Origin of the sequence: Rhodococcus sp. 06-1474-1B (assembly GCF_002258885.1) — a bacterium.
Lineage (GTDB): Bacteria > Actinomycetota > Actinomycetes > Mycobacteriales > Mycobacteriaceae > Rhodococcoides > Rhodococcoides fascians.
This window is the reverse complement of sequence record NZ_NOYR01000006.1, coordinates 1-57,671: the sequence shown is the minus strand read 5'-3', so window position 1 is coordinate 57,671 and position 57,671 is coordinate 1. Positions and strand designations below refer to the sequence as shown.

Below are 57,671 nucleotides of genomic sequence, written 5' to 3'. Positions count from 1 at the left end.
CCGAAGAGAATCGTGAGCTGTCGAACTACGCGTTCAACGTGTCCGATGTGCAGTCGTTCCTCGATGCTCGTCTGTTCGGAGCACCGATCTCGGCGTGGATCACGATGCCGCAGGATCAGCTCAACGCCTTCGCTGTGGGTCCGGGAGCAACAATTCCGTCCACATGGGTCATCGCGGCCGTATCCATCCCACTGATGATCATCGCGGCGATCATGACTCACCTGAACTCACGTGCGTCGGTCGCACGTCAGAGCGCTGCCGCGGCAGCAAACCCGCAGTCCGCAATCATGAACAAGCTTGCGCTGTACGTGTTCCCGCTCGGCGTCCTCGTCTTCGGCGCATTGCTTCCGATCGCCATCCTGCTGTACTGGGTCAGCAACAACACATGGACCTACGCGCAGCAGCACCTCGTGTTCGGCAAGATCGACAAGGAAGAGGCCGCCAAGGTAGCGGCCGCCGTCGAGAAGCGCTCGGAGAATGCGCCCAAGCCAGGAGTGAAGCCGGTCTCGACAACCAAGCCCAAGCCCGGTGCTCGGCCGAAGCTCTCGAAGATGGCACCGACAGGTGAAGAGTCCTCGACCGATGCCGGAACCACCGGGACGGACTCTTCGTCAGGGTCTGCCACGCCGAGCAAACCGCGACCGCAGGCGAACAGGAACAAGTCGACCAAGCGCAAGCGGCGCTGACCGACACGTCGAGAGAAGGACGAACATGGCAGCGCACGCCGAAGAAGCACAGAACGACGAAGTACGGAACGCAGCAGCTGGGGATGGAGTGGGTGACGTGATGGTCGAGACCGATCAGGTGAGTGCCGTCGAGACGGAGTCCGACGACGAAGCTACCGTCGACGACGCCGTGCAGAAGACGCCGTCGGCTCCCACGAGTGTCGATGACGTTGCGGACTCGAATGACGACGATTCGGATGAGGACGACGAAGACGACGAGGACTACTTGGTCGAGGAAGGCGAAATCGCCGGCGACTACCTCGAGCAGCTTTTGGACGTCCTCGACTTCGACGGAGACATCGACCTCGACGTCGAGGGTGATCGCGCGATCGTCAGCATCGACGGCGGGGACGATCTCGCCAAGCTCGTCGGTCGCAAGGGCGAGGTACTCGACGCTCTGCAGGAACTCACGCGTCTGGCTGTGCAGCAGTCGACGGGCGAGCGCAGCAAGCTGATGCTCGACGTTGCTGGGTGGCGCGCCAAGCGACGCACCGAGCTCGGGAACCTGGGTGCCGAAGCGGCACGTCGAGTACTCGAATCCGGAGAGCGTGAGGAACTGACTCCGATGACTCCGTTCGAGCGCAAGATCGTGCACGACGCAGTCGCCAAAATCGACGGCGTTGCGAGCGAAAGCACCGGCGTCGAACCCGCTCGACGGGTAGTCGTCGTCAAGGCATAGCGACACTTTCGATAGTCGATGGCCCCCACTTCGGTGGGGGCCATCGTCGTTTGTGTTGAAAGCTTGGGCATGAATTGCACTGATGTAATTTGCCTTGGGTGTTGGCGATCGGATGGGCTCCGAGAGCGAAAAATAAAGGGCCCAGCGGTATCGGACGCTTTCGTCACTGTGACGGGTGGTTGCAGGGCGGCTCTGTCCGTGATTCCACGTGTTGGACGATGTTTCACGTGAAACGAACGCTGAGGCAGATGTCGACTGATAGGTCGAGGTGGCTCGCCCTTGTGGCGGTCATACGCACGCCGATCATGCGACCGGATCCCGTTTGGTCGACAGCCGATGATCGAGGAATGCCTCGCGGCTCGGCGAGGTCGAGGGTGTCACCAACTCTTGGACCCCAGCCGATTGCGAGTAGCCGAGACCACCCATCGTGCACACGCTGAGAACCGCCCGCTTAGTTCTGCCGCATCAACGCACGCGTGTGCTCAGTTCCAAGTCCGAGGAGGGAACCAGCCGCGGTGGTACAGCGGACTATCCGAGAGTCGGTTCGCTTGCCGCGGTGCGCGCCGGCAGCGGGCTCATCGCACCGTGGTCCACTGCGCAACGGTATGGCAGGCGGGCCTCCGTGTAGCGGGCTGGCACACCGGGATAGTTCATGACCTCGAACTCTGCTGTCGTGTCGAAAATAGTGTACTCCTCAATTGCCGAGACGCTATCGGATGACGACGAGGGCCGATCGACGGACGGTGGGTTGTCACCGTGTTGTGCGTGCTGCGCGAACTTCTAGAGGCATGAGGCGTAGCAGGATTCGTCTGGGTGAATTCTGTGATGACCTTGTTCTGGATTGCGACGGTGGAGTGTCCGGCGCGGTGATGTCGCAGGTTAGGTCAAATGAGCATGACCGGTTCACCATGGCGTGACGTGTGGCGGCCGGCAGTTTCGTAGTCACCTTCGGTCGCTTCACGCTCAGCGGGACTCGATACACCAGCATCGGATCGCGTATGTCTGCGAACGCAGGATCACCCATCGTGGGTGCGCCCCGGCGTCGCATCATGGACACGACGGTCGCGTAGGGAGAACCACCTCCCCCCGGGTGACTTACGAGGGGAGCGGACGCGTGTGCGTGTTTCACGTGAAACAGTCGGGTCTCTTGGACGGCTGTCACTTATCGAGACTGGGCTCGGTTGGACTGGTGCCGGCTCGCTCTATGCGCGTCCGACCCCATTTGCTCGAGGAGGGATCGACGCTGCCGCCCTCAATCGCCGTGCAGTCGTCGTCTTCGAATTGCGTCTGCGGGTGAAGTGGTCCAACTGATCGGAGGCACCCGAGGGTCGCCTGCCAATCTGACATCCAGACTTATCGTCGGTAAGACCCGTTGTGGAACTTGGCACCGGGCAACGCGCTCACCCGTCGTCGTGCCGGGCGGCGACGTCCTGAATTGCGCAGTGCGACGCATCGCCACCGCCGCGGGAGTGCTCGAGAGGCCGACTGACGGTCATCGAGACTACGGCGAAGTCGACGGCGAACGTGACCCGCAGAGACTTGGATCGTGTTTCACGTGAAACACGATCTAAAGCACGATCCTGCTTTCGAGGCGTCCGACGCTTTTGAATACGCTCCGGCCGATGCTCACGACATTCGGCGGGCCCGGCCCGAGGAGCAGTCCGAACCGGGCGTCGATCTTGCGACCGGTCGACCGGTGCTCGCGACAGCCGGCGGTAGGCGGGTGCGAGGAGCAGTCCGAGCCGCGCGACATTTCGCGACAGGACAAACGATGCCCGAAGCTGTTCGGTTGTATCCGACAGCGTGGGTGCCAATCGCCCGACGATCCCACGACGGGGGCTCGCAACAGCCGGTGCCAACGAGCGGCGCATGGAGTCGGCTCGCGATGGGTGGTGTGGGGCGAGGCCACGGTCGACCACGAGGTCGACGTGTGGTGGGCTCAGTCGAGTCCGAGATCAAGTCTCAGAAGCTGCCGGACGAAGAATCCGCCGACGCGTCCGGCCAGAGTGTTAGCTGTCCGGTTTCACGTGAAACAGCGGAGGCGCCGCCCGACAGCACGGAGACGGATAACAGAGTTACGACTCGTCTCGACGAATTGGTTGCTCAAAACCTGGGCGGGGATGGCGGATGCCTTTCACTGAACGCGGTCCCCAACGCCGTCCTCGGGTGGGCTCATTGCATCGGCGGATTGTGTGGGACGCGTGACGGCTGGTCGGGTCAATGTGCCGATTGGGTGCTTTCCCTTGGCGGGCTCGCCGAGTGTCCATGGAGCAACGTTCGTAGGCAGCCCGACCGAGGACGCACGACGGCGGAAGGCATAGAACAGCGATCCACTTCGAGTCGCCAGCCTGACGCTCTCCAGTGAATAGGAGAAAGGAGGGGCTCTCGTACCGGGTGGGTCTGGCCGTAAGGGCATCTCGTTCACCATCGCCGGGCCGGGAAGTCCTAGGCGATATCAATTGGTGCGCGAGTGCATTGGAGCGCGCTGAGGACACCGGGTCGCGCTGAGGACATCGGGTCGGTCGCTCGAAGTACACGCAACCGTCGCCTCCCCAGCCGTCGGACCCTGGCTCGGTTTCACGTGAAACACCGACGTACTCCGCAACGGCGAAGTGTCGGGAAGAATGAACCGTCGAATCGGGAGCGGGTGCGCGGACGGCTATCCTGGTGTGCTCGACCCAGCGAATCGGGACTCCAACTCCCGGAACCTCGCGATCTCGTTGACTTACAGAGGTGTCGTTTGGCGATCCGTGCCCGAGCACGGGATGATGTTTCACGTGGAACAAGAAGCGTCGGATAGCACCGAGTTGATGGCCGTCGCCGAGCAGATGTTCGGAGATCGACTGGATCTCGCCCGGAGGTATCACGAGTCCTTGGCTACCGCCGGAGTCGAACGGGGGCTGATCGGTCCACGCGAAGTTCCGCGACTCTGGGAGCGGCATATCCTCAATTGCGCTGCGATCGGCGAGCTCATCGACGAGGGCGAGACTGTGGTCGACATCGGCAGCGGTGCCGGTCTGCCCGGTATCCCTCTTGCCATCGCTCGACCGGATCTTCGGGTGACGCTCGTCGAGCCTCTTCTTCGGAGAACCGTCTATCTGGCCGAGTTCATCGACGAACACGATCTGAACGTGTTGGTCGTACGTGGGCGGGCCGAGCAGCCCGGCGTGAAGAAGGAAGCCGGCGGCGCGGATGTCGTCACGTCGAGGGCTGTGGCCCCGCTGGAGAAGCTCGCCAAATGGTCTCTCCCCCTCGTTCACGAACGCGGCCGGATGCTCGCGCTGAAGGGTTCCAGCGCGAGTGAGGAGATCGAACGCGACAGGACTTCCCTCACCCGTATGGGTGCTGGCAAGCTGGAGGTCGTGGAGTGCGGTGTCGGTCTTCTTCCGACACCCACCATCGTCGTCAGGGCAGTCCGTGAGCCGCGGCGGCTCAGTCGCCACTGATGATCGATTGCGGGAATCGCCCCGCGCCGTTTGTATCGAACGTAGAACACATTCAGTTCCGCACTAAGGAGCACATATGTCGGGTGGGTCGGATCCCGCTGTTTCACGTGAAACAGAGTCCAAGAAGAAGTCGTCGAACGCAGCCGCCAACAAGGCGGGGGTGACGAGTGGCTTCGAGTACACCAACTCGATTTCGACCGACGACACCCCGATCGGGGCCGCCGCGCACCGGGCCAGTCAGGTCCTTCACCCGGGATCGGTGACGCTGCCCAAGCCGGCGAAGCGCCGCATGCTGACGATTGCGAATCAGAAGGGCGGCGTCGGCAAGACCACGACGGCGGTCAACCTCGCAGCCGCACTCGCGCTCCAGGGTCTGACGGTCTTGGTGGTGGATCTGGACCCTCAGGGCAACGCCAGCACGGCACTGGGCGTCGAACATCATTCCGGTGTGCCGTCGAGCTACGAGGTGCTCATCGGCGAAGTGAAGGCCAAAGACGCGATCCAGCAGAGTCCGCACAGTGAGCGGTTGTTCTGCATCCCGGCAACGATCGACCTTGCTGGCGCGGAGATCGAATTGGTCTCGATGGTGGCTCGGGAAGGACGCCTCAAGACGGCGTTGTCGGTCGAGGAGTTGGCCGGACTCGACGCCGATTTCATCCTCATCGACTGCCCACCGTCACTCGGTCTGCTGACTGTCAACGCGCTTGTGGCGGCCACCGAGGTGCTGATTCCCATTCAATGCGAGTACTACGCACTGGAGGGTGTGGGGCAGCTGCTTCGGAATATCGAGCTGGTTCAGTCCCATCTCAATCCTGAATTGCACGTCTCGACCGTCATCCTCACGATGTACGACGGCCGCACCAAACTGGCCGATCAGGTCGCCGAGGAAGTGCGGAAGCACTTCGGTGATGCCGTGCTCCGTGCCGTGATTCCGCGCAGTGTGAAGGTCTCCGAGGCACCGGGGTACGGCATGACGGTGTTGGATTACGACCCCGGTTCGCGTGGAGCAATGAGTTACCTGGACGCCGGACGAGAGCTCGCTGCTCGCTCGGCCGGCATCGACGCACGAAAGAAGTAGGACATGAGTCAAGCACGTAAGGGCGGTCTGGGGCGCGGACTCGCGTCGCTCATCCCCACGGGCCCCGATGCCGGACCGCGCCTCGGTAATGCAGCAGCCGACGTCATCATCGGTGCCGACCGCAACGCGAAGGACAAGCCGGACACGTCGACGAAGCCCAAGCGGGCAACGGCGTCCGACGACACCACAGAGACCGCAACGGCGCCTACTCCGACGCCGCCGGTGCTGAACGGGGACGACCTCTCCCCTGTCGGTGCCGTGTATCGGGAGATCTCGCCGGACCGAATCGAGGCGAATCCCAAGCAGCCGAGGCACGTCTTCGACGACGAATCCCTTGCCGAATTGGTGCACTCGATTCGCGAATTCGGCCTCATGCAGCCGATCGTGGTGCGTCTCGTATCCGGTTCTGCAGCTGCAGGAGATGCCAAGTATCAACTCGTCATGGGCGAGCGGCGGTGGCGCGCGAGCCAGGAAGCGGGCCTGGAGAAGATCCCCGCGATCGTCCGGGAAACCGCAGACGACGCAATGCTGCGCGACGCACTGCTCGAAAACATCCATCGCGTACAGCTCAATCCTCTCGAAGAGGCGGCCGCATATCAGCAGCTGCTCGAGGAATTCGATGTCACGCACGAGGAGCTCGCGGCAAAGATCGGACGCTCACGCCCCGTCGTGACCAACATGATCCGTCTGCTGAAGCTGCCGATTCCGGTACAGAGACGTGTCGCAGCCGGTGTTCTGTCGGCGGGACATGCACGCGCACTGCTGTCATTGGACGCGGGATCGGATGCACAGGAATCGCTGGCTGCGCGCATCGTGGCCGAGGGTCTCTCGGTTCGAGCGACGGAAGAAGCCGTCACTCTCGCCAATCGCGAGGACGGTAAGTCCCCCGAACCGGCGGCGAAGCGCAAGCCGATCCAGATGCCGGGCCTTCAGGATGTGGCCGATCGCCTCTCGGATTCGTTCGATACGAGGGTGACAGTGAGTCTGGGTAAGCGAAAGGGCAAGATCGTCGTCGAATTCGGGTCGGTCGACGACCTTCAGAGAATCGTCGAGATGATGGAAGCTCAGAAGAAAAAGTAGCCGCGTTTTTTCAGGACCAGTCATACCAGGGCGTAACGTCACTGTGACGTATATCGACGACGAGTGGTCCCGAAAACGGCAAGATGGATCGAAAACTATTGTGATGCATTAGGTTTCGAGGATCTTCCCCGATCACCAGGTAGCGCGACCCCGTCGCCTATCCTGGTCGAGGAGAGAATCGGCTCCCCACCGAGAATCGAGCGGTGGAACGACTGCACGGAGGCTGAGGTACGCGGTGTCGGCGATGGTGACCGGAGTGACCCTCGGCTCGTTCGAACATCTGCCGGCACATTCTCGGCGGTGTAGCTTCTGGGTCCTCGATCCCACGTCCGACGGCGCGGCAGTGGACCTCGAATTCGAGAACGAGGTGTGGCTGTCGACGATCATGCTCGAGTGGGGATCGTGCGGACAGCTGTTGTCCGTGGACGGCGACACGATCGGGTGTGCGCTGTACTGCCCGCCCCGCGCAGTTCCTCGGGCGTCGACCTTCCCTACTTCGCCCGTCAGTCCCGACGCGGTCCTACTGACCCAGCTTCGTATCGATTCCCCGGCCGATGCGAATCTGCATTCGGCAACCCTGATTCAGGCCGTGGTCGGCGATCTTGTCAATCGTGGTGTTCGTGCCTTGGAGGCCTTCGGCATTCGCCACAATGCGGACGACGCGTCGCCGGCAATTCCCAACGCGACGGCACATGCGACGTGCTCGGCTGCGACATGCATGATCGACGCCGACTTTCTGGAGAAGGTCGGCTTCGAGGTGGTGGCGCCGCATCACAGGTTCCCGAGACTCCGCCTCGAATTGGATCGCGATCACGGGTGGAAGCAGGACGTCGAATCAGCGCTCGAGCAATTGCTGGTGGCGGCGAGTATCTCGGTGGTCGACATCGAACAGAAGTCGACGGTCGGAGCTCGCTGAACGACGGGCTCCGACCGGTGGCGCGGGGGCGCCGTCGATCAGGGACGGTCGGCGGCGGCGAGTTCCTCGGCCAGTAGTTCAGCGAACGTGAACGTGCCGGTCGGTTGGTCGTCCTGACCCAGGAGGTACAACCGCTTGACGGCGATCAGGATTGCTTCGGCAATGATGTCGCGGAATCGCGGATCGCTCAGTACTTCGACGTCGGATTCGTTGGTGAGGTAGCCGAGGTCTATCTGGATGGTCGGCATGTTGGTGAGCCGCAACAGATCCCACGTGCGGCCGTGACTGCGGCAATCGAGAAGTGGTGTGCGAGCGACGATTTCGCGTTGCACGTAGCTGGTGAGGACCTGGCCGATCATCGAGGTGGATCCGTGCGAGTTACCGAAGTGGAAGCTGGCCACTCCATTGGCCACAGGACTGGTGCTCGATGCGCAGCGCAGCGAGATCATCAGATCTGCGCCCCAGGCGTTGGCGGTCTCTGCGCGGTCGGCCACCGACGGGTTGGTGCCCCGTGCACGAGAGAGGAACGTTTCCATTCCGGTCGCCGCCATTCGGCCTTCGAGACGACTGGCCAGATCCCACAGAATTTCCGATTCGGAGACGCGTCCGAATGTGCCGTCGACGATGCGGCCGGTGTCGGCACCACCGAGATCGGGGTCGATGACGATTCGCTTACCCGTCAACTGTGGGCCGGATTTGCGTACGAGTTCTTCTTCGCTCATCGCGTGGGGCGATCCACCGGTGACGCGGGTTCCGAGGAGGTCGAGCGAACGCAGTGTCGCCGGACCACAGATACCGTCGGGTGCCAGACCGATCTCGCGTTGAAAAGACGACAGGCCCTCGTGCGTCTTCGGACCGAAGAAGCCGTCGACGCGCTCGTTGTAGAAACCGAGGTCCTGCAGGCGTGTCTGCAGGGTAGCGACGTCGTCGCCGTACAGCGGAGCGGACAGCTGGTAGATCAGCGTGCGGGCACCGAGGTGGTAGGACGCTTCTTTGAGGGCGCGGTACGTGGCCGGTCCGACGACACCGTCGACCAGTAAGCCGCGATGCTGCTGGAACGCGCGCACGGCACCGTCGAGGGCCCGGTCGAACACCGATCCCGGGGCCGTCCAGTGGCCGTCGTCCATCGGGCCGGGCGGAACCACGGCCTCGTGGAGGAAACCGAGTGCCGAGAGAGTGCCGCGGACCTCGGCGACGGCGGGTCCGGAATCGCCGTGACTGAGCTCCTGCATCCTGGAAAAACCCTCTCGATCGTCCTGACGGTCTACACGCACTTCGATGCGCTGATGTGCCGACGCAAGCATCGGCACATCAGATGATTGTCGCAGAAAGACAGGCTTCTGCGGCAATCCACACCAAGCGTGGGTGAGTCAGATAACGCCTTCGAGGTCCTTGAGCAGCGCGGCCTTGCCCTTTGCGCCGACGATCTGCTTGACCGGCTTGCCACCCTGGAACAGGATCAGCGTCGGGATGGACATGACCTTGAAGTCCCGAGCCGCCTGCGGGTTGGCGTCGATGTCGAGCTTGGCGATGGTCAGCTTGTCCTTGTGTTCGGCAGCGATCTCCTCGAGCACGGGAGCAACCATCTTGCACGGGCCGCACCAGGTGGCCCAGAAGTCGACCAGAACGGGCTTCTCGCTGGTCAGAACGTCGTCGACGAACGACGCGTCGGTGATGGTGACTGTGCTCTTGTCGTCGGACATGTGAATCTCCTCGGTGTGGGTCTGCAAACAGGTGGTGGGGCTACCGGTCAGGCGTTGACGGCGTCGACCGGCTGATCGGCGTGCTCGAGTGTGTTGGTGGTGATGTCGCCCTGCTCGGCCAGCCAACGCTCGGCGTCGATGGATGCGGTGCAGCCGGTACCCGCAGCGGTGATGGCCTGCTGGTAGACGTGATCGACGAGGTCGCCTGCAGCGAACACGCCTTCGACCGAGGTGGCCGACGTGGGCGATGCGACCTTGACGTAGCCGGCGTCGTCGAGATCGACCTGACCCTTGACCAGTTCGTTGCGGGGATCGTGGCCGATGGCGACGAACATCCCGGTGACATCGAGAGTCGTCTTCTCTCCGGTCTGGGCGTGCTCGAGCGAGATACCGGTCACGCTCGTGTCGCCGAGGACTTCGAGAACCTTGGTGTCGGTGAGGAAGCGAATCTTGTCGTTGTTCTTGGCGCGCTCGAGCATGATGCGCGACGCGCGGAACTCGCTACGCCGGTGCACGATCGTCACGCTACGAGCGAACCGGGTGAGGAAGGTGGCTTCCTCCATCGCCGAGTCACCGCCACCGATGACGGCAATGTCCTGGTCGCGGAAGAAGAAGCCGTCGCAGGTGGCGCAGGCGCTGACACCGCGTCCGAGCAGCTTCTCCTCGCCCGGGATCGACAGGTATCGCGCTGCTGCACCCATGGCCAGGATCACTGCGCGAGCCTGGAAGGTCTCGCCGCCTGCGGAGACGGTCTTGATCGGACCGGTGAGGTCGAGCTCCTCGACGTCCTCGGTGCGGATGTCGGCACCGAATCGCTTCGCCTGCTCGCGCATCTGCTCCATCAGATCGGGGCCCATGATGCCCTCACGGAACCCGGGGAAGTTCTCGACCTCGGTGGTCGTCATGAGTGCTCCACCGAACTGGGTTCCCTCGAACAGGATCGGCTCCAGCTCTGCGCGGGCCGCGTAGACACCGGCGGTATAACCGGCCGGTCCCGAACCGACGATGATGAGATCGTGAACCTTGGGGGTACTCAATGCAGACCTTCCGATCTTGTGCGGCGTGTTCTTGGCGTCGACGCGAAAGTGCACTGAGCACTGCGTATCGACGTACATCTGGTCAACACCACCCTAGAGGCAGTTGTTCCCCGGTGAGAGATGTGTCAGCCGATATCGCGACGCGTGAGGACATCGGGATTGCCGCCGCGGCAATCGTTGCCTACTGCCAGAGCGATGAACTGCGCCGGCCCGGCCCCGGCGAGGACGAGGAGAGTTCCCTGTCGGCCTTCGATTCGAACCTGACTGGATCCGAGAACGGTGGCGGCGGGGTCCACGCCGTTGGCGTCGAGACACGCGGCCAGGTCTGCCGGATCCGACAGGCTGCCGGGGTCTCGTTTACCGATGACGGTGAACGCGACGTTCGAGTCGAGATCGGTGGAATCGAGAACGAGGGACGAGTCGGGTGGCGTGGTCCCCGGCTCGGCTACGACGGGATCCGACGTGCCCGGGCTGTGCAGAACGGCGGCGAAGGTGACCGAACCACCCGCGAGAAGTGCTGCAGCAGCGGCAATTCCGACGATCACGTGCCGGCGTGTACGCGCGCTACGTGGAGGTCTGCGAAGCGGAAGGACATCGGCGGTACGGTCCGCCGACTCTGTGTCGGCCAGGGTCTCGAGGGTGCGATCGATCTGCCGGGCGACGTCGGCGGGAACGGGCATCGTGCCGTTCGGATCCTCGCCCAACTCGTGCAGCCGAGCGGTGACGGTGTCCAGTGTCGCCAGGATTCGCATCGCCTCGGCGTCGGCACGCACCAACGGCCACAGCCGACTGCTGACATCCTCGGGTAGCGCATCTGCATGCAGATCGGCCAGCAACTCGGGTGAGAACGGGGCACCGGGTAGAGCGTCGGTGTTCGACGACACGTTCCTGCCTCCCTTCGCCGAGTCTTCTTTCCCTCTCACACGGTTTAGACGCGAGGGGTCTAGATTCGGTTCCCTGCGTCCTTGAGGTATGCGAGCTGCGTCGACAACTTGAGTCTGCCGCGAGCGCATCGACTCTTCACGGTACCGGTGGGAACCCCCAGCAACGCTGCGGCGTCGGCCACCGAGTAGCCCTCCATGTCCACGACGACCACCGCCGCTCGCTGGTCGGGCGGCAGCGTCATCAGGGCCTGTCGGACGAGGATGCTGGTCTCGGATTCGGAGATTCGGTCCCGAGGCGACACCGGTTCGTGACTCTCGTTCTCGCTCAACGGAACCGACGGACGTGCCTTGTTTCGGCGAATGCGATCGAGGCACGCGTTGACGACGATCTTGTGCAACCAACTGCGGACTGCAGCGTCCGCGCGAAACGACCCGGCCGTTCGATGCGCGGAGAGCAACGCCTCCTGCAACGCGTCGGATGCGTCCTCGGGTGTGTAGCTCGTGCGGCGTGCCGTGAGCCACAGGTGTTCCTGATGGCGATGGATCAACGTGGCGAATGCGGTGGGCTCACCGGCTGCATGAGCAGCCAACAATTCCGCATCCGTGCGCTCCCCCAGCGCCGAATCGATACGTTCGGTCATACGAAAACGGCTCCCCCCGTGTTAACGCATTGGGGGGAGCCTAGGCCATCGATACCGCGAAGTACGAAACGAACGCGATTTGCCTCTGTATCGCCGGTTTTACGTGTCGAAACCGATCCCGGAGATCGAGGTAGCGATGCGGCCACCCTGCTCTCCGAGGGTGGTGATCCACACCAGGACGTTGCCGGTGGGTTCGGTGCCGTCGAGTGCGATATCGGTGCGGCCGTTCTGCAGAGTGGCTTCACCGAGGAGCGTGGTGTCGCCGAGGCTCGGGGAATCGTTGGGAGCGGACCTGATCTCGACGACCGTTCCCGGCGACGTCGATTCGATCCACGCGTTCTTCAACGTCGACGACGGGATGGTGACGAGCAGTCCGACACCGTTCTTCAGCGCCGGGAACTGCTGGAAGTAGGAGTCGGTGGTCCAGGCCGTGCTGGGGTTGTTGTCGATCACGTTCGATGCCGTGCCCGGGTTGTCTGCAGAACCCTGCGGCGAGAAGACGCTGACATCGCTCATCGCGACGGGTCCACCCGTCGGCGCCGGGGGCGCAGCGGTGTCGCCGGCCGGCGGTGCGGCAGCCGGGGTCGTCAGCCCGAACTCCTGGCTGTCCAGCGGTGCATCGGTGTTGTCGCCCGCGATAGAGGTGAACAACCAGTAGCCGGCGAACGCCAGAATCAGCACCGTCAGAGCGCCGAGAACGGCGATGGCGATGTTGGTTCGCGTCGACTTCGCCTTCTCGGCGGCCAGCTCTTCCGGGTCTGCGAGCGAGTGACCGCTGGCTCCCGGGGCACGCTGGCCCAGTCGCAGTGCCGGCATCAGGTCGGTCTTGTCGTTGACCACCGCGGCCTGATCGAGAACGTGCTGCACCGTCGCGGCGGTGCGAATGCCACTGTTCTGCTCGAGCGCTCGTACCGCGACGGCAGAGATCTCGAACGGAACGTCGGGGCGAATTTCGCGAGGCTCGCGCGGCGCACCCTTGTCGTCCCGATCGGCCGGACGCATGCCGCCGACGCTGCGCAGGGATGCCGCGTCACCGGGAACGACGGCTTCTCCGGTGGTGTCCGACAACGGCCAGCGTGCAGTGATCAGGGCGTAGAGCATGGCACCGAGACCACGGACGTCCGAACTGGAGTCGGCGTCCGCCAGAGTCGCGGGAAACGCCAGGACGGCGTTGCCGCTGGTACTGATGCGTACGCGATCGGGGTGGTCGATCGACAGTGCGCCGCCGCTTCGGTGCGCAGCCTCGGCCGCGGCGGCCAGGACCTTGATCGCACGGGCGGCGCCGGTGGGGGCAGGAACCGTATCGGCCATCTCGCGCAGCGAGCGACCGGGAGTCCACTCGGCGACGACGATGCCGCCGGAGCTACCGCGCACCACGTCGAGCACCCGGGCGAGGCCGGGAGAGTTGATCCGACCGAGGCGCAGCGTCCGGGACAGGATTGCCTGCGGGCCCTGAGTGCGGTCGTTGGGTGACGCCGTGGACTGCTGATCGGCGTCGACGAACGTCAACGCGACCTCGCGGTCGAGCTTGACGTCGTGGGCCTGCCAGAACTTCAGCCCGCGAGCTCCACCGTGCGGTGCCAACAGGCGGTAGCGTCCGCCGGCCACCGAAGCACCGGGAATCAGTGTCGGTCCGCGAAGGGTGCGCCCGGGGGCGTCCGCGGTGGACTGGTCCTCGGCTGGTTTTTCGGCAGCTTTGTCCGTCGTCGGCTTCGGTGCTACTGGTTTGTCGACTGCCGCCGATTTCTTCGTCGCGTCCACCGGCGTGCTGTCGGTCTTCGGCTCGGCCTTGCTCGCGTCGTCGACCGGCAGCTTCGCCTTCGAGATGGAGACGGTCTTGTCCGACGGCTTGGCGGCCAGCGCTGCCTTGGAGATCGCGATCGTCTGATCCTTGGGAGCGGACGCTGTGGTTTCCTTCTTCTCGGTGGCCTCGGCACTCGACGCTGCCGCCGACTCAGGCGTGCTGGGTGTGCTCGGCTTCTCCGAAGAATCAGGTGCTTTCGAGTCCGCTGTCTTCGACTCGGGTGTTTTCGACTCGGGTGTTTTCGACGACGCAGCAGACTCGGCCTTCACGGGCTCGGTGCGGTCCTGGGTGTCGACTTCGACTCCGCCGCTCGTTCGGTCGGCTTCGTTTGCTGGAGACTGTGCCGGCCCCCCAGCAACATCGTCGTCGGTCACTGTTACTCCTTCAGGCGAATATGCCCCGTGTTGTTCTACAAGCGGTCGACCTGCAGGGGCGTCTGCCCCCGGGTGCCGTTGACCAGGGTACGGGAGTCGATCCCGCGCAGTGTCCCATGTGGGCTCGGTTCGAATAACCGGAATCACGCTGGTTTCCGCGGCAGCCGGATCCGGCACCGAACCGGACGTCACAGGCTCGGGCGGGGCCGACCGTCCGAGGACCCGGCGGACGAGCCGGCTCAACGCGACGGTGACGGCCAGTACTTCGGGAATCTTGCCGAACCACAGGATGGAGAACGTGATGCCGAGCATGATGACGGCGTCCATCGCGACGCGCACGAAGTTGCCGATCCAGCCGTTCGCCATGGCGTCGAATCCGACGATCCGGTCGATGGCGAGCATGGCTGCGCCGCCGGCCAGCGAGGCGATGAGAACCAGCCAGACAGTCTTCCCGACGTTGGCCATCCGCAGGTTGCCGAGGCTCTTGTGCAGCAGGTATCCGCCGATGACGGCACCTGCGGTGTAGCCGAGGCCGGTCGCGGTGCCGAGGAGCAGTACCACTTGTTCCGGATCGGTTGCGACGATCGGGGCGAGCAACGACAGGCCGATCTTGACGGCGGTGATGCCGAGGACGATCCAGGTGGGCGTCCAGGCCTGCTCGCGGGCGTAGAACACGCGCAGGTGGATCAGGACCAGCGCGTACGGGATAAGGGAGAACGCCGACCAGCTCACGGCCTCACCCAGCCGGTTGGCGTCGGGCGCAAACTTGCCGAACCCGTACAGCGCCTCGCCCACCCACGGCCCCGCGAACGTCAGGAACACGACGATCGGGACCATCGCGACCATCGTCAGCCGAGTGGCGACGGAGAGATCGTCGACGACCGAGGGCGTGTCACCGTTGGCGGCATTACGACTGAGTCGGGGCATGATCGCCGTCAGAACCGTGACGCCGAGAATGCCGTACGGCAACTGCAGCACGATCCAGGCCTGGGAATAGATCGTGGGGCTCGCGTCGTCGGCTCCCGACGAGATGTTGGTGGCGACGATCAGACCGATCTGACTGATGACGACGTAGAGCACGATTGCGGCCGCCATCGCGCCGAACTTTTTCAGGCGCGCGTCGAACCCCCAGAGTGGGCGCAGGTCGATCTTCTCGCGGCGAAGCGCAGGGATCAGCGCCAGTACCTGCGTGATGACACCGGTGGTGACGCCGAGGCCGATGATCAACAGCTGCGGGTTCGTCATGTCGACCGGGTTGACGGTGATCTCACCCGGCATCAGGAAGTAGATGCCGAACACCGCAAGAACCACGAGGTTGTTGAACACCGGGGCCCACGCACCGGGTTTGAAGTTCTGTCGGGTGTTGAGCACCGCCGTGAGCAAGCCGGAGAGCCCGTAGAACATCAGCGCCGGCAACACCAGATAGGTGAAGGCAATGGTCAGGTCCTCGTTGACCTTCGGATCACCGTTGAGCATCAGACGCGCCAGCAGCGGCGCAGCGATGGTTGCGGCCAACGCCACGGTGCCGAGCAGCGCGACCGCGATGGTGAACAGGCGTCGGACGAAGTCACGTCCGCCGTCGGCGTCCTCTTGTTCTGCGCGTACCAGGACAGGAACGACGATCGCTCCGAGGACGGCACCGAGCACCAGCTCGGAGATCATGTTCGGGAGAATCGTCGAGACGGTGAACGCACTGGCCAGGCCGGCACCCAGGGTGGCCGTCATGGCTACTTGCTTGGCGAATCCGGTGATCCGGCTGACGAGGGTCGCAACGGCGATCGAACCCGACGCGGCCAGCAACGACTTCTGAGGTCTGGGTTCGGGCTGCGGTGGTGACTCGTTGCCGCCCGGTGGTGTCTGCGGCGGAGGGATGTTTCCCGACGGCGCGGCGGGTGGGTAGTCCTCGTCCCGGAACCGTGGGATGAGCTGAGTTGCGGAGTCGTCCGCTGCCGGTTGACCGTCGAGCGGGGGCGGCGCCGGATAGGAACGCATCTCGGGTCGCGGTTGTCGCTCCCAGGGGGCGGGGCGTGGGGGCGTCGTGCGCCGGAACACCTGCGCTGCGGGCATGCGTGACCGGGGCAGGTCGCCGTCGTACGGCACATTGCCTGTCATGGTCTCTCGTACCCTTCGTCGGCCGGGTCGGGTTGTCCTCGGAATCGGTGCCAGAGTCGTCGGCCTGCAAGCAACAGTAGGAGCGCGCCGGCGCAGGCGGTAATTATCGCGAGAGCTTGACCGTATGCGTTCGATCGAACCGACACCGTCGATACCTCGCCGAGCCGGGTGCCGTCGAGGGTGGTGACGGAGAAGTCGACCGACAGATTGCGTTTGTCGTCCACCTCGGCGGGCACGGTGATGGTTCGCGATCCGCGCGCCGGAAGTTGGGTCACACCGACGTCGCTGATCGTCATCTCCGGTGGTGCGTCTACTCGGAGGAGCACGTTGACCGGCACCGGTAGGTCGTTGCGGGCCACGAGCAGCAGCGGACTCTGCTCGGAGGCGAGTGTGTAGACGCCGCCCGGGGCCAGCACGGTCACCGATCCGTAGACGGTGTCGAGTCCGACGCGGGTCGCGGTGAGACGGGTGCGTGCCATGGCCGCGGCGTCCTCGCCCTCGGCGCTGGCACGACCCGCGGTCGACAGGGCGCGGAGCATGTCCTCCCGCAGCGGGGCGGTGTACAGGCGCGGAGTCAGCGCGGACTGGGGATCCTCGACCAGTGACTGCGCCAGGGTGTCCACCCGTGCGCTCTGTGTTCGCACCGTGTCGATGGCGGACGCATCGAGATCGGTCGGCACATCGATGCTGGTCACCGGGATTCCGGTGGGGGGCTCGGTGATCAGGCCGGGCAGCGGACGAGGCGTCGCCAGGCCCGAACGCAACAGCGAGGACACCGTCGACAGGATTGCTGACGGTTCGTCTCCTCCCGCGGTCCAGTACTGCGGCGGTGCGACGGTCACCGTGCGGCCGGGGCGATCGGCACCGACGAGGGCGTGGAAATTGACGGCGCCGAGGGCGTCCTGCAGCCGTGCGGTACGAGAGTCGGTGCCCAGGTCGAAGCGTTGATTCGCCGGGGTCAAGGCCGGGGTCGACGGGGTCGTCCCGACGCCGGCCAGTGCGGCTGCAGTCGCCGAGTCGTAGTGGGTGGCGGCCAAGGTGCCGGTCGGATCCGCGGCGGTCGGCGCGGTATCGGTGGACACCAGCAGAGACGTCGGCGACGACGTGGGTGGGCTGATGCTGTTGTCTGCTACGAGGACGGTCCCGGTTCCCGACGATCTCAGCGCGTCCGCAGCCCCCGCGTCGACGCCGCCGGTGGCACTCCAGGTGAAACCGCGTAACGAGCTGATGCCGAGGATGCCGTCGACGATGTCGGCCGGGGCGGCGACAGCACTGCTGAGCAGCGAGGAATCGCCGATGTCGGCGACGGCGGCGAGGTCGGCCTGAGCGAACGGTAGAGCCGTCACGCACGTGTTCGACGCCAGTGCCTCGAGCCGCGTCAACCACTGGGCTGCGGCCCCGCTGCCGGAGCCCTCCCGCGCGGAGCTGGCCGGATCGGCCGGGTTGTCGACGACGAGGTAGCCGCGGGTCATGTTCGAGACGGTGACCAGCAGGTCGGGATCGATGCCGATACACAGGCTCGACGCCAATTTGCCGTCGGGATCGAGACCGGGCTGCGTCGCGAATTCCAGGGCTTTGAGCAGGGTGTCGAGCCGACCACCAGCGGCGAGCTCAGTCGCCAGGTCGTCGTCGATCAAGCGCACTCGATCGTCGATGGAACCGGGGATTCCGGCCGCGAGACGGGGAATGTCGGCGAGTGGCCACAACACCGTCATTGCAACGGGGTTCCGGGTGTTGGGGGGTAGCGGCATCGCGTCGGGCGCTGCGGGGTCGAGCTGACCGGGATTCCGCGGCAGTCCGACGACGGGTAGCAGGAAGCGGGCGTCGTCGAGTCGAGCCGTCCCGCCGTACTCGGGGGTGCCGTTGACGTTGAGAAGTAGGGGGTAAACGCCGGGAGCGTCGATCCCGAGGGAGGGCTCGGTACTGCTTCGTAGCTGCATCGACAGATCGAACTGGCGGCTCTGGTCCTTCTCCAGCGACTCCGCGACCGTGACGAAAGTCCCGACGCGGTCGAATCTTTCCTGGTCGAGGGTGAGCGAGGTCCGCAGACCGGACGTCGTGTCGATGGCCGCCGCACCCTGTAGGCGAACGCTGACGTCGTCGACGCGTCGATCGCCGGTGTTCTTCACCGTCGCGCGAACCGTGACGAACGGATCGCTGCTGGTGGTGACCGTCGAGGGTGCGACCGTATCGATGCTCAGCGTCAGGAACGGATCGCCGGCCTGCGTCATCGGGGTATCGGGAACGGCGCTGGTCGTACCGCTGGTGTCTCCGGCGGAATCTGGCTGCGCCGCGGCAGTAGGGAGCTGTTGGGGTCCCAGTGCTGCGGTGCCGACGGCCGGCGCTGCAGCGAGGAAAAACGAGGTCAATGCGGCGGCAGCGACCTTCCGGGCCCGCACGATCACTTCCCGCCGGGCGTGGGTGCGTTCGTGTCGCCGCCGGTTGTCTGCTCGCCGTTCATGTCCTCGATGAGTCGGGTGGCGATGGCGGCGAGTTTGCGTTCGTCGGCGTAGGCGAGTCGGGACGGCAGTTCGCTCAGCGGTACCCAGGCGACTTCGGTGACCTCGAGATCCTCGTCGGACAGTTCACCGCCCAGGAAGCGGAGGAGATAGTGGTGAACGGTCTTGTGGACTCGGCGGCCTTCGGTGACGAACCAGTAGTCGATGCTTCCCAGCGACGCCAGCACGGTGCCGCGGATGCCGGTCTCCTCGGCGACCTCGCGCATGGCCGTCTGCTCGGCGGTTTCGCCCTGCTCGATGTGTCCTTTGGGCAGGGACCAGAGCAGGCGTCCGCGCCGGTCGGTGCGGCCGATCAGGGCTGCGCAGCGGGTGGCAGGCGGGCCGTCGAGGCCGTCGACCACCAGGCCTCCGGCAGAGGTTTCTCGGACGGTCCGCAGCTTGGGTGCTTCGGTGTCGGCGCGTGCTTGACGCCGCCGCGGGTTGCGGCGGCTCCTGTTCGCACGTTCGGCAGCAGACACCCGATCCATACTAGTTGCCTCGGCGCCCCGCCCCGGCTTGCCGCACCGTGGCCGATGGCCGAGACGATCCGGTCGGTACTGCGCCAGTAGGCTCTTCCACCGTGGCCGATCAGTCCCTGTCTTCCGTTTCCCCCGAGCACGCCGATGCGCGCCGGGAAAGGTTGCTGGCTGCAGCTGCGGTGACGTTGCGTGAACTCGCGCCGGTATTGACCCCGCTGGGCGCGTTGTTCGCCGCCGCGGGCCACGAGCTCTACCTCGTCGGAGGGTCCGTTCGGGACGCGGTTCTCGGTCGTTTGGGAACCGATCTGGATTTCACCACCGACGCCAGGCCGGAGGTCGTTCAGACGCTGCTGTCCGGGTGGGCGGACCATCAGTGGGATACGGGCATCGCGTTCGGAACGATCAGTGCGGCCAAGGACGGCCAGCAGATCGAGATCACGACGTTCCGCACCGATTCGTACGACCAGGTCTCGCGTAACCCCGAGGTGCAGTACGGCAGCAGCCTCGAAGAAGATCTCGTTCGACGCGATTTCACCGTCAACGCCATGGCCGTGCGGTTGGGTGCGGACGGCGTGCAGGAGTTCGTCGATCCGCTCGGCGGCATGGACGCATTGCTCGAGGGCGTTCTCGACACCCCGTCGGCACCGGAAACGTCGTTCGGTGACGATCCGCTGCGGATGCTGCGCGCGGCCCGTTTCGTGTCGCAACTCGGTTTCTCGTTGCTGCCGCGGGTGCACAGCGCCATCGTCGACATGGCCGATCAGATCGACCGCATCACCGCCGAGCGCATTCAGGTGGAGCTGGACAAGCTCATTCTCGGTGCCCACCCGATCGAGGGCATCGACGTGATGTGCGAGACCGGTCTGGCTCAGCGGATCATTCCCGAGGTGCCGAACATGAAGCTCGAAATCGACGAGCATCATCAGCACAAGGACGTGTACTGGCATTCGTTGACGGTTCTGAAGCAGGCCATCGATCTCGAGGACGGCGACCCCGATCTCGTATTGCGTTGGGCCGCACTGCTGCACGACATCGGCAAGCCCGACACCAAACGTAACGAGCCCGGCGGCGGCGTCAGCTTTCACCACCACGAGGTCGTCGGGGCCAAGATGGTGCGAAAGCGTATGCGCGCGTTGAAGTATTCGAAGAAGATGATCGAGGACGTCTCGCATCTGGTGTTCCTGCATCTGCGATTCCACGGATACGGCAAGGGTCAGTGGACCGACTCGGCGGTGCGTCGCTACGCCACCGATGCCGGCGAGCTACTGCCCAAGTTGCACAAGCTGGTTCGAGCCGATTCGACCACCAGGAACAAGCGTCGAGCGGCTGCCCTGCAAGCCACCTACGACGATCTCGAAGAGCGCATCGCCCGCATCGCCGAGCAAGAGGACTTGGCGCGGGTTCGTCCCGACCTCGACGGCAACGCGATCATGGAGCTGCTCGGTATCCCCGCCGGTCCCGACGTGGGCAAGGCGTGGAAATACCTGAAGGAACTGCGCCTCGATCGAGGACCACTCTCACGTGAGGACGCCGAAGCGGCGCTGCTCGAGTGGTGGCCGACGCAGTAGCGCGTCCCGCGCACGTGCGCGAAACTTCGTAGCCCACTACGAGTTTCCACTCACGACGAGCGAAGCTCGGCCTTGACGAGATAGACGTTGTAGCTGTCCCACTCCGAGACGGTGAAGTACAGCTCGTTCGCCGTGGACCACGGATGAATGAAGCCGCCGTAGGTCTTGGGGTACTCGGCGGTATCGATCAGGGTGCTCGGGGCGGTCCACTGGCCCTGCGGTGAATTCGCTTCGCGCAGAACGATATCGCCGCGCAACGGATCCAGATACGTCATCTGCCAGAGGTCTCGGGCCTCGTCGTGATGGACCGACAGTTCCCCGGCCATACCGTCGGCGATGGGGGTGGCCTCGTTCGATCCGACGGGAGCCCAGGTGCCGTTCACCCAGTACTGGTAGGCGGTCTTGTTCAGTACGTCCGCTTTCGGGACGCGTGCCAGGCCGACCTGGCCGGCGCGACCGTTGACGGTGCCGAACATGTACACGTACTCCCCCGCCGGGACCATCGTCGACACCTGGAACTTGGAGAACCCGAAGACGTTGTCCCACTTGGCATATTCGTCCTTGACCCAGGTGGAACCGTTGTCGTCGGAATAGGCGATGCCGCCGTAGTTGGTCCACCACATGTCGGGGATCGTGCTCCACCGCCGGATGGACATGTACGACATGTACTGCCGATCGTCGATCGCGAACCCGGACGTGGGGATGACCGTGGTCTCCCAATTCTTGATCTTGCGCGAGGGCAGGAGTTCGGCTGCGTGACAACGGGAATCCTGCACCATCGAGTCCAGGGTCATACCGTCGGACAGGTCGGTGTCGGTGCTGTGTCCCAGTACGTTCGACCGCCAATCGTCCCCGCCGACCACACCGAATTCCCAACCCTTGCCGAAGGAATCGCCGAAAACGACGGCGACCTCGCCCGGTTTGCTCTCCCACATGATGCCGAGGTCGGTGCCGTCGACCTGCCAGCGCTTGTCGGTGCGGTTCTCCGATCCCGGTCCGGTCAGCTGCGAGACCACCTCGACGTGTCCGACGGTCGGTGCCACCGGCGGTACCGTCGTCGGCCCGGACTCCGCCGCGTTGACGGCGGGTGCGGGCGGCGGGGTTCCCGGAGTACCACCGGGGCCGGGAATCGGGATGGGAATGGTCTCGGGCTGCGGGTCGATCTCGATGCGAGGGAACGGCAGATGGTCTGCAGAGCCGGTGGTGGGCGACTCCCTGGCGTCGGTGAGGTCGGGGCAGGGGTCCGCGCACGGGTCGGCCGACGGCTCGGCCTGGACACGGGTGTTGTTCGGCGGCGGGTCGGGCACCGGCACGAGTTCGATCGACGGATACGGCACGGGGATCACCACACGATCCGGCAACGGCGGCAGCTGCGGCGGATTGCCGGCCCCGATGGGCTCTGGTGGGTAGTCCTTGGGGTCGAATCCGGTTTCTCCACAGGAATTCACCGGCGGTGGCGGCGCCGCGTACGCGGGGGGTGCGGCAAGAACGGCTGTACCTGCGGCAACCGCGATGATGCAGCCGAGCGACGTCGTGCGGCCATGCATGCGGTGCCCCCGTGTTGTCCGACGAAACCTAGCGGTCCGATACGGCAAGATACACCACGTCAGCGCGGTGCGCGCCTCGTGTTGAGTATCGCTGCGACGAAGCCGACGGCGTAGATCCCTGCTCCGACGAACACCAGCGCGTGCGCAGTGGGATCCTGGCTCAGCTCCGTGGCGTCGGGGCCGACGGCGAATGCGGCCGCGGCGAGGGCGCCGACGAACGCGACGTTGAACACGGTGTCCTGCAACGCGAAGACTCGTCCGCGATGCGCGTCGTCGATCTCGATCTGCATGGCGGCGTCCCCACTGAGTTTGACGGTCTGCCCGGCGATCCCGAGGAGAAAAGCTCCGAGCAGCAGACTGGTCTGGGTGAGGCCGGAGACGGCACCGACCTGAGCGGCGATGGCCAGGACGAGGGCCGTGGCGATGGTGCGGGTGCGGCCGAACCGCGGGACGGCGAACGGGGCGATGACGGCGGCGAGGAACATTCCGGTGGCCGTGGCTCCGACGGCAATGCCGAAGCCGGCGAGGCCGCCGGGCAGGGAACTCTGCGTGCTCTCCCGCAGCACCAGCACCATGATGAGGGTGTTGATGCCGAACACGATGCGGTGTGCCCCGATGCCGATCATCGCGGTGGTCACGCCCGGCGACCGCCACACCGCGAGGGCACCCGATTTCAGGCCGGCGGCAACATCTTTCAGCGGGTTGCCGGGCCGATCGTCCGTATCGGGACCGAGAGACCGCGGCGCGAACCGTCCGGCCGCAACAGCACCGACCACCGAGCCGGTCGCGGCCAGCCCCACGGCGACACCCGAACCGAAGTCCCCCGCTCCGACGGCACCGATCACTGCGACCGCCAGTCCCGCACCGGCCGCCGCGAAACCGGAGCCGACGGTGGCGAGTACCGAGTTCATCGGCACCAGCCACGATTGCCGCACCACATGCGGCAAGGATGCCGACGCGCCCGCCAGGACGAACCGACTGAGCCCGACGGTGGCCAGAGCCAACAGCAGCAGCGGCGTGGCGTCGACCCCGGCACACAGAAGCCCGGCGGTAGCGGTGATGAGAACGATGCGAACGATATTGGCCCACAACAGAACCGATCGACGATCCCAGCGGTCCAACAGCGCACCTGCGAACGGGCCCACCAAAGAGTAGGGCACGAGCAGAACAGCGAAACCGGCGGCGATCTCGGCGGGGTTGGTGGCGCGTTCGGGATTGAACAGGATGGCACCGCTCAATGCGGCTTGGAACAATCCATCACCGAACTGGCCGGCGAAACGAACGGTGGTGAGCTTGCCGACGCCCGGGGACTCACGTAGGCGGGTACGAAAGGAGGCGTCGTTCACCGACGGGACTCTATCCCGCGTCGGTCACACCGATACGGCGGGCTTGTCTGCCTTCCACCACGCGATCGTGGCGGCTGTGCCGTCGGCGAGCGGGGTGGGCTCGAGGCCGAGAACGCGCTCGCTGCGGCTCGAATCGAGGATGTAGGGGTAGCGGAACTGGTACAGGGTGTCCCCCAGCTCTTTCATCGGACCGGAAACGAGCCCCAGTGCTCGCATGACCCAAGCCGGCACGACACCGATCTTCGGGGTCGGCAAGTCCGCTGCAGCGGAATACATCTCGATCATCTCCCGCTGAGTCACCGCGGGGGCGGTCGGTGCATGCAGGACGGTGTTCCACGTGGACGGTCGTGCGGCCGCGACGATCATCGCGGCTGCGAAATCCGGCACGTACGTGAAGGAATGGGGTAGGTTCGCGGCCCCGATCACCCGAATGGTCTTACCGGCGAGCACATTGGCGACCACACGTTCTCCCATGTGCGAGACGAGCACCCGTGGGCCGTAGAAGTCGGATGCCGCGATGCTGACGGTGGGGGTCGAGTGAGCGTCGCGTGCGGCCAGGAGTTCGGTGCGCACACCCAGCTTGCGGAACGTGGCATTTCTGGGTGAGTCCTCGCGGATGGGCCCGTCGACCCGGCCGTAGGCGTAGAGACTTTCGGGGAACACGACGACCGTGCCCGCGGCCGCGTCGAGCACACGTCGTTCCATCGCCTCGAGCTTGTCGCGCCACACCGTGTTCTCGTAGGCGGCGTGGGTGCAGTGATAGATGGCGGTTGCTCCGTCGACGTGCGCTCGGAGGTCGTCGGACTCGATGTCGACCGATCGCCGTTCGATGTTCGGATGCTGTGGCCCGCTGCCGGATCGAGTCAGGATACGCACCGTATGTCCCTGTGCAGCAAGCTGTTCGGCGATCGTCCAGCCGACGGGTCCCGCACCGGTGACGACGTGAAGTTCTGACATGGCTACTCCGTTTCGGTAAACGAGAGCGGTGCTCTCTGATGTGTCGAGTGTGCACCTCTGCTCAGAGAAAAGCAAGAGCAGTGCTCTCGGAAAAGAGCGGCAGTTACAGTAGCGAGCATGGCGAGCACTCCGCGTACCCGAGCCCGCGCCCAGACCCTGAGCGACATCACCCGCATCGGACGGGAGCACCTGGCCGCAGACGGTGCTGCGGCCCTGTCGCTACGCGCGGTCGCCCGAGATCTGGGCGTCGTCTCCTCGGCGGTCTATCGCTACGTCTCGAGCCGGGACGAACTACTGACCTTGCTCGTCGTCGATGCGTATTCCGAGCTGGGCGACGAAGTCGACGCGGCCGTCGACGCCGCGGACGGCCCTGCCGACCAATTCCGGGCGTTGAGCCGGGCGGTGCGTCGATGGGGACTGCGAGAGCCGGCCCGGTACGCGCTGCTCTTCGGCAGCCCCGTACCCGGTTACCACGCGCCCGCCGAACAGACCACCGGCCCGGGGACCCGGGTGATCACCACATTGGTCGCGGTCCTGCAGTCGGCCTGGGACATCCGTCGCCCGGACATCGAATCGGCACCTACCGAGTTGGCGTCGCTGCACGCAAGTTTCGAGGACATCCGCGCCCAGATGGACATGGACCTGCCCGACGAGCTCATCGCATTGGGCGTGATGGTGTGGGCGTCGCTGTTCGGTGCGATCAACTTCGACGTGTTCGATCAGTACGGCGCGACGACGTTCGCTGACCGGGACGCGTTGTTCGAGTTCCAGTTGGGGATTCTGACGAAGATTGCCGGGCTCGAGTAGGACCGAGGACTGGCCGTCGTGCTTGTGCCACATCCGGCGGTGTGCGGTGCCACAATGGCTGATGTGGCAGCGCATGCGGAGGAACCCGAGGACCGGACGGCGTCGGCACTGCACGATGTTCGTCCCGGCAGTCTGCTGGTGTCGTCCATCGAACTCGTGGAGCCCACGTTTCGGCGCACCGTTATCTACATCATCGAACACAACGACGCGGGCAGTCTCGGCGTCGTGATCAATCGCCCCAGTGAGACCGCGGTGCAGAACGTGCTGCCCGATTGGTCCGAGCTCGCCGCGAAGCCGCGGGCCCTGTACGTCGGTGGTCCGGTCAAACGCGATTCGGCACTGTGTCTGGCCACGCTGCGCACCGGTGCGTCGATCGACGGGGTCGCCGGTCTGCGCCGAGTCGACGGCCGGGTGGTGATGGTCGATCTGGATTCCGACCCCGCAGACATCGCGCCGTACGTGGAGGGTGTGCGCATCTTCGCCGGGTACTCGGGGTGGACGTTCGGGCAGCTCGAAGGTGAACTGGACCGAGAAGACTGGATCGTGTTGTCGGCCTTGGCTTCCGATGTGATCGGTCCGCCGCGCGTCGACCTGTGGGCGCAGGTTCTGCGTCGTCAGCCGATGCCGTTGGCGCTGTTGGCATCCCACCCGATCGACGTCGAACGGAACTGAGAGCGGCTGCGCCGCACGTGCGCGGAAGTGCCTTCGGGTCGTTCCGCAGGCTCCACTCCCGCCTCGTAGCAGGGGTCGAGCTTCCACTCACGACCCAGGACGCAACCTAGTGCGAAAAAGCCCGCGCGGTCGAGTGTCCGCCCGATTTCAGACCGTCGATCACTTCGTCGATGGCGATGCACAGCATGCGGCCGAGGTCTGCGCTGAAGCCCTCGCGGACGACGATTCTGAGTACGGCGACGTCGGTGGCGTTGTCGGGCATCGTGTACGCCGGCACCTGCCAGCCGCGGGCACGCAGTTCGTGGGACACGTCGAACACGGTGAACTCGCAGTGCTCCTTCAGCATGAACGACAGGACCGGGATGGCCGATCCGTCGGTGATCACGTCGATATCGGGATGTCCCGCGAGATGAGTGCTGACGCGAACTGCGGTGTCGCGCAGTGCTTTCATGATGTCGGTGTAGCCGGACCGGCCCAGGCGCAGAAAATTGTAGTACTGGCCGATGACCTGATTGCCCGGCCTCGAGAAGTTCAGCGTGAAGGTGGGCATGTCGCCGCCGAGGTAGTTCACGCGGAACACGAGATCCTCGGGCAGGTCTTCTTTGGTCCGCCAGATGGCGAATCCGATTCCCGGATAGGTCAATCCGTACTTGTGTCCGCTGGCGTTGATGGACTTGACCCGAGGCAGACGGAAGTCCCATTCGAGCTCCGGATACAGAAACGGTACGACGAACCCACCGCTGGCCGCGTCGACGTGAACCGGTACGTCGGGTCCACCGCCGCCGGCGATCTCGTCGAGGACGGCGCAGATTTCCTGTACCGGTTCGAGTTCACCGGTGAACGTGGTGCCGAGAATCGCCACGACGCCGATGGTGTTCTCGTCCACCGCGTCCCGAACCTGTTCCGGGGTGATGACGTAGCGCCCGCGTTCGACGGGCAGGTACTTGGGTTCGACGTCGAAGTAGCGGCAGAACTTCTCCCACACCACCTGGACATTGCTGCCCAACACCAGGTTCGGGGTTCCTGTCCCGGCGCCCTTCGCCCGCCAGCGCCACTTGAGCGCCAACCCCGCCAGCATGACTGCTTCACTGGATCCGATGGTCGAGACGCCGGTGGCCGACGACGGGTCCTCGCGGTCGAGGCCGGGTGCGTGGAACAGGTCGGCGACGATGTTGACGCAGCGTTCTTCGATGGCCGCGGTCGACGGGTACTCGTCCTTGTCGATCATGTTCTTGTCGAACGTCTCCGCCATGAGTTTCTCGGCCTGCGGATCCATCCAGGTGGTCACGAACGTTGCCAGGTTGAGGCGTGAGCTGCCGTCGAGCATCAGTTCGTCGTGGATGTAGCGGTAGGCGGCGTCGGGGTCGAGTTGATTCTCGGGGAGTCGCAGTGCGGGTACAGGATCGGTGGCGAGCCGGCCGGTGTAGGCGGCAGAGACGACGCCGTCCGTGTGCAGTTTCCTGGGCATTGTCTTCTCCGATTTCTCGACTGACACCAACCTAGTCCGCGACGACCGCCGCCGGGCTCGGTTCCGGTCGACGCGCGAAATGCTGAGCGATGACGGTGCACACCATCAGCTGGATCTGATGGAACAGCAACAGCGGCAGGACGATCAACCCGATGGGTTGGCCGACGAAAAGCACGGCGGCCATCGGCAGTCCGCTCGCCAAGCTCTTCTTGGATCCGCAGAACAGCAGCACCAGACGATCCTCGAGCGAGAAACCGAACGACTTGCCTGCGTACCAGGTGATCGTCAGAACGAGGGCGAGCAGCAGGATGCACACGGCGACGACGATGCCGATGCGCCACAGGGCGACCGAGGACCACACGTGTTGGTTCATCGACGCGCTGAAGGCGGAGAAGACGACCAGCAGAATCGATCCCCGGTCGACGAGCTTCGTCGACGCGCTGTGGCGGGTCAGCCAGCCCGTCACCCAGGGTCGGAGCAGCTGACCGACGGCGAACGGGAGCAGCAGCTGCGCAACGATGTCGAGGATCGAGCTGGGATCGATGCTCGCCGAACCCGTGGTGGTCATCAGCGCGAGCACCAGCAGCGGGGTGACGAACACACCGAGGATGTTGGAGAACGACGCGCTCACCACGGCACCGGCCACGTTGCCCCGGGCGATGGAGGTGAAGGCGATCGAGGATTGGACGGTCGAGGGCACCAGGCAGAGGAACAGCACTCCGGTGTAGAGGTCCTCGCTGAGCAGACTCGGTTCGAGGACCCTCAGGGCCAGTCCGAGCGCAGGGAACAGCAGGTACGTCGACGCCAGGATCACCGAGTGCAAGCGCCAGTGTTTGACGCCTTCCCAGGCGTCACGTGGGGACAGTCGCGCGCCGTAGATGAGGAACAGCAGCCCGATGGCGACGCGTGTCACCCAGCCGAGAACGTCCTCGGCGGTTCCCGACGCGGGGAAGATGCTCGCCAGCGCGGCGACCGCGAAGATGCTCAGCAGGAAGGGATCCAGGACGGTGTCCCGCAACGCTTTCACTCGGCCACTCAGTCCGCAGTGGTGGTGCGGGCACGGTCGGTGAGGGTGTTGAGCGTTCCCGCGATCGTGTCGGCGGCTGCGTTTCCGATGGTCAGTCGATCACCGTTGGCGAAGGTGACGAATGCCGCCGGCCCGGCTTCGGTGGCGACGGCGTAGTTACCGCGGCCCTTCGCTCGAAGACCCCACCCGCCGAAGTCCTTGGCCGGGTTCACCGTCCGCACCGAGGCACCGGTGATCTCGGCGATGTCGTAGTCGAATGCCGCCATTCCCAGGCTCGAGACGTAGAGACCGTCGCTGTCGATGTGCACGGTGAATCGCAGTAGGGACAGGATCAGGATGGTCAGCGGAACGAACAGAAAGATCGGCCACGGCGAATTCGAGAGGTAGCACGTCACGCCGGCTCCGGCCGCAGACAGCGCGATCACCGTGACTGCGGCGACGCGGCTCGCTCCGACGGGAACCACCAGCGGCAGTTCGAGGCCGCACCGAGGTAGGTCGGTGTGCAGGGGTGCGGTGGCGACGACGCGTTGGCGGTGATCCCGCAGGCGCGTCGCTCCGAACAGTCCGATGGCGAACCCGGCAACGGTACCGACGGCGATGGCCCAGCCGGGAATGGTGACGCTCTGCTCGGTGGGTAGGTCGAGTTCGCGTGCGAGGGTCGCGATCTCCAGCACGCCGATCGTCCCGACGACGGTGAGCCCGATGATCAGCATCGTCCGACGCATGATCAGCAGCACTCGGGCCAGGGCGGCCACCGCGCTCACACCGCCCCCGACCAACACGATGACGATGGCGACGGTCCAGGCGTTGGCGAGCGGATTGGAGAAGTCGTCCGGCTGGGTTCCGCTGAAGTGAGTCGCCACCTGGTCCGGCAGGCGACCCTCCCACAGATAGGCCAGGACGAGGCAGAGAGCGGCAACCGCGAGCGGGAGGACGACGCCGAAGACGACTCCGGCCGGATCGAAGGTGCGCAGACTCTTCTGTTTCATGCGCTCAGCTCGGCTGGCAGGCGTCCTTGAGGCTGCACGAGATGCACGATTGTCCGCATCCGTCGGCCTCGGCGGGTGCCGGCACTGCCGCGGCTGCGCGGGCACCGATGGATCCGCCGGCTGCGGCGATGAACAGCGCTGCAGCGAGGGCAACGACCACTCCGACGACCGCTGCGATGCCGCTCAGTGCGAGTGCGGCTACGCCGCCGATGCCCAGTACCAGCGCAGATGCGGCTGTGGTCGGGCCGGCGACACGGTTCGCGAGGACGAACGTCTCGTCGTCGCGCATTGCCTCGGGGGTACGGACACCGGCGAATCGATTGCGCGGGAGCCGGCCGAGCAGCGACAGGGCAGCGACAGCCCCGACGACGAGGGCGAGCACGAACAACACAACCGAGACGATGACCACCTGGCCAGGATACGGCGCAGCGAGGTCCTGGTACCAGGCGGGCCGCGTCACACTTTAGGCTGGTAGGTGTGACCGATTCCGTTGAAGCATCCACCGAGTCCGTTCCCGAGTACCGCTACACAGCCGAACTCGCCGGGCGCATCGAGGAGCAGTGGCAGGACCTGTGGGAATCGCAGGGCACCTTCGACGCGCCCAACCCGGTCGGAGCGCTCGCCGGAGACGTCCCCAAGGACAAGCTCTTCGTCCAGGACATGTTCCCGTACCCGTCGGGCAGCGGCCTGCATGTCGGGCACCCCTTGGGCTACATCGCCACCGATGTATTCGCGCGGTACCACCGCATGCAGGGACGCAACGTGCTGCACGCACTGGGCTACGACGCCTTCGGGCTGCCCGCCGAGCAGTACGCCGTGCAGACGGGTACGCATCCGCGCAGCACCACCGAGGACAACATCGTCAACATGCGACGCCAGTTGCGTCGGCTGGGTCTCGGGCACGATCGTCGACGGTCCCTGGCGACGACGGATGTCGACTTCTACCACTGGACGCAGTGGATCTTTCTGCAGATCTTCAATGCTTGGTTCGACGACGAGCTCGGCAAGGCGCGCCCCATCTCGGAGCTGGAGGCGGAATTCGCCTCGGGTGAGCGGACATTGGACGACGGCCGCTCCTGGGAGTCGCTGACCGTCGGTGAACGCCGCGAGGTGATCGACGGCTTCCGTTTGGTGTACGAGTCCAACTCGATGGTCAACTGGTGCCCTGGCCTGGGTACCGTGCTGGCCAACGAGGAGGTCACCGCCGACGGACGTAGCGATCGCGGCAACTTCCCGGTCTTCCGAAAGAACCTGCGCCAGTGGATGATGCGCATCACTGCGTACTCCGATCGGCTGGTCGACGACCTCGAATACCTGGATTGGCCCGAGAAGGTCAAGACCATGCAGCGCAACTGGATCGGACGCTCTCGCGGAGCGCAGGTCTCGTTCTCCGGGATCGAGGTGTTCACCACCCGCCCGGACACGCTGTTCGGTGCCACCTACGTGGTGCTGGCGCCCGAGCACGATCTGGTCGACGGCATGGTGGCCGAGCAGTGGCCTGCCGGAATTTCGGACAAGTGGACCGGCGGCGCCGCGACACCGGCCGAAGCCGTTGCCGCATACCGCGCGTCGATCGCCGCGAAGTCCGATCTCGAGCGGCAGGAGAACAAAGAGAAGACCGGCGTCTTCATCGGTGCGTACGCCGAGAACCCGGTCAACGGTGAGCAGGTGCCGGTGTTCATCGCCGATTACGTGCTGACCGGGTACGGCACCGGTGCCATCATGGCCGTTCCGGGCCACGACGCACGTGACTGGGAGTTCGCGACGGCATTCGATCTGCCTGTGCGCGAGGTCATCTCCGGCGGCGATGTCACCGAGGCGGCTTACGTCGGCGACGGTGAATTGGTGAACTCCGGTTTCCTCGACGGCCTGCCGGTGGACGAGGCCAAAGCCGCCGTCATTTCCCGACTGGAGTCGGAAGGCAAGGGCCGCGGCACAATTCAGTACAAGCTGCGCGACTGGCTCTTCGCGCGCCAGCGCTACTGGGGCGAGCCGTTCCCGATCGTCTGGGACGCCGAAGGCAACCCGCACGGACTGCCCGATTCTGCTCTGCCAGTGGAACTTCCCGAGATCGAGAACTACGCCCCGGTGTCGTTCGATCCTGACGACGCCAGCTCCGAGCCGTCCCCACCGCTGGCCAAGGCCGACGAGTGGGTCAACGTCGAACTCGATCTGGGCGACGGACTGCAGACCTACACCCGCGACACCAACGTGATGCCGCAGTGGGCCGGTAGCTCTTGGTACCAGCTGCGCTACGTCGACCCCACCAACTCCGAGGCCTTCGCAGACCCGGAGAACGAAAAGTACTGGGTGGGGCCGCGTCCCGAAATCCACGGACCCAACGATCCGGGCGGAGTGGATCTCTACGTCGGTGGCGTCGAGCATGCGGTGTTGCACCTGCTGTACTCGCGCTTCTGGCACAAGGTGCTGTTCGATCTGGGTCACGTCAGCTCCAGCGAGCCCTACCGACGCCTGTACAACCAGGGCTACATCCAGGCCTACGCGTACACCGATTCCCGCGGGGTCTACGTTCCTGCAGCCGAGGTCGTCGAACGCGACGGCGGCTACTTCTACCAGGACCAGCCCGTCAACCGTGAGTACGGCAAGATGGGTAAGTCGCTGAAGAACTCGGTCTCACCCGACGAGATCTTCGCCGAGTACGGTGCCGACACTCTGCGTGTCTACGAGATGTCGATGGGTCCGCTGGACACCTCACGCCCGTGGGCGACGAAGGACGTCGTCGGCGCGCAGCGATTCCTGCAGCGCGTGTGGCGACTGGTGCTCGACGAGGTGACCGGCGAGGTTCGCGTCACCGATGCGAAGCCCACCGAGGACACCCTGCGGGTACTGAACCGCGTGATCGACGGTGTGCACGCGGATTACGCTGCGCTGCGCGACAATACGGCCGGTGCCAAGTTGATCGAGCTGACCAACCACATCACCAAGGCGTACCCCGACGGTGCTCCACGCGGTGTGGTGGAGCCGTTGATCCTGATGCTCGCTCCTCTGGCGCCGCACCTCGCCGAGGACCTGTGGGGCAGGCTCGGACACGAGAAGTCGTTGGCGCACGGGCCATTCCCGCGCGTGGAGAAGAAGTGGTTGGTCGCCGATACCGTCGACTACCCCATCCAGGTCAACGGCAAGGTCCGCAGCCGCATCACTGTGTCTGCCGATGCAACGAAGGACGACGTAGAGAAGACGGCATTGGAAGACGAGAAAATCGTGGCCCTGCTGGACGGGAAGGCCCCGACCAAGATCATCGTGATCCCTGGTCGCATGGTGAACATCGTTCTGAAGTAGCTCTCGCCTCCGCCGAACTCGAAGTTATGGATGAAAATCTTGCGATTTCCGTCCATAACTTCGAGCTCGCGGGGGTTTAATTTGTTGCATGTCATTGGCTGGTAGAGGGTTTGCGTTGAGGCTGATCGCCTCCGTCGTACTGCTTCTCGGGTCCGTAACTCTGGTGAGTGTCCCTGTCGCACAAGCAGATCCGGGACCCGGCTCACCGATTCCTGCCGACGATCCGTTCTACGATTGGGACGGCGGCCTGGACGTCTCCCCGGGAACGGTGCTGCGGTCGAGGCCCATGACGTTCCGTACCCCCACCCAGCCGACGCCGATCACAGGTAGCCAGGTGCTCTACAGGACTACCGACCAGCAGGGCGACGGCGTCGTCACGGTCGCCACAGTGCTGCGGCCCTTGATCCCCGGGCCGACGCGGATCGTCTCGTACCACATGGCGTACGACGCCCTCGGCTCGCAATGCAATCCCTCGTACACCCTCAGCGGCGGGTCCACGAGTCCCATTGCCGGCGCGGAACAGGCGGTCATTGCCGGTTACCTTGCAGCCGGCTACACCGTCGTCGTGCCGGATTACGAGGGCGAGGAGCTCGAATGGACGATCGGGCGGCAGTCGGGCTACGCCGCTCTGGACGGCATTCGTGCCGCGCAGTCCCTCCTGCAGCTTCCGTCGAGCACGCCCGTCGGCATGGTCGGGTACTCCGGTGGATCCGTCCCGACGCAGTGGGGTGCCGAAGTTGCCCCCGAATACGCGCCCGAGCTGAATCTGGTCGGTGCGGCGGCCGGCGGGCTACCGGTCGACCTGGCTCACAACCTTCCGTACGTCAGCGGTAACAGAGAGTGGGCGGGTGTCATTCCGGCACTGATCGTCGCCTACGAGCGTGCGTACGACCTCGACCTGAACAGTTTCATCTCCGACTACGGCTTCGAGGTGATCGACCAGGTCGATCAGGAATGCATCGCCCAGTTCGCCGACGACTACCCGACACTCACCGACGCCTCGATGGTCAAGGCCCCGTACACCTCCCTGCTGGATGTACCCGAGGTGGTGGCGGCGATCGACGACAACATCATGGGCAGCCAGGGCACTCCGCGGACGCCGATGTTTCTGGCCGTCGGTCACGCCGATCCGATCGGCGATACCGTCATGATCACCGGCGATGTGCAGGGACTGGCGTACGGCTACTGCGGCCGGGGCGTGGATGTGCAGTACGCGCAGTACGACGGCCTGACGCACAGCGACGCCTTCCCGGTATTCGAGGCGCAGAGCCTGCAGTTCCTGACCGAACGGTTCAGCGGTGGGCCGACGCACAGCAACTGTGTGACGATCCTGCCCGGCAATGCCTTGACCCCGACTTCGTAGTTCTCTCAGATGGCCCCGAGATCGGCAGACAGCCAGTGTTCGGGGCGCAGGTAGAACACCACGTTCTCCTCGTGCTCACGGTTGGCCATCTCGAGGTAGCCGTCGACCTTCTCCGGGGGCAGGTAGCGGGCTGCCATGGCGCGCAGCAACTCGGGAGTACTCGGCTCCTCTCGCGCCACCGGACCTTCGACGCTGACGTAGCGGATCGTCGGATCGGACTGCTTGATCATCAGAGTGAATCGCCCTGCAGTCCTGATCAATTGGGCCTTCTTCGACGTGGCACCGGTCAACACCCAGGCTTCACCGCCGGGGGTGTAGTCGTACCAGATCGGTACCGTCAGCGGGCCACGGTCCGCCCCGGCCGCTACCGAGAGGGCGGCGATATGCGATTCGGCCAGATACTCTTCGCGTTCTGTCTTCGACAGTGCCATGAATCAACCGTAAGACTTCTCCGGGCGAAGTTCCAGACCTGATTCGACGCCCGATGTGGCCTGATCCGGGTCCGCCGTGGACAGTGGAGGGATGCCGATCGACGAGCCGAAGATTGCGGGTAGCCCCGTGGGTCGCCGAGTCGTGCTCGGCCTGGTGGCGGCCGGGGTCGCGGGCATCGTCGGTGGGGGCGCGGTGCAGAAGGGTCTCGCGTCGGTACTCGGGCCGATCGGTAACCACGATCCGACGGGCCTGATCGGACTGATTCCCGTGGGCGACAACTTTCGCTTCTATTCGGTGACGCAGGGCGCGCCGCGCAAGGACGAGAACTCCTATGCCCTGACGGTGGGCGGTTCCGTCGACACACCGCGCACGTTCACGCTGCAGGACCTCCGCGCGATGCCGCAGACGTCGTTGGTACGTGACTTCCAGTGCGTGACGGGATGGCGGGTACCCGAAGTTGCGTGGAGCGGAGTGCGATTGGCCGATATCCTCGATGCCGTCGGACTCACCGCGTCGGCGACGTCGTTGCGGTTCACCTCGTTCGACGGCACGTATACCGAGAGTCTGACGCTCGAGCAGGCCCGTCGCGACGACGTGCTTGTCGCGTTGACCATGCTCGACGGCCCCGTCACCCACGATCACGGAGGTCCGGTTCGGCTGTTCGTCGCTTCGATGTACGGCTACAAGAGCATCAAGTGGCTCGGCGGAATCGAGTTGACGGACAACGTGGTTCCCGGATACTGGGAGAAACGTGGATACGACATCGACGCGTACGTCGGCGAATCGAACGGACGTCGCGATGACCCCACGAGCTGACGACCGCGCACGGTTCGACCGAGTCGAGCGCTACGTGCACTGGGCAGTCGGGGTTTTGGTGATCGTCTGCATGGTGACCGCGGTGATTCTGTACATCGGGTCGCTCGCGGTGCTGGTCGGCAATCGTCCGGTGGTGGAGTTCGTGCACGTGTGGTCGGGCTTTCTGTTGCCGATTCCGTTGATCCTCGGTGCGGTCTCACGCGGCTATCGCGCGGACCTCAACCGTCTCAACAGATTCGTCGCCGACGATTGGAAGTGGTTGCGCTCCAAAGCACGTCGACTCGGGGCGGTGGGGGTCGGGAAATTCAACGCCGGCCAGAAGCTGAACGGTGCCCTGAGTGCCGGGTCGATTCTGGTACTTCTCGGTACCGGCGTCGTCATGTACTTCTCCACGTGGAGTCCACTGCAATGGCGTATCGGTGCAACATTCGTACACGACTGGTTCGCCCTGGGATTCGGGCTACTCGTCGTCGGTCACATCACCTACGCCTGGCGTGACCCGGAAGCAATGCGCGGAATGACACAGGGTGCCGTGACCAGGGAGTGGGCAGAGCACGAGCATCCGGAGTGGTGACAACAGTTCAGTCCAGCGTCCTCACGCTGGCCGTATCGCAACACCGGGCATCAGTATTCGCAAGACACCCTGCGCCACTTCGGTTGCGGACTCCGCAGGACGCGTCAGGCAGCGGAAGAGAATGTTGTTGGTCAACATGATTGCGGCTTCGAGTGCCGGTGCGTCGTCGCTGAACACGCCGCTTTCACGTCCGCGTTCGAGAATGGGGACCACAGCGGACGGGAGGTAGAGGTTTTCGATGACCGTCGTGATGGTGCTCGGTTGGTGGAATTGTTCGAAGCTCAACGCGAGCAGCATGCCCGAGCTCATGGCTCGATTGTCGATGACGAACTCGCCCAAAGAAACCAACGTGCGTTGCAGTGCGGTGGCGGGGTCGACTCCGAGGCGTTCGTCGGCGCGACGGAGCCGGAGCACACGGTCGAATTCGGGCTTCAGCGCCGCAACGATGATGTCGACCTTGCTCGGAAACAGTCGTCGAAGGTCTTCTACGCGGATCTTCGCCGCCGCCGCGATGTCGGCCAGGGTGACCAGGAAGTAGCCGTTGTCGACGAACAGAGTTTCGGTCGCCGCGATCACGTCGGCCTCGAGGTCGGGCCGCAGAGCATCCGAGATTTCGCCCGGATCGGCTTGGGCAACGGTGCGGTCGGAATGCAGTGGGTCTATGGCCCACTGGAGAATCGAGTTGGTGGCCGATGCAACGTCGTCGGAGGACACCGAGCCCGGCGTGAGCACCTCCCGGAGCGCCAACCCGTCGAGCAGAGCCCCGACGACCGCCGAGAGGTTTGTCAGCGACAGTGGTTGGCGCAACGATCCGCCGTGAGCCTGCACCGCCCGGCCGATGATGGATCGCAGGTCGGTGTCGAAGCGCTCGAACTCGGGGATTACGGCCTTTCGGGCACCGTTGTGGTCGGCAGCCAGCAGCACTGCGACGAGGCGACGTCGCATGAGACCGGACGTGAGGTCGTCGAACAGCGCCGACACCGGAGCTTTCACGTCCTGGCTGCCGGCAGTAGCCGCAGTACCGGTGTAATCGAGTGTGAGGTGGTCAAGGAGGTCTTCGACGAATGCTTCCTTGCCGCCGGACCCGCCGCCGCGAGAGTTACCGGGGTACGTGTTGTGGAAAGTTTGGTGCGACAGCCCCGCGCGTTCGACGACGGCCGAGATCGAGAGCGAACGCGCAAGATCGGTCGTGTCCATCTCACCGAGCAAGCGATATCCGGCCTGAAGGAACTGCTCCCGTGGGAGTGACTTCTGGTTCACCGACTACCGCCTTCGTTCACCTGCACCGCATTGTTGGATCTTGAACTATAGCAACTGGATGGTCCGGATCCCGCTGTTTAGTTTCAACTAAAGCATGGTGTAGCCGAACATGCTTTGTGGAGTAAAGCCTCGAATAAGCTTGTGTTGCATGGAGTTCGGCAACCGTGGTCAGATTCAGATCGGTCCGTAGGCCGATTGCATGAGGAGGCCAAGATGGTAGCGACGAATCATCGACCCCAACTTTATTCGCGAGTCTCGGTGTCGAGCGGCGTCCGCTCTCCACTCGCTACCAGGCCCGGCGGAGCAAGGCCCACCCCTGCGCCCGCGCGGGCTGTGCGGGTGTACACCTCACCGGGCCTGACCGCGCGGGAGATCACCGTGCTCAAGGCGTGGCTGGACTGCGATTCCAAGGTCGACGTGGGCGCACGCCTCCACATCGCGTTGGGCACCGTCAACACGCACCTGACGAGGATCCGTGACAAGTACTCCCGCGTCGGCCGCGCCGCTCCCACGAAAGCTGCACTCGTCGCGCGCGCCCTGCAAGACGGCATCGTGAAACTGGACGATCTCTGAAGCTGGATTGTCCGCGTTGCTGAAGCCTGTAGATGCGTGCCCGAGGTAGTCGGCAGTCGCCGCCCCGGACCGTAAGCGGTAGATCATCCGAGTGAATGAGAAGACTGTATTCGTCCACTGGCAAGGGTGAAGAGGGAGATGCAGTCGGTCCTGTGAACAACGCCGGGGTCGAGCTCTTGTTGTGAGTGGAAACTCGACCCCTGCTACGAAGTTTCGCTCACCTGGTGCGAAGCACCAATTCCGTGGGGTGAGCATCGGCGGGAGTATCGATTGCGTTGCGCACTGCACGGGCAACGGTGCTGGGCTGCAAGAACTTCGAGCCGTCGTACTCCCCGCCTTCGTGCGCGACGATCTCCCGCTGCATCTCGGTGTCGATGCGTCCTGGGTGCACCGAAGTGACGCGCAACGTCGGCTCCTCGAGGCGCAGTGCATCAGCGAAGGCGCGGAGCGCGAACTTGCTCGCCGCGTAGGCACCCCAACCCGGGTTGGCGCGTATGCCGGCACCCGAATTGATCAGCACCACATGGCCTTCGGCGGAGCGCAGTGCAGGGAGTAGCAATCGAGTGAGTTCGACGACGGCGATGACGTTCACCTCGTATTGGCGACGCCAATCGTCCGCCGTCGACTCTTCGACCGTCCCGAGCGCCGCCACGCCGGCGTTGTGCACCAACACATCCAGAGAATCGATGTTCGACGCGGCAGCGGCCACCGCGTCCGGATCGGTCAGTTCCACCGGCCATGGGGTGGACCCGGACAGTTCCGACGCAATGTGGGCGAGGGACTCGGTGGACCGACCACCCAGCAACACGTGATGGTCCGGAGCGAGCATTCGAGCGATATGGGCCCCGAGACCCCGGCTTGCTCCGGTCACCAACGCAGTACGAGTCATGAACTCAGGTTAGCTAGAAGCTCATCCCCGCCTCGGATGCCCATGCCTGGGTGGTGTTCGCGCCGTCGAGTTCCTCGCGAATGATGTCCGCGTGGCCGGCGTGCTGAGAGATTTCGCGAAGGATGTGCAGAACCGTGAATCGTGCACTCTGCCAGATTCGTTCGGGTGCCCACGGCGCCGTCGGGACAGGTACCGACAGGTCGAGGTCCAAAGTTTCTAGCGCTGCCGAGGTGGCACCGGCCACCTCTTCCCATTCGGCGACGAGTCCGGCGACGGTCTCGTTCTCGGCCATCACGTACTCGCTGCCGGCGGCGGCCATGTCGAATTCGGCCGTCTCGTCCAGCTCTGCGATCACTGTCATCCAGTGGCGCTCGTTGCTGATCACGTGGTGCAGCAGTCCACCGAGGGTCAGCTCGCTCGCGGTGGTGCGGGTACGAGCCTGTTCCTCGCTGATGCCGCGGACGGTGATGAGAAAGTTCGCGCGCTGTTCGGCGAGCATTTTCTGAATGTCGGTGTTCTCGGTGGCCATTGTTTTCCTCCTGGTAGCTGGTGAAACTCACACTAGGAGCGATCGCGGACACCTTCGGTCCGCAATCCAACCGAGCAGAAATCGGCCGCCGGACGCAAACTATCTGCATGGGCGATCGCGGTTTCACTTCCACGCAGCTGGCCGCACGTGCGGCGTATCTGCTCCGAGGCAACGACCTGGGCACCATGACCAGCGCAGCACCCAGGTTGTACCCGCATATGTGGAGTTGGGACGCCGCATTCGTTTCCGTCGGCTTGGCACCGTTGAGCGTCGAGCGGGCCGTCGTGGAGATGGACACATTGCTGTCGGCGCAGTGGAAGAACGGGATGATTCCGCACATCGTGTTCGCCAACGGTGTCGACGGCTACTTCCCCGGCCCTGCGCGGTGGGCCACCGGGACGCTGGCGACCCACGCTCCGATGAGTCCGCAAACTTCCGGAATCACCCAACCGCCCGTCCACGCGATCGCCGTGCAGCGCATCCTCGATCACTCCAAACGCCACGGCCGCACGACGCGAGCGGTGGCCGAGGAGTTCCTGGATCGCCGCTGGGGTGATCTGGTGCGGTGGCATCGTTGGCTCGCCCAGGCCCGCGACGTCGACGACAACGGACGCATCGCGCTGTTCCATGGCTGGGAGTCCGGTATGGACAATTCGCCGCGATGGGATTCGGCCTACGCCAATGTGGTTGCCGGCGAGATGGATCCGTATTTTCGAGAGGACAAGGCGGTCATCACGGACTCGTCTCAGCGGCCCAGCAATCTCGAGTACGACCGCTACATCTGGTTGGTGGAGGAGATGAAACAGGTCGGCTACGACGACGATGCGTTGAAGACGAAGATGAGCTTCGCCGTCGAGGACGTGTTCGTCAGTGCCATCTTCGCCGTCGCGTGCGACGTCCTCGCCACCATCGGGGAGGACCACTCGCGGCCGCGCTCGGATGTGCGCGAATTGCGCGGATGGGCGGACAAGTTCCGCACGGGAGTCATCGCGACCACCGACACGCGTTCGGGTGGGGCACGAGATTTCGATCTGCGGACGGGTCAGTGGATCGGCACGGAGACCATTGCCATGTTCGCGCCGCTGCTGTGCGGAGGACTGCCGCGCGAGCAGGAGCGCAATCTCATTCGGATCTTCGAGGGCACCCGGTTCTGCGGACATCCGGACCTGCGGTACGCGGTACCGCCGTCGACGTCCCCGGTGTCGAAGGACTTCCGTGCTCGCGAGTACTGGCGGGGACCGGTGTGGCCGGTGATGACATGGCTGTTCTCGTGGGCTTTCGCACGCCGCGGGTGGTCGGAGCGATCACTGTCTTTGCGAGACGAGGGTCTGCGTCAGGCGAGTGACGGCAGCTTCGCCGAGTACTACGAGCCGTTCACCGGCAAGCCGCTCGGCAGCATGCAGCAGTCCTGGACGGCCGCTGCCGTGCTGGATTGGCTCGGATGAGCCGGCCGGGTCAGCCGAGGTAGCTGTCGACCAGCGGGCCGACGACGTCGAACGAGGTGGCGTCGGGCACGAGGTACTTGGCGATCGTGCCGCAGACGAAGGGGTGCCACGCGGAACCGGAGTCGGTTCCCATCGAGGACACGGCGAGGATGTCACCGAAGTAGATGCCCGGCAGGTGCCGCTGGGCGAGTTCGTCGTTGTGCGAGGCAACGGCGAGCAACTCTTCGGCGTGGCTGCGATCGATGTCGTCGCCCATGGACCCGAGCAGGTCGGCGCTGTCGGCGCTGGACCGAACGGGGTCGCTGTCGAGCAACGTCAGTGCACCGACCGTGACGCCGCGACTCTGCAGCTCGACGGCGATGGCGTGCGCGAGTACTCCACCGAAGGACGTGCCCAGCAGGTGCACGGCCCCGTCGGTCTGGATGCGAACGATGTCGTCGGCGTACTGCGAGGCCAAGGCGACGAGGGACTCCGCGAGCTCTCCCGACGTCGGGACCTGGACGCCGTAGATGGGACGCGCGTCGTCGACGTGTGCTGCGAGTTCCGCGTAGCAGTCGACCAGCCCGACGAGGGGGTGGATGCAGAACACCGGGTCGAGGTGGCCGGCCGTACGAATCGGTGCGATGGTCGGCACCGCGTAATCGGACGGGTCGAGTTCCGTGAGAGCCACGTGGATGCGATCGTTCACGACAGTCATGGGTGCGCCTCCGAGCCAAGAGAAGTAGTTCGTGTTTCTATGGTTTGTTCGTGCCGACTCTGGGTATGTCGCCGTCGGCAGCGTGAGTGTTACCCACGTCTCATCGAGAACGACTCAACCACGTCTCGGAACAGAACGCATTAGTGACTGTTCACCATCGTCGGCTCAGGTCCACCGGGCGTCCCGCAGGTGTTTTCCCGCCGATGACGGGCGTCCACCTGCAGATCCAGCAGCCAGACCAGTAGTGCGGCGACCGCGAACACGGCCCCCGCAGCGCACACACCTGCCCACTCGAAATGCTTCCACGCCAACGTCCCGACGGCAGATCCTGCTGAGGCACCCACGAAGTACGTCGTCATGTAGACAGAGTTGATTCGGGCGCGAGCAGCCGGTTCCAGGGCGTAGACGATGTGCTGGTTGCTCACGTGCACGCCCTGCAGTGCCAGGTCGAGAAGTACGAATGCGACCACGAACACCACCCAGTAGTGGCCGCCGACGGCGAACATCGGCCAGAGTGCGATCAGCAGAACCGCACAGGTACCGCTGGCCCATTGCACCAGTCCGCGATCTGCGAGCCGGCCCGCGACCGAGGCCATCAGAGCGCCGCCGACACCGGCCAATCCGATCAGTCCGATCTGGACGGCACCGAAGCCGAATCTCGACGACAGCAACAGCGTCATCGTCGCGAACACCGTGCTCACCGACGCGAAGCCGAGACCGCCGAGCACCGCGCGAGTCCGAAGCCTGGGGTGGGTGCGCACCAGCCGGACCATCGACACCAGCGCCGAGCCGTAGGTGACGTCCGCCGTCACGGTGTTACGTGGCAGCACCCGCCACAGGCCGACCGCGGCGATCAGCATCAACACCGCGGCCACACGGTAGACGCCCTGCCACCCCGTCACCGACGACAGCAGCCCCGAAATGCTGCGGGCCAGCAGGATGCCCGTCAGCAACCCGCCCATGACCACTCCGACGATGCGTCCGGCTTGCTCCGGGTGTGCCATCGACGCGGCGAACGGCACGATCACCTGCGCCGCCACCGAGAACAGTCCAGCAATCGCCGTGCCGACGAGGAGCCAGGAGAGGCCGGGCGCGAATCCGGTGATCGCCTGACCCGTCGCAGCGAGAATCATCAGCCCGACGCTCAACGCGCGGCGATCGACGACGTCGCCGAGAGGCACGATGAGCAGCAGGCCGAGGGCGTAGGAAATCTGAGCGACGGTCACCGAGGTGGCTGCCGCTGTCTCGGACACGTCGAATTCGGTGGCAATGAGGTCGAGCAGCGGCTGGTTGAGATAGTTGCCGCCGGCCGACAGTCCGGTGGCGATCGCCATGAGGGCGACGACGGGGGTGCTCACGCCGGTGCGCGAGGTGCTTGCTGTCTTCACATGAACAAGGGTGCTCGTTGCACATCCAGCTGTCCAATAGAACGTTCCGAACGATCGATCGTCTAAACAGATAGAGTTGCGAAGCGTGGAACTCAGACACATCCGGTATGCCGTGGCGGTCGCCGAAGAGCAGCACTTCGGGCGTGCAGCAGCTCGGCTGCGAGTCGCTCAATCGGCGCTGAGCAGCCAGATCAGAGACCTGGAAAAAGAGCTGGGCGTAGAACTGTTCGCGCGCACGAGCCGAAGCGTCACCATCACTCCGGCCGGACAGATCTTTCTCGAACGCGCGCACAGCGTGCTCGGTGCCGTGTCCCGATTGGTGGCCGACGTCGCGCCCGATCCCACGACCGCCATCAGGCGGCTGCGTATCGGCATGATCGCGCCTCTCGCCCGTGTCGATCTGGCCGCGGTGGTCGGCCGGATCTCCCAGCGATTTCCCAACACGTCGGTGACGTTGCTGCCGCGGCCGAGCGCCGACGTTCTCGACGGCATCGCACGCGGAGACCTCGATCTCGGAATCATCGGGCTCGCGCCCGGACGCCCACATCCGGGATTGACCGTCACCGCCCTGTGGACCGAGCCACTGTCACTGTTCGTCGGTCCCGATCATCCTTGGGCTCAAAGGAATTCGATACGGTTGGCGGACCTGTCCGAGATGACGATGATCGACCGGCCGGCGGGAAGCGAGGCCAGACTGCAATCCGATCATGCATTCACCCGCTCGTCGGTTCCCCGTGGACGCATTCTGGAGGCCGATTCGGCCGACCTCATCGGTCAACTCACCGCAGCAGGGTTGGGTGTGACACTGCTGCCGTCATCCTTGGCGTCGATTCTCCCTGGACTACACATGATCGACGTCATCGATGCACCGACACGAACGGTGTCGGTGGTGACCAACCCCGAGCATGCGAATGCCGCGATCGCCGCGGTGGTCGCGGATTTGCGGTCCGCCGTCAGGAAGTGAAGGTACATGTCGGTATTGACATGTCATTTATGGAATCTAGACTTCGATTATGTCCCTTCCGCACGCGATCCTCGGCCTGCTCGCCATCGAAGCGCGCAGTGGGTACGACTTGACCGAGGCCTTGAGTACGGACGGCATCGGCAAGCACGCGTGGACGGCGGGCCACACCAGCATTTACCCGGAGCTGAGTCGTCTCGCCGCCGTCGGGCACATCGAGGTCATCGAGCGGGGAGCGCGGGGCAGAAGAACCTATGCGATCACCGATACGGGTCGAGACGAGCTCACAACGTGGTTGGTCGATACGCCGATTCGCCCGGCAGCCGTGCGTAACGAGAACGTGCTTCGCCTGTTCCTGCTCTCGGCGTTGGGGCCTGAGGACGCCATCGTCGTCTTGACGAGAATCATCGACCACGCTGAAGCAGAGGCGGCGGAGCTGCGCCGAGTACGCGAGCCGCATCGCGATTCGATCCCCGACGGTCCTTCGGGATTCGGCCAGCTCGCCGCCGAGTACGGAATCCGAACCGACGACGCCTTGGCCGACTGGGCCCACTGGGCGATCGCGCACTTTCGACGCATCATGAACGGGGGTAAGTGAATGGAACCGCAGCCGTTCGTCCTCGACACCCCCGACGCGATACGCGAACGCTACGAGTCGTTCGACGTGTATCGCACCGAAGGGGTGGTCCGGCTTCGGCCTGCGGTCGTGTTCGTCCACGGTGGTCCTCGACCGCCGGGCGTCGAGTGGCGACCGCGAGATCAACCGGTCTTCATCGGTTACGGGTCGGTGGCAGCGGCAATGGGGTTCGTCGGAATTGTCGTCGAGCATCACATGGCGTCGCTGGCAGAATGTGCGGCGGCCGCCGACGAGATCGCGGCCGCGGTCGAGCAGGTGAGAGCCCTTCCAGGAGTGGATCCCGATCGAATTGCGTTGTGGTTCTTCTCCGGAAGTGGACTACTGGCCGCGGACTGGTTGCGGAATCCCCCGAAGTGGGCGCGGTGCGTGGCATTGACGTATCCGGTGGCGCACGCCATCCCCGAATGGGGTGTGGAGCCGCGGTTCGACCCGGTTCTCGCAGTTCCCGACTCTGGTCCGTTGCCTATCCTGCTCACGCGCGTTGGGCAGGATAGGCCCGAATTCATATCGGGGGTAGCCGCTTTCGTCATGGCAGCGCAGGATTCACGTCTCGACATCATCGACGTGCCGAACGGCCGACACGGATTCGACATGCTCGACCACACCGAGGAATCCCGAAAGGCAGTCGAACAGGCCATGAACTGGGTGAGCGCACAGCTGCGGTGACGTGAACACCGCCCGACGCCCGTAGTCGAGGGTTCGACTACGGGCATCGTGGCTGACTCGAAACAGCTTGGGCTATGCGGACTTCCACACCGCGACGATGGACGGCCGTGGCTGGGTGTCGCCGCCGTCGGGCCAGTGCGAGATCGGTGCGTCGGCGGTGGCGTCGTCGCTTTCACCCGGGTGCTGAACGCAGACCATGACGCGCTCGTCGGTGACGATGGGGCCGCAGGTCTCGCCGCCGGCGGGGACGGTCAGGAATTGACGTGTCTCGCCGCGACGGGGGCCGTCGAGCACCACGGCGAACAGGCCGTCGTTGGAGTCGAGGGCATTACCGTCGGTCGAGACCCACAGGTTGCCCTTCGAGTCGAAGGCGAGGTTGTCTGGGCACGAGATGGGGCTGACCTGACTCTTGTCGAATCCGCCGAAGTACGTGTCGGCCTCGTTCGGATCACCGCAGACCAGCAGGAGGTTCCACGTGAACGACGTCCCGGCGTGGTCGTCGTCGAGTTCGAGTACCTGCCCGTTCTTGTTCTTGTTGCGGGGATTGGCCTCGTCGGCGGCCGCTTTGCCCTCGGTGCCGCGGTTGGAGTTGTTGGTCAGTGCGACATACACCTTGCCGGTCACCGGGTTGGGCTCGAAGTCTTCGGGGCGGTCCATCTTGGTTGCGCCCACTGCGTCACCCGCCTGACGGGTGAACACGGCGACTTCCTCGGCCGACATGCCGTCGACGAGAGACTTGCCGCGGCCGTCCTCGCCGGTTTCGAGCAAGGGGATCCACGTTCCGCTGCCACGGAATTCACCGTTGGAGGGCAGCGTGCCCGAGCCGTCGATCTCGTCTGGCGTATCGCCGGTGAGGTTGGCGACGTACAGCGTGCCGGCGTCGAGCAAGGTCAGGTTGTTGCGCATCGCGGCCTGGCCGGTGCCGGGCATCATCTTTCGGCTCGAGACGAACTTGTACATGTAGTCGAAGCGTTCGTCGTCGCCGCTGTACGCCACGACGGTGCCGTCGTCGGTGACGTGGATGGTCGCGGCCTCGTGCTTGAACCGGCCCAGAGCTGTGTGCTTGATCGGGGCCGACTGCGGATCCCACGGATTCACCTCGACGATGTAGCCGAATCGGTTGACCTCGTTGGGTTCCTGAGCCAGATCGAATCGCTTGTCGAAGCGCTCCCACTTACGTTCGCTGGCTCCGCCTTCGACGCCGTAGCGCGACAGGCGCTTGGCCACAGTCGCATCCGTGACGGTCTCGGCGTTGGCGAAATACTGGTTGAAGTTCTCCTCGCCGGAGAGCACCGTTCCCCACGGGGTCAGACCGCCCGAGCAGTTGTTGAACGTGCCGAACACCTTGGTGCCGGTGGGGTCCACGCTGGTCTTGAGGAAGTCGCTGCCTGCGGCGGGGCCGGTGATCAGGAACTCGGTGGTGCCGGTGATGCGCCGGTTGTACTGGCCCATAGCGGGGGTGAGATTGCCGGTGCCCGATTCGCCCTGCACTTGCACGACGGAAAGGCCGTGTGCCGCAAGGGCTACGTCGAACTGCTCGCGGGTGGGGTTCTCCGCGTCGTAGCCCTTGAACATTGCCGGTTCCGTGCTGTACTCGTGGTTGACCACCAGCAGGTGGGCGTTGGGCGTGCCCTCGATCGGCAGCAGGCCGGCGAAGTCGTTGTTGAAACCGAACTGCTTTTCCTGCGCCGCGCCGGTCTGCTTGTCGAAGTCGAAGGCCGGTGCGCCCGCGACGACGGCGTCGCCCCAGCGAATGACGATGCCCTGCTCGTAACCGTCGGGAACGACGACGGCATCCTCGGTGTTCGGTTCCACTGCAACGAAATCCACGCCGTCGACGGGCGGAGTATCGGTTCCCGACGTACCCGTGGTTGCGCTACCGGTCGCGGCCGGCTCGTCGGTCGAACATGCGGCCAGTGCGCTACCGGCACCGACGGCGAGCACTGCCATGGCCCCGCCCTTGATGACGCCGCGCCGCGACATCGCGGTCTTGACGATGTCGCCGAAGTACTGGCCCTTCGACGTATTGGGAATCTCGTGGAAACAGGCATCGCCGCACTTGTACTTGCAGGTCAACGATGATCGTTTGGAGCTTCCGTCGTGAACGGCGAACAGGGGCAGTGGCTTCATGTCACGGCACGCTGTCACCCAAAAGCGAAAGTAAAGGAACGCTCAGGTGAAGTCCCGGATAACGAGGTAACCCTTGGTCGCTGCTACAGCACCTGCGAGAGGAACGTCTTCAGTCGATCGGTGTGCGGATCGTCGAACAACTGCTCCGGCGTTCCGGTTTCGACGGCGCTGCCGTGATCCATGAAGAGGACCTTGTTGGACACCGACCGAGCGAAGCCCATTTCGTGGGTCACCACGACCATCGTCATGCCGCCCTTGGCGAGGTCGGCCATCAATGCCAGCACGCCTTTGACCAATTCGGGGTCGAGAGCGGAGGTGGCCTCGTCGAAGAACATGACCTCGGGCTTCATAGCCAGTGCTCGCGCGATGGCGACGCGCTGCTGTTGGCCACCCGAGAGGTTGCCGGGACGCGAATCCGCCTTGTTGGCCAGGCCCACCAGTTCGAGCTGCTCCATCGCGGCCGCGCGCGCCGCATCCTTGTTGAGCCCCAGCAGCTTCTGCGGCCCGAGCGCGATGTTGTCGGCGACGGTCTTGTGCGGGAACAGGTTGAAGTGCTGGAACACCATGCCGATGCGTTGACGAAGTTCGTCGGGATTGTCCTTCAGCACCGACTTGCCGTCGAGCAGGATGTCGCCCTGCTCCGGTTCGTGCAGCCGATTGAGAGCGCGCAGCAGCGTGGACTTACCCGAGCCCGAGGGCCCGATGACGGTGGTGGTCTTACCTGCGTCGACATGCAGGCTCACCCCACGCAGAACCTTGTTGGTGCCGAACGACAGGTGAATGTCCTTGCCGGTCAGAGAAACTGAAGTCACGTCGGCTACCTCTCCACCACGATGGATGTTTCGACGGGACCGAGGGTGCCCGAGGTGTCGGCCTTACCGGATCGTAGGCGTCGGTCGATGTAATTGACCAGGTGCGTCAGCGGGATGGTCAGGATGAGATAGAACAATCCGGCGGCCAGCAGCGGCGAGAGGTTGCCGGTCTGGGCGGCGGTGTCCTGGCCGACGCGGAACAATTCTCGTTGCGAGGCAAGCAGACCCAGGAAGTAGATCAGCGAGCTGTCCTTGATCAACGAGATGAACTGGTTGACGATCGCAGGCAGCACGCGCCGAATGCCCTGCGGCACGACCACCAGGTTCATGGACCGTCGGTAGCTGAAACCCAGTGCGCGGGAGGCTTCGAGCTGCCCGGAGTCGACGCTCTGGATGCCGGAGCGGAAGATCTCACCGAAGTAGGCCGCTGCCATCAACGACAGCGCCAGGATGCCCAACGGGAACGGGCTTCTACTGCCGGTGAATTGGGTCAGCGTCGGGCCGAACCCGAGGCCGATGAGCAGGATGACCACAGCGGCAGGTAGTCCACGAAAGATGTCCGTGTACACCCGCGCCGGCCACCGGAGCCAGCGGGTGCGGGAGATACCCGCCACCGCCAGCCCGAGTCCGATCACGGTACCGATCACTCCCGACGAAGCCGCCAGAATGAGGGTGTTCGGCAATCCGACCGTGACCAGTTTGGGAATGGTCTCGCCGATCAGTTCCCAATCGAAGAACGTGTCGTACAGATTCGACAGAGTGCTCATGAGGTACGAGTGCCCTTACGACGCCGGCAGAACGGACGCCTTGCTGCCCGGCTTCCAGTCGGCGGGGACCTCACGGTCCGGGTACCACTGCTTCTCGAGCGTGCTCCAGGTGCCGTCGTCGACGACCGCATCGAGGCCGGCGTTCAGCGCGTCGATCAACGGCTGATTGTCCTTGGCGACGGCGTACGCGGTGAAGTTGGTGGTGTTGATGGTCTTCTCCAGGATGGAGACACCGTCCTCGGTCTTGACCTGACCGGTTGCCTGCTGCGACGGTGCGACCCAGGCGTCGACCTGACCGGACTTCACGTTCGCGTACGCGGTGTTGTAATCCGGGAACCGCACCGGCTCGATGCCGAGGGTGTTGGTGACGTAGTCGTCCTGCACGGTGCCCTGCACCACGGCGATGCGCTGATCGGCGTTCAACTCGGCGATCGTCTTGATCAAGTAGTCGTTCTTCGCGACCAAGGCCATCTCGCCGAAGTCGTACCCGTTGGTGAAGCCGACGGTCTGACGACGGGCGTCCGTGGTCGAGATGGACGAGGAACCGGCGTCGTAGACCTTGTTGTTGACCGCTGCGAGCAGGCCCGAGAACTCGGTCGCCGAGAACTCGACGGTGAGGTTCAGCTTGGCCGCGACGGCTTTGAGCAGCTCGTTGTCGAAGCCGGTGAAGTTGCCTGCGTCGTCGATGAAGATGTTCGGCGGCGCGTCGGACAGGGTGCCGACGTACAACGTCCCCGGCTTGATCAGACCGAGGTTCGCGGTGTCGATCTGATCGAGCGCGGTGACGCTGTCGGTCGTGTACTTGTCGAGCGAGGCCTGGTCGGAACCGGCCAGAGCGTTCTCGCCGGTGCCACCCGAGCTTCCGTCGGAACACGCGACGGCTCCGAGCGTGAGTGCGAGCGTCGCAGCAACTGCTGCGATGGCACGGCCTCGTAAACGACGTGTGTTCAAGATGAAGCTCCTAGGTGCAATCGGGAGGGACGAACGAGGCTATCGTGCCGATGGAGGCACACGACAATCACATTGCAGTTGTATGAAGCAACCCGCTTGTTCCCGAAATTCCCCCACCTCAATCGCGTCTAGCGGTGTGCGTCCCGCCACGCGATGGCCTCGCCCAGTTCCGTGAGGTCGTAATCCGGTCCCCCGGTACCGACGGTGAACAGCGTGGCTCCGGCGTCGACGAAGTCCTGTGCGGTGTCCGCGCCCGGCCACGAGACCGAGCGGGTGATGCCCGAGGTGTCCCGCCCGACGGTGGTGCCGTGCTCGGCGAGGATCTCGGATTTACGCTTCAGTGCATCGAGGTCGGCGAAGCTGTGCCAGATGTGGGCGTACTCGGCCACGAGCTTGAGGGTCTTCTTCTCACCGCCGCCGCCGATGAGGATCGGGATGTCGCGCGTCGGGGCCGGGTTACCGACGTCGAGGCGGTGGCGGATCCTGCCCAGGCTCTCCTTGAGCAGCGCCAGACGTGAACCGGCCGTACCGAATTCGTAGCCGAAGTTGTCGTAGTCCTTCTCGTTCCATCCGGCACCGATGCCGAGAATCAATCGGCCGCCGCTGATGTGGTCGACGGTGCGCGCCATGTCTGCCAGCAGGTCGGGGTTGCGGTAGCCACCTCCGGTGACGAGCGCGCCGATCTCCACGTTCGACGTCTGCTCGGCCCAGGCACCGAGCATCGTCCAGCACTCGAAATGCGCGCCGTCGAGGTCGCCGTACAGCGGATAGAAGTGGTCCCAATTGAAGACGATGTCGACCCCCGCGTCTTCGGACCGCAGCACCGCGTCGCGGATCAGCTGATAGTCGGGCGCGTGCTGGGGCTGAAGCTGAACACCGATCTTGACGGTCATGTACGTCTCCTCGTCGTGTGGGCTGTCTCACCCATGATGCACCTCGTTTCGCGCGATGCACGTCGACCGAGATCAGCCGACTCGTACTCCGCTCTCGGCCATCATCGCTCGGAGGACGAACCCGGCCTCGGAGCCGACGATCTCGCTGACCAACGTGATGTAGCGGTCGACGAACGCGCCGCCGTGCTGTTGCTCGTCCTCGTCACCGAAGTGGTGCGCCATTTCGTGCAGCACCACCAACTCGCGCAGCGCCCAGGCTCGATTGCTCTGATGCAGGGGTACCGCGATGGTCGCGGCGTCGCGTTCGTAGTGGGCGGCACCCGACCCGGATCTGGCCCGAACGGTCACCGTCCGGCCGGCGTCGGGCCAGGTAGTCGCGATCCAGTCCAGCGCCAGCACCGCTTCAACGTAGCTCTGCACGGATTTCAACGAGGCGAACTTCCGCTCGATCGGCAGCGTGATCATTGAGCCCAACACCGTCACGACGCGGTTGTCGCGCTCCTCGGCTCGATCGAACATGATCCGCACCATCTGTTCGGCGTCGTACACCGCCGACCGCTGCGCATCCCTCGGTCTGCTCACTCGTCCAGCTTAAGCAGGTCGAGTTGTTTCCGTACCGGCGCTCGCCTATGGTTCAAGTGACAACGATTGTCGAAGTCATTCCCACTTCCAGGCTCAGGAGTTCGTCGTGCTCGTCGTCGAGAATCTCCGCATCGACGCCGGACGCACCCGCATCGTCGACGGCGTCTCGTTCGAGATACCCACGGGTCGACGCGTCGGCCTGCTGGGCGCCTCGGGTTCGGGCAAGTCCTCCATCGCCTCGGCTCTGGTCGGATACCTCCCGCCGGGCATCACGTGTTCCGGTCGCGTCGTCGTCGACGGCCACGATGTCGCCGGTGTTCCGACCCCGCAGCGGCCGCGCACCGCACGCCCGGCGATGGTCTTCCAGGACTCCGCGACGGCGCTGAACCCGATGGTCACCGTCGGCAGGCAACTCCGCACGCCCGACGCCGCCGCGCTTCTCGCGCGAGTGGGTCTGCACGACACCGCGCGCGTCCTGGCCTCGCACCCACTCGAACTTTCGGGTGGTCAGCGTCAACGAGTTTGCATCGCACTGGCATTGGCGCGCGAGAGCTCGCTGGTGATCGCCGACGAACCGACGACGACACTGGACGTCCTGAGTCAGGCGCTCGTTCTCGACGCTCTGCGGCAGGTGCCGTCGTTGCTACTGATCACCCACGACATCGCCGTCGCCGCGCAGTTGTGCGACCACCTGCTGGTTCTCGATTCCGGCAGAATCATCGAATCCGGTTCCACTGCAACGGTACTCAAGAATCCTTACTCGGATCGAACGCGACAGATGATCGATTTGGCTCGGGCGGCCGATCCGTTCCGGCAGCTGGTTGCGTCGTGAGCCTGGACGAGTCTGCCGGTTTGGTGGGTACGGCACTCACGCGGCAGTACGACCGGCACGGCACGTCGCACACCGCGTTGGATGCCGTCACGTTCGCGGTGCCGCCGACCGGCCGGATTGCCGTCGTCGGTGAATCCGGTTCCGGTAAAACGACATTGCTGCGCTTGCTGCTGGCCGTCGATACCCCGAGCGGCGGAAGTATCTCGCTCGACGGGCGAGTCGTCCGACCCGGATCGGCCGGATCGCTACGGTGGTTCCGCCGCCGGGTGCAGTACATTCCGCAGGATCCGGCGACCAGCCTCGACCCGCGCCGCAGCGTCCTCGACCTCGTCGCTACTCCGCTACGCCTACTCGGTATCGAGGGTGATCACCGAGCCACGGCCACCGGCGCATTGTCTGCCGTCGGACTCGATGCGCACTTCTTGGCTCGCCGTTCGGCCGAGTTGTCCGGCGGACAGAAACAACGAGTCGCCATCGCCCGAGCCGTGGCCTGCGCGCCGCACTATCTGTTGGCGGACGAGCCGGTCAGTGGACTCGATCCCGACCTCAGAGAGCAGGTGCTCGATGTACTTGCCGGCCTACCGGGTGCGCTGCTGATCGTCAGCCACGACCTGTCGGCCGTGGCCAGACTCTGCAGCGACGTGTCGGTGATGCAGGAGGGTCGCATCGTCGAATCCGGTTCTGTCCGCCGCGTTCTCACTCGGCCCCAGCACGAGCACACCCGAGATCTGATCGACGCCGTTCCTCGGCTCACGTAACACAATCAGGAGCTACATTGACCAGCAACATGTTTCGCATCGGCGCGCTCGCAGCAGTGGGCACACTGACGCTCACCGGGTGCTTTTCGTCCAGTTCTGCCTCCTCCGACGACGGCGAGAACCGCGTGCGCGTGGCAATGCTGCAGCCACCTCGTTCGGGGTTGTCCCAGTTCAGTGACGACGCCTTCAAGCTGTCGCGCTGGTCCACCGCCGAGACGTTGATCGTTCTCGACGATCTCGGTGAGGCCGAGCCGGGTCTGGCCACCGCCTGGAACCGCGTGGACGATCGGACCTGGAACTTCGACATCCGGCCGGACGTCACGTTCCACAACGGAGCCCCGCTCGACGCAGCAGCCGTCGTCACCGCACTGACCGCAGCCACGCAGTCGGCCCCCAAGCCGCGCATCCTCGACGGCGTCGAGATGACGGTGACCGCCACCGACGCCGACAGCGTCGCCGTGACCACTGCCGACGTCGATCCACTGGTACCGCAACGACTGTCGAGCCCGCAGCTGGCCATCCTGGCACCCGACGCGTACTCGACGGGCAGCAGCAACCCGATCGGAACCGGCACCGGGCCCTTCGTGTTGAAGGCCGTGAACGGCACGTCGACAGCAACTCTCGACCGCAACGAGAACTACTGGGGAGAGCCGGCGAAGGTCTCCGGCATCGACGTCGACTTCGTACCCGACGGCACGGCCCGCGCCGCAGCGCTACGCAACGGCACAGCCGATGTGGTGGAGGCGATTCCGGTGTCTCAGGCCGCCAACGTCGATCAGGCACTCGTGCACGAGGTGCCGATGCCGCGCACCAACACGCTGTACCTGAACACCGCGTCCGGGGTCTTCGCAGACCCGGCCATGCGCGCAGCCGCACGCGAATCGATCGATCGCGACCGTCTGGTCGATCAGGTCTACGAGGGCCGCGCCGACGCCGCGAAGGGGCTGCTCGGCCCCGCTCTGCCGTGGGCCACCGACCGGCCGTCGCGTACGCAGACCCCGGCCGGCGACGCCGCAGGCAAGAAGATCACCCTCGCCACGTTCACGGACCGAGCCGAACTCCCGGAGGTCGCGGTGCTGCTGCAGCAGGAGCTCGAAGCCAAGGGATTCGTCGTCGAACAGGTCGTGCGCGAGTATCAGTTCATCGAAACCGATGCTCTCGCCGGTGCATTCGATGCGTTCATCCTTTCCCGCGCCACCGTGCTCGACTCCGGAGACCCGGCGGCGTACATGTACTCCGACTTCGCCTGCGAGGGATCGTTCAACATCTCGCAGTTCTGCGATCCGCAGGTTGACACCGCGCTCGCCGACGCCGCAGCCACCGATCCCGGCGACGCTCGCCGCACCGCGATCCTCGACGCCGAAAAACTGATCCTCGAAAAAGACGCTGCGGTACCGCTGCTGCACGAACGCGTCATCCAGGGAGAATCCGAGGGCGTGACCGGCGTGGCTCGCGATCCACGCGAGCGCACCTTGATCACCAACCAGACCGCCTTCGAGTAGGCAGTGAGAACGACTGCCTCACGGCTGCTCTCGGTAGCGGGCGTCGTACTGCTCGTCGGGATGCTGCCGTGGTTGTCCGACCGAGACCCCGCACTGAGCATTCTGCGGGCACGCTCCGCCGAGCAAGAAGCGACGCCCGAGGCCCTCGCGGCCATCCGCAACGACCTCGGTCTCGACGCGGGGCCGCTACGGACATTCTGGAACTGGCTCACCGGCCTCGCGTCGGGCAATCCCGGAACATCCTGGAACACCGGCAAACCCGTACTGCCCGGGGCGCTCGAGGCACTGTCCGTCTCGCTGACCCTGATGGGTTTCGCGATGGTCGTCGCGCTCGTGACGGCCGCTCTCGTCGTCCTGCCGAGCATGCGGGCCGGGCTGCGCGGCACGCCGAAGCGTACCGGCGGAAGCGTCGCCGCTGCCCTGACGTCCCTGCCCGAGTTCCTGCTCGCCTCGGTACTGGTGGTCGTCGGAGCGGTGTGGTTGTCGTTTCCGGCGTACGGGTGGAACGGGCCGGAATATGCGGTGTTACCCGCACTGGCACTGGGCCTTCCAGCGGGTGGCTTGATCGGTCGTCTCCTCGCCGACGCGGTAGCCGTGACCTTCACCGAGGGATGGGTGATCACGTGGACGGTGGCCGGGTTCTCGCGGCGGCAGATTGCCGTCGCTGTGTTGCGCCGGGCCGTCCCCGGACTCGCGTCACAGGTCGGTTTGATCATGGTGGCCATGACGGGCGGTGCAGTGGCCGTCGAAAAGGTCTTCGCCATACCGGGATTGGGGCGCTCGACTCTCGGTGACGCGCAGTCGCAGGACCTGCCCGCCCTACAGATCGACATCCTGTTGTTGCTGGCCGTCAGTGCCGCCCTCGGTATCGCGGCGGAACTGTTGCGCCGTCTACTGCTCGGTAGCGCACTGCACGAGAAGGCGATGCCGATCCCGGCCGGGGTGTTCCACCCGTCACCGCGTCGGTGGATCGTTCCGATTGCAGCCGCATCGCTGCTCGCGGTAATGGTACTGGTGGGGCTGCCACGAGACGGCCAGGTCACCACACGTGAGAAGTTCGCCCGACCATCGTCGGAGTTCCCGTTCGGAACCGACGCGTCCGGCCGCGACCTGCTCGCCCGAGTGGCGGACGGGGCCGTGCGGTCGATCGGACTGTCGCTGGCGGTCACGCTGGCGGCGTTGTGCGTCGGGGTACTGCTGGGGCTGATTCCCCGAGCGACCCGAGGGCTCGTGGAGGTCACCAATGCCGCTCCGCCCGTCGTGACCGGCATCCTCATCGCCGCGATCTGGGGTCCCAGCGCCGGCGGGGCGGCTGTCGCGGTCCTGATCGTGACGTGGGCTCCACTCGCCGCGCACACCGCGGCACTCGTCGACGAGGCGCGAGCACAGCCCTACATCTCCATCCTGCCGACACTCGGTGCCGGCAACGGTCGAATCCTGTTCGGCTCCATCGTTCCCGGTGTGCTGCCGGCTGTGTTTCGGCACGCCATGATCCGCCTGCCCGGTGTCGCTCTGGCGCTCGCCGCCCTCGGATTTCTGGGCCTCGGTCCGCAACCTCCGACCGCGGATTGGGGACTGATCCTGTCCGACGGGGTAGCCGCCGTCGAGCGAGCACCGTGGGTCGCGGCAGCACCGCTGGCGTCGTTGATCGCACTGGCCGTCCTCGCCGTCTCCGTCGCCAGCGCGACGTCGGGGCGGGTGAGAACGACCGGTAGCGTTGACGGCAAAGTCGATGCAGGAGGGCGCGTTACATGAGTTCGAGGACCGACAAGTCGCCGACGCGGTGGCGGTGGTCGTTTCTCGTCGACCTCGGGCGCGCCACGCCCACGGTGCGATTGCTGGTTCTCACCCAGATGACGTTCAACATCGGCTTTTTCATGGTGTTGCCGTATCTGTCGGTGCACCTGACTTCCGATCTGGGACTCGGAGCGGCACTCGTCGGCGTCGTCCTCGGTATCCGAACGTTCTCGCAGCAGGGCCTGTTCTTCGTGGGCGGCACCCTCGCCGATCGGTGGGGCATCAAGCCGGTGGTCCTCGTCGGCTGTGTCCTGCGAGTACTGGGGTTCCTGGGCCTGGCTGCGTTCGATTCTCTCGCCGGTGTCGTCGCCGCGACGGTATTGGTCGGGTTCGCGGCCGCATTGTTTTCTCCCGCAGTGGAATCCGCGATCGCCATCGAAGCAGGCAAGAGCGAACGCAGCGGCGGTGCCACCCGGGTTCAGACCTTCGCGCTGTTGTCGGTGTGCAATCAGATCGGATCGTTCACCGGCCCGCTCATCGGATCTCTGCTGTTGTTGGCCGACTTTCGGATCGCATGCCTCACGGCCGCAGTCATTTTCGTCCTCGTCATCGCCGCGCACATCAGATGGCTGCCGCGCGAGCCCGGCGAACACCGCGACGATCCGTGGCTCTCGGGCTGGACCGACGTGATCCGCAACCGCACCTTCGTGCTGTTCGCCGTCGCCATGAGCGCGCAGTTGGTGGCCTACAACCAGCTGTATCTGCTGCTCCCCCTCGAGGTCGAACGGGCCTGGGGATCCCAGACGGTACTCGGCTGGTTCTTCGCAATCTCCGCAGTACTCGTCGTCACGACGCAATTGCCCATCACCCGACGCGTCGCCGCGGTCTCGCCGCGCATCACGCTGCCGATCGGATTTGCCGTCATGGCACTCTCTTTCGCGTTGGTGGCGATCCTCAGTCCTCTGGAGCTGACGGGGCTCGTCGGCCTGATTCCGGCCGCCCTGTTCGTGTTGCTGCTGGCACTGGGGCAGATGATCGCGATGCCGCAGGCGCGCGACCTCGTCCCCAAGATGGCCGCCGAACGCCGACTCGGCTCGTACTACGGATTCATGGCCTCCCTCGGCGGCATCGGGGTACTCCTCGGCTCGATCGCCGTCGGAGCGGTGATCGACGCGTCACCCGACACCGGCTGGGGAGCAGCAATCCCATGGCTGGTCGCTGCCCTGTTCCCCATCGCCAGCGTCGTGGGACTGCGCGTGGTGCTCGCGCGCCTCGACTGATCCCCGTTCCCCTGCCGCCGGCTTCTGTCGGCCGCCCGCATTTCCCCGCCCCCTTTCCTC

General features: G+C 64.8%; 48 protein-coding genes and 1 pseudogene (1 of these 49 running past the window's edge). 23 read left to right on the top strand and 26 right to left on the bottom strand.

What is annotated here, in order from left to right; genetic code table 11:
- The 6 genes from yidC to CH266_RS01180 form a co-directional block, all read left to right on the top strand.
- Positions 1-686, top strand: the 3' portion of a protein-coding gene (gene yidC / locus CH266_RS01210) for a membrane protein insertase YidC (RefSeq protein WP_032400884.1). Its footprint begins 406 nt before the window's first position; the window shows 686 of its 1,092 coding nt (coding positions 407-1,092); its start codon lies beyond the left edge, outside the window; it ends in the stop codon at positions 684-686.
- Between the two features lie 25 nt (positions 687-711).
- A complete protein-coding gene (locus tag CH266_RS01205; protein ID WP_032400883.1) occupies positions 712-1,404 on the top strand; it encodes a Jag family protein in 693 nt (230 codons plus the stop codon).
- 2,768 nt (positions 1,405-4,172) lie between these two features.
- Complete coding sequence (gene rsmG / locus CH266_RS01195) at positions 4,173-4,850, top strand: 16S rRNA (guanine(527)-N(7))-methyltransferase RsmG (RefSeq protein ID WP_032371601.1); 678 nt, start codon at positions 4,173-4,175, stop codon at positions 4,848-4,850.
- A gap of 76 nt (positions 4,851-4,926) precedes the next feature.
- The gene (locus tag CH266_RS01190) at positions 4,927-5,928 is read left to right on the top strand and encodes a ParA family protein (protein WP_027495008.1); all 1,002 of its coding nucleotides are present in this window, start codon (positions 4,927-4,929) and stop codon (positions 5,926-5,928) included.
- Between the two features lie 3 nt (positions 5,929-5,931).
- On the top strand, positions 5,932-7,008 hold the full coding sequence (locus tag CH266_RS01185; protein WP_094642758.1) for a ParB/RepB/Spo0J family partition protein: 1,077 nt from the start codon (positions 5,932-5,934) through the stop codon (positions 7,006-7,008).
- 235 nt (positions 7,009-7,243) lie between these two features.
- Entirely contained in the window at positions 7,244-7,924 is a 681-nt protein-coding gene (locus CH266_RS01180; protein WP_094714491.1) for a hypothetical protein, read from the top strand.
- A gap of 38 nt (positions 7,925-7,962) precedes the next feature.
- Here the strand turns inward: CH266_RS01180 and CH266_RS01175 are convergent, their stop codons facing one another.
- The 8 genes from CH266_RS01175 to CH266_RS01140 form a co-directional block, all read right to left on the bottom strand.
- A complete protein-coding gene (locus CH266_RS01175) occupies positions 7,963-9,156 on the bottom strand; it encodes an N-acetylmuramoyl-L-alanine amidase (RefSeq protein ID WP_032371397.1) in 1,194 nt (397 codons plus the stop codon).
- A 138-nt stretch (positions 9,157-9,294) separates the two neighbouring features.
- Complete coding sequence (gene trxA, locus CH266_RS01170; protein WP_008711582.1) at positions 9,295-9,627, bottom strand: thioredoxin; 333 nt, start codon at positions 9,625-9,627, stop codon at positions 9,295-9,297.
- A 47-nt stretch (positions 9,628-9,674) separates the two neighbouring features.
- Entirely contained in the window at positions 9,675-10,664 is a 990-nt protein-coding gene (trxB, locus tag CH266_RS01165) for a thioredoxin-disulfide reductase (protein ID WP_094714507.1), read from the bottom strand.
- Between the two features lie 125 nt (positions 10,665-10,789).
- Positions 10,790-11,548, bottom strand: coding sequence for a hypothetical protein (locus CH266_RS01160; protein WP_027495013.1), 759 nt, complete (start codon positions 11,546-11,548; stop codon positions 10,790-10,792).
- Between the two features lie 59 nt (positions 11,549-11,607).
- Positions 11,608-12,189 (bottom strand): RNA polymerase sigma factor SigM, encoded by a 582-nt coding sequence (gene sigM / locus CH266_RS01155; RefSeq protein ID WP_045841535.1) that lies wholly within the window; start codon positions 12,187-12,189, stop codon positions 11,608-11,610.
- 99 nt (positions 12,190-12,288) lie between these two features.
- Positions 12,289-16,479 (bottom strand): murein biosynthesis integral membrane protein MurJ, encoded by a 4,191-nt coding sequence (murJ, locus tag CH266_RS01150; RefSeq protein ID WP_176456973.1) that lies wholly within the window; start codon positions 16,477-16,479, stop codon positions 12,289-12,291.
- Positions 16,476-18,878: a DUF6049 family protein gene (locus CH266_RS01145; RefSeq protein ID WP_255175801.1), complete on the bottom strand. Its 2,403-nt coding sequence runs from the start codon at positions 18,876-18,878 to the stop codon at positions 16,476-16,478. Before CH266_RS01145 ends, murJ begins: the two co-directional genes overlap by 4 nt.
- A 2-nt stretch (positions 18,879-18,880) precedes the next feature.
- Entirely contained in the window at positions 18,881-19,456 is a 576-nt protein-coding gene (locus tag CH266_RS01140; protein ID WP_032373580.1) for an NUDIX hydrolase, read from the bottom strand.
- A gap of 101 nt (positions 19,457-19,557) precedes the next feature.
- Between CH266_RS01140 and CH266_RS01135 the strand changes: the two genes are divergently transcribed.
- Positions 19,558-21,024, top strand: a complete 1,467-nt coding sequence (locus CH266_RS01135) for a CCA tRNA nucleotidyltransferase (RefSeq protein ID WP_032371394.1) — start codon at positions 19,558-19,560, stop codon at positions 21,022-21,024.
- 50 nt (positions 21,025-21,074) lie between these two features.
- On the opposite strand, the gene CH266_RS01130 is transcribed toward CH266_RS01135, so the two are convergent.
- From CH266_RS01130 to CH266_RS01120, 3 genes are read right to left on the bottom strand one after another with little or no spacing between them, the layout of a single operon-like run.
- Positions 21,075-22,571, bottom strand: coding sequence for a DUF4185 domain-containing protein (locus tag CH266_RS01130; protein ID WP_094714488.1), 1,497 nt, complete (start codon positions 22,569-22,571; stop codon positions 21,075-21,077).
- A gap of 59 nt (positions 22,572-22,630) precedes the next feature.
- Positions 22,631-23,917 carry an MFS transporter gene (locus CH266_RS01125; RefSeq protein WP_094714487.1) on the bottom strand — a complete coding sequence of 429 codons (1,287 nt, stop codon included), beginning with the start codon at positions 23,915-23,917 and terminating at the stop codon, positions 22,631-22,633.
- Between the two features lie 24 nt (positions 23,918-23,941).
- The gene (locus CH266_RS01120) at positions 23,942-24,874 is read right to left on the bottom strand and encodes an NAD-dependent epimerase/dehydratase family protein (protein ID WP_094714486.1); all 933 of its coding nucleotides are present in this window, start codon (positions 24,872-24,874) and stop codon (positions 23,942-23,944) included.
- A gap of 117 nt (positions 24,875-24,991) precedes the next feature.
- Here CH266_RS01120 and CH266_RS01115 point away from each other — a divergent pair, with 117 nt between their 5' ends.
- Both CH266_RS01115 and CH266_RS01110 read left to right on the top strand, forming a co-directional pair.
- A complete protein-coding gene (locus CH266_RS01115; protein WP_057474596.1) occupies positions 24,992-25,681 on the top strand; it encodes a TetR/AcrR family transcriptional regulator in 690 nt (229 codons plus the stop codon).
- 54 nt (positions 25,682-25,735) lie between these two features.
- Positions 25,736-26,353 (top strand): YqgE/AlgH family protein, encoded by a 618-nt coding sequence (locus CH266_RS01110; RefSeq protein ID WP_032371389.1) that lies wholly within the window; start codon positions 25,736-25,738, stop codon positions 26,351-26,353.
- A gap of 106 nt (positions 26,354-26,459) precedes the next feature.
- Here the strand turns inward: CH266_RS01110 and CH266_RS01105 are convergent, their stop codons facing one another.
- The 4 genes from CH266_RS01105 to CH266_RS01090 are packed head-to-tail and all read right to left on the bottom strand — an operon-like array spanning position 26,460 to position 30,246.
- On the bottom strand, positions 26,460-27,821 hold the full coding sequence (locus tag CH266_RS01105) for a glutamate decarboxylase (protein WP_094714506.1): 1,362 nt from the start codon (positions 27,819-27,821) through the stop codon (positions 26,460-26,462).
- 31 nt (positions 27,822-27,852) lie between these two features.
- Entirely contained in the window at positions 27,853-28,848 is a 996-nt protein-coding gene (locus tag CH266_RS01100) for a bile acid:sodium symporter family protein (RefSeq protein ID WP_094665885.1), read from the bottom strand.
- A gap of 8 nt (positions 28,849-28,856) precedes the next feature.
- Positions 28,857-29,837, bottom strand: a complete 981-nt coding sequence (locus tag CH266_RS01095) for a DUF1648 domain-containing protein (protein ID WP_094714485.1) — start codon at positions 29,835-29,837, stop codon at positions 28,857-28,859.
- A 4-nt stretch (positions 29,838-29,841) separates the two neighbouring features.
- The gene (locus CH266_RS01090) at positions 29,842-30,246 is read right to left on the bottom strand and encodes an SdpI family protein (protein ID WP_094714505.1); all 405 of its coding nucleotides are present in this window, start codon (positions 30,244-30,246) and stop codon (positions 29,842-29,844) included.
- A 68-nt stretch (positions 30,247-30,314) separates the two neighbouring features.
- Between CH266_RS01090 and leuS the strand changes: the two genes are divergently transcribed.
- Positions 30,315-33,137: a leucine--tRNA ligase gene (leuS, locus tag CH266_RS01085; protein ID WP_045841542.1), complete on the top strand. Its 2,823-nt coding sequence runs from the start codon at positions 30,315-30,317 to the stop codon at positions 33,135-33,137.
- Between the two features lie 88 nt (positions 33,138-33,225).
- Positions 33,226-34,500 carry a lipase family protein gene (locus CH266_RS01080; RefSeq protein ID WP_094714484.1) on the top strand — a complete coding sequence of 425 codons (1,275 nt, stop codon included), beginning with the start codon at positions 33,226-33,228 and terminating at the stop codon, positions 34,498-34,500.
- Positions 34,501-34,505: 5 nt separating this feature from the next.
- On the opposite strand, the gene CH266_RS01075 is transcribed toward CH266_RS01080, so the two are convergent.
- Positions 34,506-34,931, bottom strand: coding sequence for a pyridoxamine 5'-phosphate oxidase family protein (locus CH266_RS01075; protein WP_094714483.1), 426 nt, complete (start codon positions 34,929-34,931; stop codon positions 34,506-34,508).
- Positions 34,932-35,022: 91 nt separating this feature from the next.
- Here CH266_RS01075 and CH266_RS01070 point away from each other — a divergent pair, with 91 nt between their 5' ends.
- Positions 35,023-35,748 (top strand): molybdopterin-dependent oxidoreductase, encoded by a 726-nt coding sequence (locus CH266_RS01070; RefSeq protein WP_094714504.1) that lies wholly within the window; start codon positions 35,023-35,025, stop codon positions 35,746-35,748.
- Complete coding sequence (locus tag CH266_RS01065; RefSeq protein WP_094714482.1) at positions 35,732-36,322, top strand: cytochrome b/b6 domain-containing protein; 591 nt, start codon at positions 35,732-35,734, stop codon at positions 36,320-36,322. The genes CH266_RS01070 and CH266_RS01065 overlap by 17 nt, the downstream gene beginning before the upstream one ends.
- 21 nt (positions 36,323-36,343) lie before the next feature.
- Here the strand turns inward: CH266_RS01065 and CH266_RS01060 are convergent, their stop codons facing one another.
- Positions 36,344-37,582 carry a TetR/AcrR family transcriptional regulator gene (locus CH266_RS01060; RefSeq protein ID WP_094714481.1) on the bottom strand — a complete coding sequence of 413 codons (1,239 nt, stop codon included), beginning with the start codon at positions 37,580-37,582 and terminating at the stop codon, positions 36,344-36,346.
- Positions 37,583-37,921: 339 nt separating this feature from the next.
- On the opposite strand from CH266_RS01060, the gene CH266_RS25695 reads away from it, so the two are divergent.
- Positions 37,922-38,155 (top strand): LuxR C-terminal-related transcriptional regulator, encoded by a 234-nt coding sequence (locus CH266_RS25695; RefSeq protein WP_441347032.1) that lies wholly within the window; start codon positions 37,922-37,924, stop codon positions 38,153-38,155.
- A 217-nt stretch (positions 38,156-38,372) separates the two neighbouring features.
- On the opposite strand, the gene CH266_RS01050 is transcribed toward CH266_RS25695, so the two are convergent.
- Positions 38,373-39,044: an SDR family oxidoreductase gene (locus CH266_RS01050; protein WP_094714479.1), complete on the bottom strand. Its 672-nt coding sequence runs from the start codon at positions 39,042-39,044 to the stop codon at positions 38,373-38,375.
- A 13-nt stretch (positions 39,045-39,057) separates the two neighbouring features.
- Positions 39,058-39,573 carry a DinB family protein gene (locus CH266_RS01045; RefSeq protein ID WP_027495035.1) on the bottom strand — a complete coding sequence of 172 codons (516 nt, stop codon included), beginning with the start codon at positions 39,571-39,573 and terminating at the stop codon, positions 39,058-39,060.
- Between the two features lie 107 nt (positions 39,574-39,680).
- Between CH266_RS01045 and ggh the strand changes: the two genes are divergently transcribed.
- Complete coding sequence (gene ggh / locus CH266_RS01040; protein ID WP_027495036.1) at positions 39,681-41,018, top strand: glucosylglycerate hydrolase; 1,338 nt, start codon at positions 39,681-39,683, stop codon at positions 41,016-41,018.
- Between the two features lie 10 nt (positions 41,019-41,028).
- Here the strand turns inward: ggh and CH266_RS01035 are convergent, their stop codons facing one another.
- Together CH266_RS01035 and CH266_RS01030 are read right to left on the bottom strand one after the other, a co-directional pair.
- Positions 41,029-41,715: a thioesterase domain-containing protein gene (locus tag CH266_RS01035; RefSeq protein WP_027495037.1), complete on the bottom strand. Its 687-nt coding sequence runs from the start codon at positions 41,713-41,715 to the stop codon at positions 41,029-41,031.
- Positions 41,716-41,855: 140 nt separating this feature from the next.
- Complete coding sequence (locus CH266_RS01030) at positions 41,856-43,049, bottom strand: MFS transporter (RefSeq protein WP_255175804.1); 1,194 nt, start codon at positions 43,047-43,049, stop codon at positions 41,856-41,858.
- 139 nt (positions 43,050-43,188) lie between these two features.
- Between CH266_RS01030 and CH266_RS01025 the strand changes: the two genes are divergently transcribed.
- From CH266_RS01025 to CH266_RS01015, 3 genes are read left to right on the top strand one after another with little or no spacing between them, the layout of a single operon-like run.
- Positions 43,189-44,067, top strand: a complete 879-nt coding sequence (locus tag CH266_RS01025) for a LysR family transcriptional regulator (RefSeq protein WP_094714477.1) — start codon at positions 43,189-43,191, stop codon at positions 44,065-44,067.
- A gap of 49 nt (positions 44,068-44,116) precedes the next feature.
- Positions 44,117-44,662 carry a PadR family transcriptional regulator gene (locus tag CH266_RS01020; protein WP_094714476.1) on the top strand — a complete coding sequence of 182 codons (546 nt, stop codon included), beginning with the start codon at positions 44,117-44,119 and terminating at the stop codon, positions 44,660-44,662.
- A complete protein-coding gene (locus CH266_RS01015) occupies positions 44,663-45,367 on the top strand; it encodes an alpha/beta hydrolase (protein WP_094714475.1) in 705 nt (234 codons plus the stop codon).
- Between the two features lie 72 nt (positions 45,368-45,439).
- On the opposite strand, the gene CH266_RS01010 is transcribed toward CH266_RS01015, so the two are convergent.
- The 5 genes and pseudogenes from CH266_RS01010 to CH266_RS00985 all read right to left on the bottom strand — a co-directional run bounded on the left by CH266_RS01010 (position 45,440) and on the right by CH266_RS00985 (position 51,502).
- Positions 45,440-47,497, bottom strand: a complete 2,058-nt coding sequence (locus CH266_RS01010) for a PhoX family protein (RefSeq protein WP_094714474.1) — start codon at positions 47,495-47,497, stop codon at positions 45,440-45,442.
- An 83-nt stretch (positions 47,498-47,580) separates the two neighbouring features.
- The gene (locus CH266_RS01005; protein ID WP_174557188.1) at positions 47,581-48,309 is read right to left on the bottom strand and encodes an amino acid ABC transporter ATP-binding protein; all 729 of its coding nucleotides are present in this window, start codon (positions 48,307-48,309) and stop codon (positions 47,581-47,583) included.
- 5 nt (positions 48,310-48,314) lie between these two features.
- Positions 48,315-50,030 (bottom strand): annotated as a pseudogene (locus tag CH266_RS25690) (ABC transporter substrate-binding protein/permease).
- Positions 50,031-50,155: 125 nt separating this feature from the next.
- Positions 50,156-50,920, bottom strand: coding sequence for an LLM class F420-dependent oxidoreductase (locus CH266_RS00990; RefSeq protein WP_032367654.1), 765 nt, complete (start codon positions 50,918-50,920; stop codon positions 50,156-50,158).
- Positions 50,921-50,992: 72 nt separating this feature from the next.
- The gene (locus CH266_RS00985) at positions 50,993-51,502 is read right to left on the bottom strand and encodes a TIGR04338 family metallohydrolase (protein ID WP_094714472.1); all 510 of its coding nucleotides are present in this window, start codon (positions 51,500-51,502) and stop codon (positions 50,993-50,995) included.
- 106 nt (positions 51,503-51,608) lie between these two features.
- Here CH266_RS00985 and CH266_RS00980 point away from each other — a divergent pair, with 106 nt between their 5' ends.
- The 5 genes from CH266_RS00980 to CH266_RS00960 are packed head-to-tail and all read left to right on the top strand — an operon-like array spanning position 51,609 to position 57,611.
- Positions 51,609-52,334, top strand: coding sequence for an ATP-binding cassette domain-containing protein (locus CH266_RS00980; RefSeq protein ID WP_094714471.1), 726 nt, complete (start codon positions 51,609-51,611; stop codon positions 52,332-52,334).
- Positions 52,331-53,092 carry an ABC transporter ATP-binding protein gene (locus CH266_RS00975; protein WP_176456972.1) on the top strand — a complete coding sequence of 254 codons (762 nt, stop codon included), beginning with the start codon at positions 52,331-52,333 and terminating at the stop codon, positions 53,090-53,092. The genes CH266_RS00980 and CH266_RS00975 overlap by 4 nt, the downstream gene beginning before the upstream one ends.
- A gap of 17 nt (positions 53,093-53,109) precedes the next feature.
- On the top strand, positions 53,110-54,594 hold the full coding sequence (locus tag CH266_RS00970; protein ID WP_255175800.1) for an ABC transporter substrate-binding protein: 1,485 nt from the start codon (positions 53,110-53,112) through the stop codon (positions 54,592-54,594).
- A 3-nt stretch (positions 54,595-54,597) separates the two neighbouring features.
- Positions 54,598-56,349 (top strand): ABC transporter permease subunit, encoded by a 1,752-nt coding sequence (locus tag CH266_RS00965; protein ID WP_217900977.1) that lies wholly within the window; start codon positions 54,598-54,600, stop codon positions 56,347-56,349.
- Positions 56,346-57,611, top strand: coding sequence for an MDR family MFS transporter (locus CH266_RS00960; protein WP_094714469.1), 1,266 nt, complete (start codon positions 56,346-56,348; stop codon positions 57,609-57,611). Before CH266_RS00965 ends, CH266_RS00960 begins: the two co-directional genes overlap by 4 nt.
- The last annotated feature ends 60 nt before the right edge of the window (positions 57,612-57,671 follow it).

Excerpts from the sequence above, each read along its gene's own strand:
- CH266_RS01075 (WP_094714483.1), bottom strand. The coding sequence starts at position 34,931 with ATGGCACTGTCGAAGACAGAACGCGAAGAGTATCTGGCCGAATCGCAT.
- CH266_RS01115 (WP_057474596.1), top strand. The coding sequence starts at position 24,992 with ATGGCGAGCACTCCGCGTACCCGAGCCCGCGCCCAGACCCTGAGCGAC.
- ggh (WP_027495036.1), top strand. The coding sequence starts at position 39,681 with ATGGGCGATCGCGGTTTCACTTCCACGCAGCTGGCCGCACGTGCGGCG.
- CH266_RS01045 (WP_027495035.1), bottom strand. The coding sequence starts at position 39,573 with ATGGCCACCGAGAACACCGACATTCAGAAAATGCTCGCCGAACAGCGC.
- CH266_RS01070 (WP_094714504.1), top strand. The coding sequence starts at position 35,023 with ATGCCGATCGACGAGCCGAAGATTGCGGGTAGCCCCGTGGGTCGCCGA.
- CH266_RS01175 (WP_032371397.1), bottom strand. The coding sequence starts at position 9,156 with ATGCAGGAGCTCAGTCACGGCGATTCCGGACCCGCCGTCGCCGAGGTC.
- CH266_RS01080 (WP_094714484.1), top strand. The coding sequence starts at position 33,226 with ATGTCATTGGCTGGTAGAGGGTTTGCGTTGAGGCTGATCGCCTCCGTC.
- CH266_RS01130 (WP_094714488.1), bottom strand. The coding sequence starts at position 22,571 with ATGCATGGCCGCACGACGTCGCTCGGCTGCATCATCGCGGTTGCCGCA.
- CH266_RS01010 (WP_094714474.1), bottom strand. The coding sequence starts at position 47,497 with ATGAAGCCACTGCCCCTGTTCGCCGTTCACGACGGAAGCTCCAAACGA.
- CH266_RS01105 (WP_094714506.1), bottom strand. The coding sequence starts at position 27,821 with ATGCCCAGGAAACTGCACACGGACGGCGTCGTCTCTGCCGCCTACACC.
- CH266_RS01205 (WP_032400883.1), top strand. The coding sequence starts at position 712 with ATGGCAGCGCACGCCGAAGAAGCACAGAACGACGAAGTACGGAACGCA.
- CH266_RS01050 (WP_094714479.1), bottom strand. The coding sequence starts at position 39,044 with ATGACTCGTACTGCGTTGGTGACCGGAGCAAGCCGGGGTCTCGGGGCC.
- sigM (WP_045841535.1), bottom strand. The coding sequence starts at position 12,189 with ATGACCGAACGTATCGATTCGGCGCTGGGGGAGCGCACGGATGCGGAA.
- CH266_RS01030 (WP_255175804.1), bottom strand. The coding sequence starts at position 43,049 with ATGGCGATCGCCACCGGACTGTCGGCCGGCGGCAACTATCTCAACCAG.
- murJ (WP_176456973.1), bottom strand. The coding sequence starts at position 16,479 with ATGACAGGCAATGTGCCGTACGACGGCGACCTGCCCCGGTCACGCATG.
- CH266_RS01065 (WP_094714482.1), top strand. The coding sequence starts at position 35,732 with ATGACCCCACGAGCTGACGACCGCGCACGGTTCGACCGAGTCGAGCGC.
- CH266_RS01095 (WP_094714485.1), bottom strand. The coding sequence starts at position 29,837 with ATGAAACAGAAGAGTCTGCGCACCTTCGATCCGGCCGGAGTCGTCTTC.
- CH266_RS00960 (WP_094714469.1), top strand. The coding sequence starts at position 56,346 with ATGAGTTCGAGGACCGACAAGTCGCCGACGCGGTGGCGGTGGTCGTTT.
- CH266_RS01020 (WP_094714476.1), top strand. The coding sequence starts at position 44,117 with ATGTCCCTTCCGCACGCGATCCTCGGCCTGCTCGCCATCGAAGCGCGC.
- CH266_RS01015 (WP_094714475.1), top strand. The coding sequence starts at position 44,663 with ATGGAACCGCAGCCGTTCGTCCTCGACACCCCCGACGCGATACGCGAA.
- CH266_RS01035 (WP_027495037.1), bottom strand. The coding sequence starts at position 41,715 with ATGACTGTCGTGAACGATCGCATCCACGTGGCTCTCACGGAACTCGAC.
- rsmG (WP_032371601.1), top strand. The coding sequence starts at position 4,173 with ATGTTTCACGTGGAACAAGAAGCGTCGGATAGCACCGAGTTGATGGCC.
- CH266_RS01185 (WP_094642758.1), top strand. The coding sequence starts at position 5,932 with ATGAGTCAAGCACGTAAGGGCGGTCTGGGGCGCGGACTCGCGTCGCTC.
- CH266_RS01110 (WP_032371389.1), top strand. The coding sequence starts at position 25,736 with ATGGCTGATGTGGCAGCGCATGCGGAGGAACCCGAGGACCGGACGGCG.
- trxA (WP_008711582.1), bottom strand. The coding sequence starts at position 9,627 with ATGTCCGACGACAAGAGCACAGTCACCATCACCGACGCGTCGTTCGTC.
- CH266_RS01190 (WP_027495008.1), top strand. The coding sequence starts at position 4,927 with ATGTCGGGTGGGTCGGATCCCGCTGTTTCACGTGAAACAGAGTCCAAG.
- CH266_RS01120 (WP_094714486.1), bottom strand. The coding sequence starts at position 24,874 with ATGTCAGAACTTCACGTCGTCACCGGTGCGGGACCCGTCGGCTGGACG.
- CH266_RS00990 (WP_032367654.1), bottom strand. The coding sequence starts at position 50,920 with ATGACCGTCAAGATCGGTGTTCAGCTTCAGCCCCAGCACGCGCCCGAC.